The 57,671-nt window shown below is 66.0% G+C and carries 37 protein-coding genes and 1 pseudogene (2 of these 38 cut by a window edge); 15 read left to right on the plus strand and 23 right to left on the minus strand.

All coding sequences use genetic code 11. The annotated features are described in order from the left end of the window. The 8 genes from V1227_RS08390 to cas3 form a co-directional block, all read right to left on the minus strand. Positions 1–255, minus strand: the 5' portion of a protein-coding gene (locus V1227_RS08390; RefSeq protein ID WP_329791944.1) for a hypothetical protein. 87 nt of this gene lie to the left of the window's left edge; 255 of the gene's 342 nt are visible here — the first part of the coding sequence; its start codon is at positions 253–255; its stop codon lies beyond the left edge, outside the window. 266 nt (positions 256–521) lie between these two features. Next, positions 522–1,193 (minus strand): type I-E CRISPR-associated protein Cas6/Cse3/CasE, encoded by a 672-nt coding sequence (cas6e, locus tag V1227_RS08395; RefSeq protein ID WP_329791945.1) that lies wholly within the window; start codon positions 1,191–1,193, stop codon positions 522–524. Continuing rightward, positions 1,184–1,903: a type I-E CRISPR-associated protein Cas5/CasD gene (cas5e, locus tag V1227_RS08400; protein WP_329791946.1), complete on the minus strand. Its 720-nt coding sequence runs from the start codon at positions 1,901–1,903 to the stop codon at positions 1,184–1,186. The genes cas6e and cas5e overlap by 10 nt, the downstream gene beginning before the upstream one ends. A 2-nt stretch (positions 1,904–1,905) precedes the next feature. Further along, positions 1,906–3,081 (minus strand): type I-E CRISPR-associated protein Cas7/Cse4/CasC, encoded by a 1,176-nt coding sequence (gene cas7e / locus V1227_RS08405; RefSeq protein ID WP_329791947.1) that lies wholly within the window; start codon positions 3,079–3,081, stop codon positions 1,906–1,908. Positions 3,082–3,100: 19 nt separating this feature from the next. Then, positions 3,101–3,679, minus strand: a complete 579-nt coding sequence (gene casB / locus V1227_RS08410; protein WP_329791948.1) for a type I-E CRISPR-associated protein Cse2/CasB — start codon at positions 3,677–3,679, stop codon at positions 3,101–3,103. Continuing rightward, entirely contained in the window at positions 3,676–5,304 is a 1,629-nt protein-coding gene (gene casA, locus V1227_RS08415) for a type I-E CRISPR-associated protein Cse1/CasA (RefSeq protein WP_329791949.1), read from the minus strand. Before casA ends, casB begins: the two co-directional genes overlap by 4 nt. Continuing rightward, complete coding sequence (locus V1227_RS08420; protein WP_329791950.1) at positions 5,301–5,663, minus strand: hypothetical protein; 363 nt, start codon at positions 5,661–5,663, stop codon at positions 5,301–5,303. The genes casA and V1227_RS08420 overlap by 4 nt, the downstream gene beginning before the upstream one ends. Then, positions 5,660–8,092 (minus strand): CRISPR-associated helicase Cas3', encoded by a 2,433-nt coding sequence (cas3, locus tag V1227_RS08425; RefSeq protein WP_329791951.1) that lies wholly within the window; start codon positions 8,090–8,092, stop codon positions 5,660–5,662. Before cas3 ends, V1227_RS08420 begins: the two co-directional genes overlap by 4 nt. A 799-nt stretch (positions 8,093–8,891) precedes the next feature. Here cas3 and V1227_RS08430 point away from each other — a divergent pair. Beyond that, positions 8,892–10,172: an IS256 family transposase gene (locus tag V1227_RS08430; protein WP_442916519.1), complete on the plus strand. Its 1,281-nt coding sequence runs from the start codon at positions 8,892–8,894 to the stop codon at positions 10,170–10,172. A gap of 6 nt (positions 10,173–10,178) precedes the next feature. On the opposite strand, the gene V1227_RS08435 is transcribed toward V1227_RS08430, so the two are convergent. Together V1227_RS08435 and V1227_RS08440 are read right to left on the minus strand one after the other, a co-directional pair. Next, positions 10,179–10,820, minus strand: coding sequence for a hypothetical protein (locus V1227_RS08435; RefSeq protein ID WP_329791952.1), 642 nt, complete (start codon positions 10,818–10,820; stop codon positions 10,179–10,181). A gap of 1,261 nt (positions 10,821–12,081) precedes the next feature. Beyond that, positions 12,082–13,143, minus strand: coding sequence for an ornithine cyclodeaminase family protein (locus tag V1227_RS08440; RefSeq protein ID WP_329791953.1), 1,062 nt, complete (start codon positions 13,141–13,143; stop codon positions 12,082–12,084). 535 nt (positions 13,144–13,678) lie between these two features. On the opposite strand from V1227_RS08440, the gene V1227_RS08445 reads away from it, so the two are divergent. Next, positions 13,679–14,032 carry a winged helix-turn-helix domain-containing protein gene (locus tag V1227_RS08445; RefSeq protein WP_329791954.1) on the plus strand — a complete coding sequence of 118 codons (354 nt, stop codon included), beginning with the start codon at positions 13,679–13,681 and terminating at the stop codon, positions 14,030–14,032. A gap of 74 nt (positions 14,033–14,106) precedes the next feature. On the opposite strand, the gene V1227_RS08450 is transcribed toward V1227_RS08445, so the two are convergent. From V1227_RS08450 to V1227_RS08465, 4 genes are read right to left on the minus strand one after another with little or no spacing between them, the layout of a single operon-like run. Beyond that, on the minus strand, positions 14,107–14,835 hold the full coding sequence (locus tag V1227_RS08450) for a tryptophan 2,3-dioxygenase family protein (protein ID WP_329791955.1): 729 nt from the start codon (positions 14,833–14,835) through the stop codon (positions 14,107–14,109). Then, positions 14,835–16,097, minus strand: a complete 1,263-nt coding sequence (locus V1227_RS08455; RefSeq protein ID WP_329791956.1) for a pyridoxal phosphate-dependent aminotransferase — start codon at positions 16,095–16,097, stop codon at positions 14,835–14,837. Before V1227_RS08455 ends, V1227_RS08450 begins: the two co-directional genes overlap by 1 nt. A gap of 45 nt (positions 16,098–16,142) precedes the next feature. Beyond that, positions 16,143–16,913 (minus strand): SDR family NAD(P)-dependent oxidoreductase, encoded by a 771-nt coding sequence (locus V1227_RS08460; protein WP_329791957.1) that lies wholly within the window; start codon positions 16,911–16,913, stop codon positions 16,143–16,145. Then, on the minus strand, positions 16,906–17,709 hold the full coding sequence (locus tag V1227_RS08465; RefSeq protein WP_329791958.1) for a thioesterase II family protein: 804 nt from the start codon (positions 17,707–17,709) through the stop codon (positions 16,906–16,908). Before V1227_RS08465 ends, V1227_RS08460 begins: the two co-directional genes overlap by 8 nt. Positions 17,710–17,996: 287 nt before the next feature. Between V1227_RS08465 and V1227_RS08470 the strand changes: the two genes are divergently transcribed. Next, the gene (locus V1227_RS08470; protein WP_329791959.1) at positions 17,997–19,208 is read left to right on the plus strand and encodes a cytochrome P450; all 1,212 of its coding nucleotides are present in this window, start codon (positions 17,997–17,999) and stop codon (positions 19,206–19,208) included. Positions 19,209–19,235: 27 nt separating this feature from the next. On the opposite strand, the gene V1227_RS08475 is transcribed toward V1227_RS08470, so the two are convergent. Together V1227_RS08475 and V1227_RS08480 are read right to left on the minus strand one after the other, a co-directional pair. Continuing rightward, complete coding sequence (locus V1227_RS08475) at positions 19,236–19,706, minus strand: hypothetical protein (protein WP_329791960.1); 471 nt, start codon at positions 19,704–19,706, stop codon at positions 19,236–19,238. A 17-nt stretch (positions 19,707–19,723) separates the two neighbouring features. Beyond that, positions 19,724–21,313, minus strand: coding sequence for a (2,3-dihydroxybenzoyl)adenylate synthase (locus V1227_RS08480; RefSeq protein WP_329793979.1), 1,590 nt, complete (start codon positions 21,311–21,313; stop codon positions 19,724–19,726). 227 nt (positions 21,314–21,540) lie between these two features. Here V1227_RS08480 and V1227_RS08485 point away from each other — a divergent pair, with 227 nt between their 5' ends. Beyond that, positions 21,541–23,298 (plus strand): non-ribosomal peptide synthetase, encoded by a 1,758-nt coding sequence (locus V1227_RS08485; RefSeq protein WP_329791961.1) that lies wholly within the window; start codon positions 21,541–21,543, stop codon positions 23,296–23,298. Positions 23,299–23,375: 77 nt separating this feature from the next. Here the strand turns inward: V1227_RS08485 and V1227_RS08490 are convergent, their stop codons facing one another. The 4 genes from V1227_RS08490 to V1227_RS08505 all read right to left on the minus strand — a co-directional run bounded on the left by V1227_RS08490 (position 23,376) and on the right by V1227_RS08505 (position 42,962). Then, positions 23,376–24,890, minus strand: coding sequence for an amino acid adenylation domain-containing protein (locus V1227_RS08490; RefSeq protein WP_329791962.1), 1,515 nt, complete (start codon positions 24,888–24,890; stop codon positions 23,376–23,378). Positions 24,891–24,958: 68 nt separating this feature from the next. Then, positions 24,959–25,171 (minus strand): MbtH family protein, encoded by a 213-nt coding sequence (locus V1227_RS08495; RefSeq protein ID WP_329791963.1) that lies wholly within the window; start codon positions 25,169–25,171, stop codon positions 24,959–24,961. Positions 25,172–25,182: 11 nt separating this feature from the next. Beyond that, a complete protein-coding gene (locus V1227_RS08500) occupies positions 25,183–33,300 on the minus strand; it encodes a non-ribosomal peptide synthetase (protein WP_329791964.1) in 8,118 nt (2,705 codons plus the stop codon). Between the two features lie 8 nt (positions 33,301–33,308). Continuing rightward, entirely contained in the window at positions 33,309–42,962 is a 9,654-nt protein-coding gene (locus tag V1227_RS08505; RefSeq protein ID WP_329791965.1) for a non-ribosomal peptide synthetase, read from the minus strand. A gap of 447 nt (positions 42,963–43,409) precedes the next feature. On the opposite strand from V1227_RS08505, the gene V1227_RS08510 reads away from it, so the two are divergent. The 5 genes from V1227_RS08510 to V1227_RS08530 all read left to right on the plus strand — a co-directional run bounded on the left by V1227_RS08510 (position 43,410) and on the right by V1227_RS08530 (position 50,565). Further along, on the plus strand, positions 43,410–43,856 hold the full coding sequence (locus V1227_RS08510) for a hypothetical protein (protein ID WP_329791966.1): 447 nt from the start codon (positions 43,410–43,412) through the stop codon (positions 43,854–43,856). A 72-nt stretch (positions 43,857–43,928) separates the two neighbouring features. Then, positions 43,929–44,750 (plus strand): GHMP family kinase ATP-binding protein, encoded by an 822-nt coding sequence (locus V1227_RS08515; RefSeq protein WP_329791967.1) that lies wholly within the window; start codon positions 43,929–43,931, stop codon positions 44,748–44,750. 4 nt (positions 44,751–44,754) lie between these two features. Continuing rightward, positions 44,755–47,076, plus strand: a complete 2,322-nt coding sequence (locus V1227_RS08520; RefSeq protein ID WP_329791968.1) for a pyridoxal-phosphate dependent enzyme — start codon at positions 44,755–44,757, stop codon at positions 47,074–47,076. Positions 47,077–47,170: 94 nt separating this feature from the next. Next, positions 47,171–49,435, plus strand: a complete 2,265-nt coding sequence (locus tag V1227_RS08525) for an excinuclease ABC subunit UvrA (RefSeq protein ID WP_329791969.1) — start codon at positions 47,171–47,173, stop codon at positions 49,433–49,435. A 578-nt stretch (positions 49,436–50,013) separates the two neighbouring features. Continuing rightward, the gene (locus tag V1227_RS08530; RefSeq protein ID WP_329793980.1) at positions 50,014–50,565 is read left to right on the plus strand and encodes an LmbU family transcriptional regulator; all 552 of its coding nucleotides are present in this window, start codon (positions 50,014–50,016) and stop codon (positions 50,563–50,565) included. 15 nt (positions 50,566–50,580) lie between these two features. On the opposite strand, the gene V1227_RS08535 is transcribed toward V1227_RS08530, so the two are convergent. Further along, on the minus strand, positions 50,581–51,291 hold the full coding sequence (locus tag V1227_RS08535) for a MerR family transcriptional regulator (RefSeq protein ID WP_329791970.1): 711 nt from the start codon (positions 51,289–51,291) through the stop codon (positions 50,581–50,583). Positions 51,292–51,550: 259 nt separating this feature from the next. Between V1227_RS08535 and V1227_RS08540 the strand changes: the two genes are divergently transcribed. Genes V1227_RS08540 through V1227_RS08550 form a run of 3 tightly spaced genes read left to right on the plus strand, consistent with a single transcriptional unit; the run spans position 51,551 to position 53,695 of the window. Then, entirely contained in the window at positions 51,551–52,453 is a 903-nt protein-coding gene (locus V1227_RS08540) for an ABC transporter ATP-binding protein (protein WP_329793981.1), read from the plus strand. Then, entirely contained in the window at positions 52,450–53,301 is an 852-nt protein-coding gene (locus V1227_RS08545) for an ABC transporter permease (protein ID WP_329791971.1), read from the plus strand. The genes V1227_RS08540 and V1227_RS08545 overlap by 4 nt, the downstream gene beginning before the upstream one ends. Positions 53,302–53,317: 16 nt before the next feature. Beyond that, positions 53,318–53,695: a hypothetical protein gene (locus tag V1227_RS08550; RefSeq protein WP_329791972.1), complete on the plus strand. Its 378-nt coding sequence runs from the start codon at positions 53,318–53,320 to the stop codon at positions 53,693–53,695. A gap of 200 nt (positions 53,696–53,895) precedes the next feature. Here the strand turns inward: V1227_RS08550 and V1227_RS08555 are convergent. After that, positions 53,896–54,361 (minus strand): annotated as a pseudogene (locus tag V1227_RS08555) (IS5 family transposase); the annotation flags it as partial. An 82-nt stretch (positions 54,362–54,443) separates the two neighbouring features. Here V1227_RS08555 and V1227_RS08560 point away from each other — a divergent pair. Continuing rightward, entirely contained in the window at positions 54,444–55,100 is a 657-nt protein-coding gene (locus tag V1227_RS08560; protein WP_329791973.1) for a hypothetical protein, read from the plus strand. Positions 55,101–55,145: 45 nt separating this feature from the next. Beyond that, complete coding sequence (locus V1227_RS08565; RefSeq protein WP_329791974.1) at positions 55,146–55,472, plus strand: integrase core domain-containing protein; 327 nt, start codon at positions 55,146–55,148, stop codon at positions 55,470–55,472. 550 nt (positions 55,473–56,022) lie between these two features. Here the strand turns inward: V1227_RS08565 and V1227_RS08570 are convergent. Next, complete coding sequence (locus V1227_RS08570; RefSeq protein ID WP_329791975.1) at positions 56,023–56,370, minus strand: hypothetical protein; 348 nt, start codon at positions 56,368–56,370, stop codon at positions 56,023–56,025. Between the two features lie 152 nt (positions 56,371–56,522). On the opposite strand from V1227_RS08570, the gene V1227_RS08575 reads away from it, so the two are divergent. Continuing rightward, positions 56,523–57,671 carry the beginning of a hypothetical protein gene (locus V1227_RS08575; RefSeq protein WP_329791976.1) on the plus strand. 2,481 nt of this gene lie beyond the right edge of the window, so 1,149 of the gene's 3,630 nt are visible here — the first part of the coding sequence; the start codon lies at positions 56,523–56,525; its stop codon lies beyond the right edge, outside the window.

Genomic DNA, 57,671 nt, shown 5'->3' on the forward strand with positions numbered 1-57,671 from the left:
GAGGTCCGGCAGCGGCACGGCGTCGACGCGGACGCTGCCGTCCGCGGCTCGTGCGAGGGCGATCGCGCTGATCCGGTAACGCACCACCGGCCATGCGGTGTCGAGGAGGAAGGGATCGAACACCACCGGAGTGGGGACGTTCTCCCGCCCGGCGGCGAAGAACGCGGTGTGGTCGAATCGCAGGACCGACCTCGGTGAGGAAATTCCGCCGCCGGCCAGCGTGATCGCGAGGCGTGCGTCGGCGGCGACGAGCACCTGGTCCATGTCGGCGTGGGTGTGCAGCCGTGCGAGAGCGCGGTATCGGACCCGCATCGCCGGCGTCGCGTGCCATCGCTGGCGCGGCTCACCGCGCATCAGCCACAGCAGTGCAAGCGCGCAGTCGGTGATGGTCCTCGCCCTTGCGCAGGTCTAGCTGATTTGTCTTTTTCTTGACGAACCTGGTCGTAGAACATCCCGCTCAAGCAAGCGAGACGCTCTACGACCGATCACCTAGCCAGGTTAGGCAAACGCGATGTCGACTGCTACCGATTAACGCGGGGCGGAGCGAGGCTGATGAGCCCACAACCGTAGGCCTTAGCCCGGCCCACTCCGTTGATGAGTGCCTCGGTGAACGCCTCCGCATCAGTGACGATCAGGTGTCCGTCGAACCGGACCGGCACGACAGTGATCTTGCCCTGTTCCTTCTTCTGACCAACCAGCGTGGGCACTGGCGAGGGCGCGACATCAGGCTCGCCACTCCGGGCAGTGGGTATGGCGAAGCCGTCGCGCTCACCCCTGCTGATGAGCCACTGGATTTGGGCTTCGGGTGTTGTATGTGCGCGGCGTTTGCGAACGTCTTGGCCGTTCTCGACTCGAGCGCTGCGGGTCGGGTTCGCGAGTAGCCGGAAGTGGAACTTCCGGCCCGGTGAGATGGCGTCGAGTACCGGGGCGAGCGGCTGCACTTGAGCCGGAGACAGGAGAAGTCCCGCCGGCAGGTCACCCCAACTGGGTTCGGTGTAGCTCTGGACGTACTGGGTGTATCCGATCCCGGTGGTGTCCAGGCGCCAGAGGACTTTGTGCTGTAGCCGCGCTTGCGTGTCGGCGTCGACGCTGGGGTAGGCGCGCATGATGGTGCGGTGCATGTCGTGGACGTTGGCGTAGTCGCGCCGGAACTCGCGTGAGCGGACATTGATCATGAGTTTGCTCAGGAACACGGTGTGTCTCCGGTGGTGATCATGCTGTCCGTCAGGGGGAGCTGGTCGACGAGCACGGTCCGGGTGGTGAAGCGTCGTCGGCCGTCAGCGAGGCTCAGAGGGTGGTCATGACGAACCTCTGCGTGCGTGGTTCTCGGCGGGCAGTCGATGGCTGTCCGCAACCCGACCCGTTCGGATTTGGCGATTTCGCTGTCTCGCAGTGACTTCGATGTCTCCAGCCAGGGGTGGCTTCCGAGAATCTCTTCCGCCTCGGCGGCAACGGGCTGTCCGTTGGGCGGAAGCAGCGGTCGCGCGGGAACGAAGGCTCGCCGGCCGAAGTACACCGGCCAATAGGGTCGATCGACAACCGAAGCGATGCGAGAAAGCAGGTCCTCATCTCCCTGCAAGACCACGAGAAACAGCGCGTCCGCCAGGTAGTAGCGCTGACTGACGACAGTCCGATGACCAGTGCCCTTGGTAGTGGGGACGTTTTGAATGGTGTGGTAGTCGCGTTCGAGGATACCTTCCCGGTCGACCCTGACGGCGAGCCGCAGCCGTGCCAGCTCGGCTATGGCGTCGTCGTCTTCTCTCGAGATCCCCAGTGCGGCGGCGAGCAGTCCGACCACGCCGGACTTGGTGGGCTCGGAGGTGGTGTCTCGAATGACACCTCGCGAGCGGGTTCCCCATGACTGCATGGGGGCGTCGAAGCACAAGGCCAATGACGTGACCATGGTCAGGCCGTCGCTCCGGTGAGGACACGGCCGGTGAAGTCGTCGATGCCGGCGACGATCTCGGTGTCGTCGAAGTGCGGCACGTCGCCGGTGACCGAGGCCGCGGCGATGTCGCGCAGGTCGGTGTTGCCGTAGAACGTGCGCAACTGGCGGAAGTGGTGGGTGAGGCGTTCGGTGGAGGCGGCCATGATGTCGGCATCGGTAACGGGCCTCTGGAATGCGTTGGCGAGGTTCCAGGCACCGCGGTCACGGACCACACCGAGGAGGGTGTCGGGCATCGTGCGGGCGGCCATGGAGTTCTGGGCACCACTCGGGACTGCGTGGATGAAGGAGTACAGCCAAGCGCGGGCGGTGCGGTTGATCAGATCTTGATCGCCGGCGAGGTTGTGAGCCAGCTGTTCGAGGTTGAGATTGGCGTAGCGGTAGTAGCAGGCGGAGTTGAAGTCGATGGTGCCGATCATGTCAGCGCCGGACTCTTCTCTAGGCTTGAGGTCGTCCACCGCGGTGTAGTAGTCGAACTCGTTGATCACGGCGTGCGTGCTGATGGCATGAGCGACCTGACAGGCGGCCTCGACGCTGAAGTCCTTGTTGTCAGCGATCATGCGCCCGAACAAGGCGACGTCGCTGACGCGGCTGGCGTCGAGGATGCGGCGTGCCTCGGCGATCGCAGCTTTGTCAGGCTTGGCAACCTTCCCGGACTTCCTCTGCTCGTTGGTTCCAGGCTTCTCGTTGTCGCTCTTGGCCTTCGCCGTGACAGCTTTGGCCTTGGTCGCGATGCCGTGCAACGTGTCCCAGTTGTTGTCGCAGTAACTCGCCAGGTGGTCGATGGCGTGCTGGCCGACGAAGAGCAGGTACTGCGTCAGGCCCTTGTTCTCGTCCACGCCGAAGCCGAGCTGCTGCAAGCCAGCCGTGACGACCTGTGATGCGAGTTCCGCATCACGCCCACGGTCGGTCAGCGCGGCGACGGCACGGTCGAGTAGGCGCTTGGTGCGGACGGCGGTCTCGGACTTGTCGAGGCCGAAGTCGGTGAACAGCTGTCGAGCCGCGCGCTTGAGGCACTGACTGGAAATGCGGCCGCGGGTGTAGCCACCGAACGTGGCGGTCTTGGGCTGGCCGACGTCGTCACGGTTGAGGTTGCTGACAGGAAAGGACTGGAGCAGGTGCAATTCAATGATCATTGGATGTGTCTCCGCAGTATCAGTGGGCGTCGGCGGGCGCTGGAGTGTCCTCTGTGGACTCACGCGGCTCAGGGCGATAGTGATAATCGCGGGCCCACCGGAGTCGAATCCGCTGAGCCGAGTCGTCACGAAATCGGTCGCCGAGAAGAACGGCGAGGTCGTCCAGAAGTTGGTCGTAGTCGACCGGCACGTCTTCGCTGTCGAGCAGGCGGATGGTCTGACGTAGCTGGTGAGCCAGCGCTTCGCGATCCCGGGCGAGCAGTTGAGTGAACCGACGGTCCACTGATGCCCCGCGCATTGTCGAGAGCTTTCTCATGGAGGCACCGAGCGAGCGCGTGTTCCGACGGGGCTGGGGGTGCAGCGCGAACAACCCGGCCACCAGCAGCCAGACCTCTTGCTCGGACTCAGGTGGGTTACGAGCGAAGACGAGCTCGTACGCCTCGGCTTGCTGTCGCGGGCCGCCGAAGCTACGTCGCAACCGCGCTAGAACTTGCCGTGACTCGGAGACGCGGTGAGAGGTCGAGGAGGAAAGACCGCTGTGCAGGCTGTAGAGGTAGGTGGTGAACGCGCGGCGCCGGGCGACGATCGGGGTGGTCACGCGGCTCCTTTCGTGGTGATGTAGGCGGCGGCCTCAGCGTGGAAGATGCGGGTCAGCTCACTGAGGCGACCAAGGAACTGGCCGTGGTGCTTGCCCAGGACGATGAGGTCATGTCCTTCCGCTGGAGAGCTTTCGGCCCAGTGGTCGGTGGCGCGCAGAGCGATCGTGGCGACTTGCTTCTGCCACGTTGTGGTGGCGTCCGCAGCGGAGTGGCCCACGTCGTGCGCTCGTGCGACTTGGACTAGGAACGTCGCGAATGGCCGCGTCAGTTTCGGCCAGTACTCCACGTCCAGGCTCCACGTGGGTGTGAGGCGTTTGTTCTCCCGGTTGCCCTGCTTCTCTGTCCGGTAGTTGCGTTGCATATGACGCAGTGCGGCGCCGACGTTGTCGGCATAGGCGATCGCACATCCAAGAAGGGCTCCGAGAGTCTCGTCCTTGGCGCGCAGGAGAGCCACCGGGACCGGGACCACTTCTTCCAGCCAGGTCTCTACTACGGTGGCCTTCGGGTCCAGCTTCTGGTCGAACACGCGCAGGGTGTACACAGCGTCGGCTGGAATGTGTCCGTGTTCGGCAAGGTCGGATATCTGTTCCAAGGTGCGCGGGCGCTGTCGGGTCTTGCCCTCTTCCCAAAGGTTGGTCATCAGCAGCTCCACGCTGTGTCTCCACACTCCGCGCACCGGATGCAACCGGACTGGCAGCATCGGCGCGTCGAGCTTCGCCTTGGCCTTCTGGTCGGTCGGTTTGCGGAACGCGGCCATCATCTCCACGTCTGCGAGACCAGCCTGCAGGCGTGTACCCGGCGTCACGGTGACCCCGTCGACGACCAGATCGTCGACGGTGTACCGCGACGACAGCAGGATGCGGCGAGCGGGCCAGGTGAGCAGATCCGTCCATCCACGCGTGACGCGCTTGTCGGGCATAGGACGCGGTGAGTTCGACTGTTCCCACACCGGGCAGTCGTCAACTGTGCTCGGCGACGGCTTTTCGTGATCGGGACGATAGATCAAGGAGTTAAGCAGGAGGGTTTCCTTCAGCGTGCTGCCTTCCACGAGCACGACGCCGAGCGAAGCGCACGGTGCGCGTTCGGAAGATCTGTCCTTCTCGAACGGCGTCTTGGTGCCGCCGGGATCGAACGCCTGCGCAGTGACCAGCCAACGCGCCGCCTCCGCAGGCGTGAGCACGACTTCATCCGTGGCGATCGTCTTGTCGAACAAGGTGACGTTGTTACCCACAGACCGGTATGGCACGAGCTTGGCGGCCGTCGCAGGCACCAACCTGGCCAAGCCTGGACACTGCATGAACGGGCGCTCGGAGTCGAAGAGGTCGAAGCGATTACCTTTGTCCCGCAGATACGTGGCCAGCGGCGTGAACGGTAACCGCGGCGCCTCCCACAATTCGGTCCACGCAACATCCGAGGCTGGCCCGTACACGCGGTGCAGAAGGGCGAGCACGAGCCTGTGCAGGGCCGCGCTCATGGACGAGGTTTCTCCAACCAGACGGCGGATGCGGTGTGCGCTGAGCACAAGACGCGCCAGACTGACGAACTCGTGTCGGCCGTCGAGATCAACCACTGGCAACCAGGGTCGAGTGCGCAGGTCGAATGAGGCAGGTCGAGTTGAGGTCACACGGTTTCCTCGGCGTAGACGCCGATCCTCTCGTCATAGGCAAGTACATGATCGTCAATCGCGCATCGCCCGTCGACGAACACCAGCGGTCGATGCTTTCGCAGCCAGGGCGACTGTTCCAACGCTGACGGAACTGCGGCGTCCAGCAGCGATCGAACGACGGCAGCCGGCACTCCGGCGTGCGCTGTCAGGGTCGTGCGGGAGTCGAGGAGCTCGCTCAGTCTGTCCAGCGGGATCGGTTCCACTGTCGACAGATCGATTGGAAGTTTCCCGCAAAACGCGACGGTGTGTCCGTCGTTGCTGCGGCGCAGCAGCACGACACCGACCCGGAGCTCGCGCGACTCATCGTCTCGAATCATCGGTGGCGACTCTTCCGCGTGTTGCCAGGGTTTTGTGGTCGTGCCGTCATGTCCGCGAGTCGCTGTGTTCCCACAGGTAACGGCAGGTACATCAGTCGCGCGTCGTGCTTGTCCTTATCCAGTGCCCGGAGCAGCCTTTCCTCCGCGCGACTCCATGCCTGTTCCCACCCTGCGGGGCATTCGATTGCTTCGGGCGGCCCATACACAGCGTCGATGAGCACCGGCACCTCGTCTGGTGAGCGCAGTTCCGTCTCACTCCGCAGCAATGCCCATGTCCGGAGCAGCACCATCGGTGCGTACACGCTGGCCAGGTATCGCGGAAATACTGGTCCAGCAGATGTTTCCTCGATGCCAGCGATGGCAAGGGTGAGTGCTCCCCGCTGCATGTCACGGTCATGGCGATGCACGCGTCCAAGTCGCTGGATCAGTGCGTCGATCGGGGCCATGTCGGTGAGCATCACGTCGAAGTCCAGGTCCAGGCTCTGCTCCAGCACTTGTGTTCCGACCACGATCGCCGGAGGCCGAGTGCCGTCGGGCCCGAAAGCAGACCGGAGATCTGCTTCGACCGTTCTACGGTGGGAGGCGGCCAACTGACCAGTGATCGTGATCAGCTGCGGCCGCTGTGAATCAGGTAGCGCTGCGATGCGTTCCGCGAGCGCGTCGCTAGTCGTTTTGGCTCTGTTGACCAGGTTGTGCACGATCGCGACGCACTTGCCGCCGGAGGCGTGTGAGAGCGCCCAATCCACAACGTTTTCATCATCAACGAGCTCGAGTCGCGCAATGCGTTCACGGTTGAGCTCGGACACATCCGACTGCGCGACCATGCACGCGTATGCGTCGACCATGGTCACCCGCGGGTACGCGGTCGAAGTCGGCAACGGCGGGACATCGTGAGGCACACAGCTCAGCAATCCTGCACGCCACGACGCAGTCAGCTCGTCCCGCCGACGTGAGGGCAGCGTCGCCGACAACAGCAATATAGACGTTCCCATGTGTCCCAGCCACATCAGCATCCGGTCGAGCAAGGTCGACATGTAGGTGTCGTAGGCATGCACCTCGTCGATCACCACGACCTTGTTCGACAGCGCCACCAGCCGCACGAAAACGTGCCCTGAGCGGATCGCCGCCTTCAACGCCTGATCGACCGTGCCCACTCCCAAAGGTGAGAGCAAGCTCTTCTTGCGGGTGAACCACTCTTGCGCGGCGACATCGCAGTCCTCTGGGTCGTCCGCTCCGACATCAGTGGGTGTCGTGGCCCTGCTGTCCAGGAATTCCCTGGCGTTGGAGTGGATCAGCCGTACTGCGGATGTGTCACCAGCGTGCGTGAGCATCGCCTCGATCTCTCCCAGCATCTGGTGACTCGTCGCCTGCGTCGGCATCCCCACGTAGACGCCGGCAAGCCGAAGGTTGCGCACGAGCGTCGCAACTGCCTGCAGCGCACCTTTCGACTTGCCCTCGCCAGTAGGAGCTTCCACCACGAGCATCGTGGGTTCAGCACGGTTTCGAAGCAGGTTCTCAATCACCGACTGCAGGGGTCGGGGGGCCTCTGCGGCGAACAAGCCGGTGAAGCTGGTGTCCTTCGGCGGAATCCATGGCTGTAAGTCGAGCCGGGCAACGGCCGCATCCGCACGCGCATCGGCGACACGCACATAGTCCTCGAGATCGCCTTCGTGCTCCGGCGACAGGAAGTTGCGTTCGTCCGAGGCGATCCAGTCGCTCACCGTGGTCAACGCGGCAAGACCGACCGCAGCGGACGTACTGACACGCAACTCATTCCAAGGCAGGGTGCGGGGATCCGGCAAGCCAAGCACGCTGATCACTGCGTCGACCAGATCGTCACGCCACGCTTTCCAGCGCTCCGCGCCGTGGTTGTTGACCTGTGCACGCGCCTGCCTGAACTCCTGGCTACCAGGAAAATAGCCGTGATGCCCTCCGAGCGCGACAGCGATTCGCTCGGCAGCGCCGGGCTCCGCGCCCCACGAGATAAGCAGATCCTTCATGTGCAGAGCTGTCACGAGCCCATGCGGAGTGTCCAATCGCGGAAGACCCCGCTGCCTTTGCACCCGCCTCAGGTCATCCGCGATCTCAGGGAATCGCCGCTCAGCGAGATCAACGTTCAGCGCCTGGAACGTCGGTGAGTACTTCCCCAGGTCATGGAGACCACAGAGCAAAGCTACCCAACCGGCCGCATCACCCACCACCGAGAATGCAGCCCGCAGCTCGTTCCGGGAGTGCGGCCCGAGAATCAGACCGTACAAACGCGCCGCTACCGCTGTTGTGTCGACAACGTGACACAACAGCGGATGAGGAGCCGTTCTACCTGCAGATTTACCCCAGGCTGCCCAAAACGACACCTTGGGTCCCCTGAGACTCACAGCACTCCAGATCAGATCGGAACCGTTCGCCTGACAGCAGGCAAGAACGGACATATAAGCAGACGCCGAAGCCTCTTACGGCCGGGAACACCACACCTTGCTCCAACGGAGCAGAAGATCACCCGATTGCAGTAGCCATGCTGAACTTCCGATAATCTTGAATTAACCGCAGTTCAGTATCCACGCAGCAGCCGCCATAGTGAGGCGCCAATGCAGAGCCCACTGACATCGCACTACGATCCTCGTCAACACCCACCATGCGCCCCACGTGTGGTCGATCTTTGACAACTACATGACAGATCAAGGTCAACTCTCGGCCCAGCAAACCGAATGGCAGCTAGCCCGTACCGAACGTCATTGCTTCATCATCTCCACGGCGAGCACAAAGAAGCCGGTGCTGCCGCCGTGAGCAGCCCAATTTCGCCAACAGGGCCGAGCGGTCACCCCGCGCCACCGCTGTGTCCAAAGAAGACTTCCACGTCACCGACTCGGACCTACTTCGGCACAGCTTCACCCACCACATTGGCCAGCGAAGGGATCCTGCTGATGACTGCTCACCTTCGCACCGGTGAAACGCGCCTGACATCCGCAGCGCAAGGCCGGTCCCCTATCTCAGCTCGTCCGCGCAGGACCGGTCAGCTGCGTCCCGCCTCCGACACCGCACCTGTCAACGAGCCAACTGCGTCGCGTCGGCAGAGGCTGAGCAACGCCAGCAAGTGCAGACGATACGGACGTCGCTGACCTTCCCAACCGAATCAAGACCGCACCAAACCTAGAGAAAACATGGTGGTCAGGGACTGTAAAACGAGCGGTGTAACTCCCGATCATGGAAGTGCACCTGATGACCGACATGATGTCCGGCGTGGAGAACGCTGAGGACTCAAAGCCCGCAACCGGTCTGGACGGCCTGGACGAGCAGCTCGTCGCGCAGCTGCTGAGCAGTGCCAAGGCCAGTGGCCTGAAGCTGACCGGTGAGGGCGGGGTGCTGCAGCAACTGACCAAGCGGCTGCTGGAGTCCGCGCTCGAGGGCGAGATCACCGATCACCTCGGCTATGACAAGCACGACCCGGCCGGGCGCGGGACCGGAAACTCGCGTAACGGCACTCGGTCCAAGACCGTGCTCACCGACGTCGGCCCGGTCGAGATCGACGTGCCCCGCGACCGCGACGCCAGCTTCGAGCCCAAGATCGTCGCCAAGCGGCAGAGGCGCCTGGGTGGAGTGGACGAGATGGTGATCTCGCTGGCCGCCAAGGGTTTGACGACCGGCGAGATCTCCGCGCACCTTGCGGAGGTCTATGGCGCCGAGGTGTCACGGCAGACGATCTCCACGATCACCGACAAGGTTGTCGAGGGCATGATCGAGTGGCAGAACCGGCCTCTCGATCCGGTGTATCCGGTGATCTTCATCGACGCGATCCATGTGAAGATCCGGGACGGTCAGGTGGCCAACCGGCCGATCTACGTCGCGCTCGCGGTCACCTGCGAAGGACGGCGTGACATCCTCGGGTTGTGGGCCGGCGATGGCGGCGAGGGCGCGAAATATTGGCTGCACGTGCTGACCGAGCTCAAGAACCGCGGCGTGGCTGACGTGCTCATGGTCGTCTGCGACGGGCTGACCGGCTTGCCGGACGCGATCACCACGGTCTGGCCGCAGACGATCACCCAGACCTGCGTGGTCCACTTGCTGCGCAACAGTTTCCGCTACGCCGGCCGTCAGCACTGGGACCCGATCGCCAAGGCCCTCAAGCCGGTCTACACCGCGCCGACCGAGGCCGCGGCCCGCGAGCGGTTCGCCGAGTTCACCGAGGCCTGGGGCGCCCGCTATCCGGCGATCGTGCGGTTGTGGGACAACGCCTGGGCCGAGTTCGTGCCGTTCCTGGCCTTCGATCCGGAGATCCGGCGGGTGATCTGCTCGACCAACGCGATCGAGAGCGTCAACGCCCGCATCCGTCGCGCGGTCAAGGCTCGCGGGCACTTCCCCAACGAGCAGGCCGCGCTGAAATGCGTCTACATGGCGATCATGAGCCTGGACCCGACCGGCACCGGACGCAAACGCTGGACCATGCGCTGGAAACCCGCGCTCAACGCGTTCGAGATCGCCTTCGACGGCCGACTGGCCGCCGGACGCAACTAGTTTCCTTCAACCTGAGTTACACCGCTCGTTTGACAGACCCTCGGTCAGCAGCCAGGCACCACCCGCGGGGGTGGACACGAAGACGAAGTGGTAGTCCGCGCGGGTGGACGGCGGGCTGCTGAGCTGTAGCCGGATGGTCCGGTCGGGGCCAGTGCCGGGGCTGTTGGTCACCATGTTGAAGTGGGGACCAGGGCAGCTACCGGGGCCGGCGAGTGCCTCGATGAGCTCTGCACGCAGCGGGGCCCAGTGACTACTGTTCACGTCGACGATCCCCATGAGGATCGCCTCCATGTTGTAGCCGTTTTCGCAGGCGCGCCGGAACCAAAATCCGAAGTCGCGGGAGATGGAATCATCGCCCCAAGTAACCTGGGCCGGCTTGACCAGACCACCGCGCAGGTAGAGCTTGACCTTGTCGTCGCCGTAGAACCGTGCCACCTGCTCCTCGCGGGTGTGAGGTGGCTCGACGGTCACGGGCGGCACAGCCGCAGGCGTCTGGGTGGCGGTGACACCGGGCTCGGTGGCACCGGGCTGGCCGGGAGCCGGGTTGTCGGTGATTGCGTTGGTGAACCAGGACAAGAACACGATCGCGAGAACCATGGCGACAGCGGCGGTGGTCAGCCAGATGTGAAAGATCTTGCGTCGCTTCATCCCGTGCCTCCGTACGTCGGGTAGGCCACGTCTGCCGGCGCGACGTACAACCAAACGCGCCACCAACAACTCGAAGCCGACACCCTTCGTCTGACACATCGCCGTACCGAAGTGTCAAGCCAACCTGCGTCCAAGGCGGTCGCCCCGAGGGACGAGCGCCAGCAGATATCGGCACCGGACCCCAGCACTGGGGTTCGACCGGTTAGCCCATGTCGATTCCTGCTTTTGATACTTCTATCGGCCTACCTTGAGGCAGGGTTACAGGGGGCTACGGATCCGTCCGTGAGCCACCGTAAGTACCGAGCGCCGGGTCGAAGCTTGTCGTCGGTGGCCAACTCATCCGCCACGCGTGGCTGGAGATTGCCGGCTGATCGCCGCACGGTATCGCGGTCGAACAAGTGGTCGCGCAGCTTCGACAGCGACCAGGTCGAGAACGCCGTGCCGCCCTGGGAGGCGGGGGACGTCCGGGCGATCAGGCAGATCTGCGCACGAACCGCCTCGCCGATCACCTTCGGGCGTCCCGCGCTCCATTTCGTGTCCAGCGCGCAAACTCCCGCTCGTTGAACGCGTGGATCACATCACGCATGTAATCAGCGCTGACCTGCATCAACGACGTGATTTCGGCACTGGCTGGACCTGGGCGGACATCAACACCACGATAGTCCGACGCAATCGAACCGCGTCCTTCTCGGTCCGCCCGATCCGGGCCAGCTTCCGACCCTCCTCCATTGACAGCGATCGGACGAACACCTCCGGACGACGACCCTCGCCACCTCCGCACACGATCTAGGGAAGTAGCTTGCCCGGTCACCCGACCACAACGATTACCGGGTCAACGTCTCGAGATGCAGCGCTAACCCTCCGGACAGCTTGCGCCGGAAAGCCTGGTGTGGTCTGTACAATTTCGGTCGCAGGCCCCGAAGCGGTCACCACGAAATCGCTCAGGCCGCCCTACTCATCGGCGACTTTTGCCTGCGTCGCCCAATACATCGAGCACGGATCCGTAGCGAAGTAGTCAATGGCCACAGCGAACGAAACAACCCCAAAAAACATGACCGACGAAACGCCAGCTGCTCGTCCTCTTCGATCGTGACCGCCGCGGAAGAGTAAGGCAACCTGGGTGAAGAAAACGGAGGAGATGCGAGATCGTCCGTGCTCCTCACCCGATGATGGCACCGGCCGACTACGCCGGTGCCCCAGGACCGACGATCGCGGAACCTCGGCCCTGGAATCCGGAGCGACCCCACTGCCCGGCCTGGCATCACGCCAGGGTGCGGCACCCCCGGAGACCCGGCAGCGAGTACGGGTCGAGGAGGTCGTCGGGCCTGCCCTCGATGGACACCTTGGTGCCGAGGCCGTATTCGGCGGCGAGATCGAGCAGAACGTTCAATGCGACGTGGTCTTCGAATGCGAACCCGGTCGAGTCGAACACGGTCAGCCGGGAGCGGTACTCCTCCGCCTCCGCCGGATGCGCGCACAGGTGCGCCAGAGTCGGCCCCATCTCGCTCTCGTCCAACTGCTGGCACTCGCCCTCATGGCGCGCCTGCTCCGGGTGATCGGGGCAAACCACGGCACGCCGGAGCAGGGAGACGGGCAGTTCGGTCTTGCCGATCTCATCCGCGCCGATGGAGTTGATGTGCAGATGCGGCCGATGCGGACCGTCCGGGAAGACAGGCCCCTCGCCCACCGGCACCGACGTGGCGGTGCACAGCACGTCGGCCTCGGCGAGGATGCGTTCGGGGTCCGCAGAACGCACATCGACACCCAGGAAGTCGACTCTCTGGGCGTAGCTCTGCTCGTGAATGGGATTGATGTCGTGCACGAGCACCTCGCGAACGTCGAGCACCTGGCACAACCCCTGGAGTTGAGTCACGGCCTGCGTGCCGGTACCGATGATGCCGACCGTACTCGAGCCGGGTGCGGCCAGCTTCTTGGCGGCGATCGCTGACGCGGCCCCGGTCCGAATCGCCGTCAACAACACGGCATCGGCCAAGGCAACCAGCCTGCCGCTGTCGTCGTCGATCCGGGCAACGGTGCCAAGAATGGTTGGCAACCTGCTGTTCTGCAGGTTGCGTGGACTGTAGGCGACGGTCTTGACCGTCACCCCCACGCCGGCCTCGCGATGCGGCATGGTCTCAATGACACCGGGCACCTCACCGGCGCGGGTGAACCCCGACCGCTGGGGCGAGTTCGTCCGCCTGCCGCACCCCAGCTCGACGAACTCCTCTTCCAACGTGTCAATCATGCGGCGCATGAGTTCGTCCCGGCCGACCAGCTGCAGCATTCGGACGATGTCTTCCTGACACAGCAGCCAGGTGTCCATCACACATCACTCCTCGTGATCAGGTCCAAGTAATGACTGGCGCAATCCCAATTACTCCGCCCACCGCAACCGAATACTTCTCCGGCTGCAAACATCGAGCGCGAGGCACAACCTCACTACTTCTACAACATGCAGCATGCAGCCGCACTGCTCACGGTTCTGTCCTGTCGACGGGACAGAACCGCCTATTCCATTGCAGCTCGCCCGATGAACATCTAGTTTCCGGTTGTGAATTGTTCGCCACCTCTGCGCAGTGCATGTATAACTGCTACGGAAAGCCAGAATGCCGCAGGCCGGTCGAGCCTGACGGCTCTGGCGTGCCCATTGAACTCGCATTGCCATCTTCACTGACAGCTGTCGGGGGTTTGCGGTGTTGTCGAACGCGCAGAAGGACGTCAGGTTCGTACGATGGCCTGCCGAGGCGGGACTGCGCAGTCGGTGTAGAGACGAAGGAGTCGCGTGCCTGCTCGTGGTGGAGGGCGGTGCGAACCCGCCTGTCTGCGTCGACCCGAGGGAGGACTGGGTCAGGGCGCCTGTGTCCAAGTTGGACCTAGAGGCACGGATCACCGCACTGCGCAACAGGATCCGTCGCACCAAGTCTCCTCTACTCGACGATACGGGCACCCTGTACTACAACTCCACGTCGGTCACCGTCTCTGATGCGCAGGCCGCACTGCTGGACCTGTTCATCGCTCGCTTCGCCCAGGTGGTCTCTCGTGAGCAGCTGGAGACACAGCTGGCGCGGCGGGACTTCAGTCCGACGCGCAACTCGCTTGACCTGCTGATCATGCGGCTGAGGAAACGCCTGGCTGAAGTCGGACTTTCGGTCCGGACCGTGTGGGGGCGCGGGTACGTGCTGGAACCTGCGGCCCGGGAACAGAGCGCGTGATCCGGGAGGTGGGGCGCACCCACGCGTCCCACCTCCCGCAAACGGGTTGGGTCGCGTCGTGCAGGCCAACGCCCTCATTCTGAGCCGGCAGACGGGCTCTCCGACAGCAACGTGTCGTGCACCTGCGCCCGCAACAGCCGCAGTCTGGGGAACGGCAGAGTGACGCGGCGAGCCAGATACTCGACCCCGCTGCTGCCACCAGTACCACCGCGGTTGCCCACCATCTTCGACACCAGTGCCAGATGTGTCATCTTCCAGCGCCAGTAGCCATTCGCCACGTCCATCAGGGCGTCGGCAATCCGGTTGAGCACCCCGGCGGCCGGCCCCAGGGCGCAGATGTCCGACACGGTGATCTCCCTGTGCATGGCCAACATCTCGAACGCCTGATACAGGCGGCCCTCTTGTCGGTCGCCGCCGAGCAGTCGTGCCAGCAGGCGGAACTGCGCCGACTGGGCGCCGCTGGCGCCGTCGAGGAACGGTCGGAACTCGGCGAAGTGGCGAAGCGGCAGCTTTTCCAGCGCGATCAGCTGGTCGTGCAGAACACGCAGGAGCTCGGCGGAACGTTGCAGGAACTCCAGCGCCAGTTCGTCGTCGTCGGGGCCGTGGGGAGGCATCATCGCCTTCGCGGCGGCGTCGAGGTCGATGGTGATCTGCTTAAGCCACAACTCGCAGGACTGGTGGGTGACGATGAAGAAGTGCTCGGCCAGCACCACCGCCTGGCTGGCGGTGTCCGGACTGCGGGTCTCCTGGAGAGACAGCAGGGTTTCCACCTGGAGGTAGTCCGAGTAGGTCAAGGTCGTCATCAGGCAGCTCCACCGCGTTCGTGCGCGAAGTCCAGCAGCTCTTTCACGCCGTGCCTCAGCACGTGAGGTTCCACGCACATGGCGATTCGGATGAGGTGACGGGACCAGGGTGCCGGTTCTGCCGACGTCACTCGGCCTCTGGCGTCCAGGCGGGGCGTCAGCGCGAAGCCGGTGCCGGGTACGACCGCGACGTTCTTCACGGCGAGCAGGTCGGCGGCGAACTCCTCGGCGGTCAACCCGGTCGGTGCGACGTCGAGCACCGCGTACCAACCCCCTGCCGGGAGCTCCGGCAGCAGGCCCGCGTCGCGAACCGCGGGCAGCGCTGTGTTGCGGTTGGTCAGCACCATGTGGTGGTTGTCCCGCACCACGTGATTGAGCCGCAATGCCTCCAGACCCGCGTACTGCACGGGCGTCGACATCGCGATGAGGTTGGCCTCCTGCACGATCCTCAGGGCTTTCGCGGTGCGTTCGTCGGCGGTGCTCAGGTAGCCCAGCCGGTAGCCGGTCATCGCGAGGCTTTTGGAGAACGTGTGAACGCTGTGCACGATCCGCTCCGGCACCGGCACGTCACGTTCCAGCGACGCGATCGACACGTGCTCGCCCTCGAAGACGAAATGCTCGTAAGCCTCGTCGCTGATGATCTGCCAGCCCCGTCCGCGTGCCAGGTCGAGCAGCGCTCGCTGGGTCGCGATGTCGAGGACAGCACCGGTGGGATTGGCCGGCGAGTTGAGCAGCAGCAGCCTGGTGCCGGGCGTCGCGGCCGCCAGCACCGTGTCGGGATCCGGCCGATAGTTCCGATCCAGCGGATAGAAAACCGGGCGGAGCCCGGCGAGGATCGCCTGCTGGAGGTGGATCGGCCAGTGCAGCTCCGGCAGCAAGATTTCCGCACCCGGTTCGGCCACCGCCTGCATCAGGGCGGCGAGCCCCTGACAGGACCCCGGAGTGACGAACAACCGCGACGGATCGGTGTCCACACCGTTCTCCGCAGCGAGCTTCGCGGCCAGTGCCTCGCGCAGCTCCGGCAGTCCTTCGACCGCCGTGTAACCGGTAAGCCCGCGCTCGACCGCGTGCGCGAGCGCCCTGCCGACTTCGGGGGGCGGGGTGAAGTACGGTTCACCGACGTGGAGCTTGGTCACCGGCGCACCGGTGGCGCGCTCGTGGTCGTCTGCATCACGGAAGACGCGGTGCAGTTCCGATGACGGGATCGTCGAGGCGATGGACGTCCGGGCCAGCAGGTCCGGATTAACGCTTCGGGTGGTCATGACACCTCCGTTTCGATCATGAGGATTTCGCCCGCGTCGGGCGCATCACGAAGTGCGACCGCCGTCGACGGGGATGAGTGCCCCGGTGATCCAGCCGGCGAAGCCGGGGTCAAGCAGGCAGCAGATCCACTTGGCGACCTCGTCTGGTTCGCCGAACCGGCCCATGGGAGTCGCTGTGAGCAACGACGAACGCAACGAGTCGGCGTGTTCCCCGTCGAGCCCCATGTCGCTCCACATCGGCGTGTCAACCGGTCCTGGCAGAATGGCGTTGACTCTCACGTCGGGCGCCAGTTCCCTGGCAAGCGATCGGGTCAGGCTATTGAGTGCCGCCTTGCTGGCGCCGTAGAAGGAGCGCCCCGGCATGGCCAGTGCCCCGCCGACGGACGACACATTCACCACCGCACCGCGCTCACGCCGCAGGTGCGGAAGCGCAGCTCGGATCAGGGCGGCAGGAGCACGGACGTTGGTCGCCAGCAGCCGCTCGAAGTCCGTGTCCGACGCCTCGTCGAGCGGCGCGAAGCGTGCCAGACCCGCGTTGTTGACCAGACCGTGCACCGTGCCGAAACGAGCGACTGCGGTCGCAACGACGTGCTCGGGTGCGCCGGGCCGGGTGATGTCGACGACGACCGCCTCGACGCGATCATCGCGGCAGTCGCTCAACTCACGCAAGGGTGCTTCACGTCGTCCGACGACGGTCACATTCGCGCCGAGCTTCAGCAGGTGATCGGCGACCGCGCGTCCCATCCCGGTGCCGGCCCCCGTCACGATGATGGTGCGGTCGGCGTTCCCCCGCCCCTCCGCCATGATCTCAACCACGATCGGTCACCTCGGTGCGTCGCCTTCTTGCGTACGCGGTCTCGATCCGCGTCACCTTGGCAGACGGCGAAGCGGTCGCGTGCCCGGCGGGGCGCGTGTCCTCCAGGACATCGGCTACGAGTTCTGCGGGATCGACCCACACGTGGAAGTGCGCGCCGTCCCTGCTTCGGACACTGAACCTGGCCGTCGTGTAGGCCGACCACTGTCCCAGCTCCGCACGGTCCACCAGGGGATCTCCGACCCCGTGGTAGCAACGGATAGGACACGACAGGGCAGGCGTGACGGCTTTCGGCGCGTACAGTTCGCTGGCGCGGATGTCCGCCCGCAATGTCGGCAGCAGAATGTCGCGTAACTCGGGATCGTCGGCCACAGCAGGCTCTACACCGCCGAGGGCGCACACCGTCGCCCACAGCGCTTCGTCGTCGAGCTGGTGCGTGGTTCCTCCGCCGGCGCGATGCGGAGCGGGTGATCCGGAGACCATCAGCAGCTGAGGCGGTGCTCCGGCGTCACGCAGCATCACCGCGGTCTCGTAGGCGACCAGAGCGCCGAGACTGTGTCCGAAGAACACCAGCTTTCCGGTGTCTCCGCGAAGAAGTTCCGTCGCGATCCCCGCTGCCATTTGCCGGACATCGTGCGCGGGGGCCTCCGCGAAACGGTCACCTCGACCTGGGTATTGCACGCCGACCAGTTCGGTGTGCGGCGGCACGTACTCCGCCCAAGCGGCGAAGCTCCGTGCGGAACCGCCGGAGTGCGGGAAACAGACGACGCGGACGTCCGGGGTGCCCGAGGACTGCACAGTGCGCAGCCAACATCCGCGTCCGGTACTGCCTTGAGCGGTTGGGACCATGACCTCCGCCTCGACCAGACTGTGTGCGAGGCGCCGTCCGCCGCAACGGGTGGCGCCACGCGTCCTCGTTCGTCTCGGTCCTAATCTCCCGCCCGTCGGACGGATCAGCATCACGCCTCGACAGAACTGCGCCAGATGCGGCCGGAGTGCACGCAGCGGTCTGTGACGATGCCTCGCATGGACAGATGTTCTACTCGCACAACGCTTCGCCGCATCACGCACGAAAGGAGTCGTCGATGAGCACGCCTACCGCCGGCTTCACCGCATTCGACCTCACCGACCCCACGACGTTCGTGCACAACGACCTGCAGCAGTTCTGGGCTGAGGTGCGCGACCGGAATCCCGTCTTCTGGCATGAAAGCCGTTGGAACTGCCCCGGTTTCTGGGTGATCTCGCGGCACGCCGACGTGCTGGCCGCCTACTTGGACGCGACGAAGCTCAGTTCCGCCCGCGGCACCGTCTTGGACGTGTTGATGCGCGGCGGTGATTCCGCCGGCGGACGGATGCTCGCGGTCACCGATCGTCCACGGCACCGTGAGTTGCGCAACCTGATGTTGCGAGCATTCTCTCCTCGAGTACTCGGTGAGGTGGCCCTACGCGTCCAGCGCCGCGCGGACGAGCTGGTTGACCGAGTCACCCGTTCAGGCAGCTTCGATTTCGCCACCGAAGTGGCTGAGCACATTCCGATGAGCACGATCTGCGACCTCCTCTCGATTCCGTCAGCCGATCGCTCGGACCTGTTGCGCTGGAACAAGAACGCGCTGTCGTCCGACGAGGCCGATGTCGATCCTCTGGCAGCGTTGGAGGCGCGCAACGAGATCTTGCTGTACTTCTCCGATCTCGCCGCGCACCGCCGCGTCCACCCCGGTGACGACGTCGTCAGCATGATCGCGACGGCGATCGTCGACGGTGAGCCGCTGTCCATCGACGACGTTGCGCTGAACTGCTACAGCCTGATTCTCGGCGGCGACGAGTCCTCGCGGGTCTCGGCGATCTGCGCGATCAAGGCGTTCGCGGACTTCCCCGACCAGTGGCAGGCTGTGCGCGCTGGTGACGTCGATGTGGACACCGCGGTCGAGGAGGTGCTGAGGTGGGCCACGCCGGCACTGCACTTCGCGCGTACCGCCACCGCGGACTTCGAGCTGCACGGGCGGTCGGTGCGGGCCGGTGATGTCGTGACCATGTGGAATGTGTCGGCGAACTTCGACGAGCGCGCGTTCGATACGCCGGAAAAGTTCCATGTGAGGCGCAATCCGAACAAGCACGTGTCGTTCGGCCACGGGCCGCACTTTTGTCTCGGTGCCTACCTGGGCCGGGCGGAGCTGCGGGCGTTGCTGACCGCACTGGCCCGCACCGTGTCCCGCATCGAGTTGACGGGCAAGCCCAAGCGTGTCTACTCGAACTTTCTCAATGGGCACAGCTCCCTACCCGTCACCTTCACACCGTGATGCCCGACGAGGGTGGACATCACGGTGTCAGTGGATGGTGAGGCGCTCTGTCTGATCGGGGTAGCGCGCACGAATCTGCCGGCTCGCGGCAGGTCCCGCGACGAACACGCATCGCCCGGATGTCAGGGGCTCTCCGGTGAGGGAGTCGACCACGACCGGGTCGACTTCCCGCCCCGTCGCCGGATCCACCAGCATCAGGCTGCGCTCTTGAGGCGCGAGGTCGCGGTTACCCCATGCCGCCATCACCAGCAACAGTGGGCGCAGCGCGAGTCCTGCCGCCGTTGGTTCGTGGTCGCCCTGGTCGTCGCAGCACAGGAGTTCGGCGGCGACCAAGGCGGCGAGGCGTTCGGCCGCCACTGCGAAAGGCAGACCTAAGTTCTTCGCGACCGCACTCGCATGGGAGTGGCCATCGAAGACCTCATGCAGGACTTCCAGCGCCCACCAGCCACCCACGGCGTCAACGGTGCGGCCCAACGGGCAATCCGGGATACGGGCCATCGCGTCTCCTCTGATCTTCACACCGACATGCGCAGCGCGACCTTGTCGACCTTGCCGACCGCAGTACGTGGGAACTCATCGACGGACACCACCTTGTCCGGGATCTTGTAGGTGGCCAGGCCTCGTTCACGCAGGAACGCCTTCATGCTCGCCGGCTTCACCTGGTGCTCGTCGCGCAGGATGACGAACGCGATGCTCTTCTCCCCCAACACGGCGTCGTCCACACCGACCACTGCCGCGTCGCGCACCGCGTGATGGGTGAGCAGGTGCTCCTCCACCTCCTCCGCAGGCACCTTCTCGCCACCGCGGTTGATGATGTCCTTGATGCGGCCGACCACGACGATGTTGCCGTCCGGCCGACGACGGACCATGTCCCCGGTGCGGAAGTAGCCGTCCGGTGTGAACGCGCGCTCGTTCTGTTGCTCGGCGCGGTAGTAGCCGCGGATCGTGTAAGGGCCGCGCACCAACAACTCTCCCTCGGCTCCATCGGGTACGGACCGGCCGTCGGCGTCGACGACGAGGATTTCGTCGTGTTCGGCCATCGGGCGTCCCTCCGTGCTGACGACGATCTCATCCGGATCGTCCAGGCGTGTATAAGTCAGTAAGCCCTCCCCCACACCGAACCACTGGGTAAGGCCTGCACCGAGGCTGTTGTGCACTTCCGCCGCGCGTGCCGGATCGAACTTGGAACTGCCCACCTGCAGCAAGAGATCCGGGAACCGCGCAGCGGACTTGTGTGCGGCGTCGATCCACAGTCGCACCACGGGCGGCACCAGCGTGGTCAGCGTGACCCGTTCGCGCTGCAGCAACGGGAAGATCTCGTCGGGCCGCACGCTGGAGGTCAGCACTGCAGTACCGCCAGCCAACAGCGCACCCAAGACGCCGGGACATCCCAGCGCAGAGTTGTGCCCCACGGGGTTCACCGCCAGGTACACGTCATCCGCGCCGAAACCGAGCGCTTCTGCGGTAGCTCGCATGTTATAGGCGTAGTCGTCGTGCGTCCGCGGAATGAGCTTGGGCAGACCGGTCGTGCCACCGGACAACAGGAACAACGCCGGCTGAGAGGGATCCACGACCGGCAGCTTCCCGCCGGGCCGGTACAGGTCGGCCAAGGCGGTGAACTCTTCGGGTTCGCCGACCACCACCACCTGCTCCACGGTGGACACCTCGTCTGCCACCTCACGTGCCAGGGCGCGATGGTCGAAGCCCCTGACCCGATCCGCCACGACGAGTGCCACCGCCCGGGAGTGTGCGCACAGGTGGGTAAGCTCGACCTTGCGGTGCCCCGGCAGCGCCATGACGGGAATGGCGCCGATCTTCAGCAGTGCGAAGACGAGTACGACAAACTCGGGGATGTTGGGCAGTTGGACGACAACGCGGTCCAGCGGCTTGATACCCCGGCGAAGCAGGCCGCCGGCCAGTGCCGCGGACAGCTTGGACAGTTCGGTGTAGGTCATGCGCTGTGCGCCGCACACGAGGGCGATCTTGCCGGTGTTCCTGGCACAAGCCTCGTCAAGCAGATCTCCCAGCGGCCGGCCCAGCCAGTAGCCCTCCCTGCGGTAGAGCGCCGCCACTTCCTCGGGCCAGGGCACACACCCTTCGAGCATCGGTGTCACTCCAAGAGGTCGGTGAACTGAACGGCACGGCGAACACGCGCCGGAATACCAGCGTGATCCATGTCGCGAGGCGTGGGCCGCAACGGTGACAGAGATACGACAGCACCGGTGAGTGGGATCACGGACCCGGCTAGGTTCTGTCCGCAGAGCGGCCGGCGCCGACGCCTCGTACCCGGTATCGAGAGGACGGAGTGAGCACAGTGCCCACCGTTCCGGAGTTGTTCGAGTCCATCGCCGTCCGCGCGGGAGACGACCCAGCGGTGGTATACGGCAACCGCGTCACGACCTACGCCGAGCTGAACACCCGTGCCAATCGGTTGGCGAGGGTGCTGGTCGAGCGCGGCGTCGCCCCCGACACCGCCGTGGCGGTGTCGATGCCGAAGTCCGACGAGTTGATCGTCGTGCTGCTGGCCGTGCTGAAGGCGGGAGGTGCCTACCTCCCGCTGGATCCGCAGTACCCCGCCAAAAGGCTGGCACACATGGTCCAGGACACCCGGCCACTGTTTCTGATCCGGTCCGAGACCGTGGTGCCCGACCTCGGTGTGCCGGTGGCAGAACTGGTCGTGGACGCCCCGGAGACGGTTCGTGACATTGCGCGCCACGCCGGCCACGACCTGACCGACACCTGCCGCCGGGCACCTCTCCTGCCAGAGCACCTGATGTACGTCATCTACACATCTGGTTCGACGGGAACGCCAAAGGGTGTGGCGGTGACGCACACCGGCGTCGCCGACATCGTGGCCGCCCAGGCCGCCACCATCGCTCCTCGCCCCGGTGACCGGGTGCTCCAGTGGGCGTCGATCAGCTTCGACGCGGCGTTCTGGGACTGGTCGGCGGCGCTGCTTTCCGGCGCCACACTCGTCATGGCTCCATCGGACGAACTGCTGCCCGGCCCGCCGCTGCACGAAACGCTGCACCGTCACGCGATCACGCACGCCGTGCTGCCCCCGGTCGCCTTGAGCGCCACAGACCAGGAGGGTGTGCTCGTCGGCGGCACCGTGATGTCCACCGGCGATGCGTGCACCAGAGCGTTGGTGGAGAAGTGGTCTCCGGGGCGCCGGATGTACAATGGTTACGGCCCAACGGAAACTACCGTCGGATCCACAATCGCGGGTCCTGTCACCACTTCCGACGAGATCACCATCGGTACGCCGTGGCAGGGAAACACCGTGCAGATCCGTGACGAGCGACTGCGTCTGGTCGACGACGGTGCCGACGGTGAGCTGTACCTGGCAGGCAACGGACTGGCTCGTGGCTACCTCAACATGCCGGGCCTCACCGCCACCAGGTTCGTGCCCGATCCCTCCGGTCCGCCTGGCGCCCGGATGTACCGGTCCGGAGACCGCGGCCACCGCCGCGACGATGGCCAGCTGGTGTTCTCCGGTCGCGGCGACGGACAGGTCAAGATCCGTGGTTTCCGCGTCGAACTGGGTGAGGTCGAAGCATGCCTCACCGCCCATCCTGCCGTCGACGTCGCTGCTGCGGTGGTGGTGGGAGACCTCGAAAGTGCTCGGTTGACCGCCTTCGTCAGCATCCTCGACGGCGCGCAGATCTCCGGCGCCGAACTGCGCGCCCACGCAGCGCAGACCCTGCCCGATCATATGGTGCCCTCCTCCGTGCACCTGCTGACCGAACTTCCGGTCACCGCCAACGGCAAGATCGACCGTGAGGCGCTGCGGAAGCTCGCCAGGTCGGCGGCACGTCCCGATGAGCGGCCGGAGACCGGCGAGGCCGGTGCCACGACCCTGGTAGAACGCACGTTGTGCTATCTGGTCAAGGACATCTTGTCTGTGCCGGAGGCCAAGCCCAGCGACAACTTCTTCGATCTCGGCGGCCACTCCGTGCTGGCAACCCGGCTCGCTGGTCGGCTCCGTGACGAATTGGGAGTCGTCGTGCCGATGAGGGCGATGTTCGAGACCAGCACGTTGTCCGAGCTCGCGTCCGTGGTGCGGGCTTCAATGAGTTCCGTCCGCTGAGCTGTCGTCCACCGCCGACACGGATCAGCCGCTGACCACTCGAGTGGTCAGCGGCTGATCCGTATGCGGAGCGGGTTCTATCGCCCGGCTGTGTGCGGAACGGCCATCTCGTGCACCACGACCGCGGCTGCGGCGACACCGGGATGACGCTGCAGCACCGCCTCGATCTCCCCGAGCTCGATCCGCGCACCAGCGATCTTGACCTGCCGGTCGACCCTGCCGACGTATTCCAGGGTGTGCTTGCCCCGTGCCGGGTTAACCGGCTCGACGAGCTTCACCGCGTCACCGGTGCGGTACAAGCGCCCGGACGCGGTGTCGCCGAACGGGTCGCGGAAGAACGCGTCCCGCGTGCGTTCCGGGTTGCCGAGGTAACCGCGGCCTACGCAGATCCCGCCGATGAACAGCTCGCCGACCTCACCGGGTGGGCACGCCGTCCAACCATCGTCCTCCTGACGCAGCACGTACAGGCGGGTGTTGATGATCGGCGATCCGATCGGTAGCCGCATCCGCGCCAGCTCCTCCACGTCGACGACGTGGTGTGTGACATCGTCCGAGCACTCGGTGGGGCCGTAGGCGTTGATCAGGGGGATGTGCGGGCGAGCCTGGATCCACTGACGAGCGAGCTGGGTGGGCAGCTCCTCACCATTGGAGATCATCCAGCGCAAAGACCGCAGAGTGTCCTGGTGACCGGCCAGATCGTGGACCATGTGCCGGAGCATGGTCGGCACCAGCTCGTAGACGGTGATGCCGTGATCGTCGATCGCGCGGGCGGTGGCGACCGGGTCGAACGCGATGTCGTCGGGAAGCACCACCACCCGGCCTCCGGCTACCAGCCCGCACAGCATTTGCCATACCGAGACATCGAAGCCGAGGGGTGATGACTGTGCGACGACGTCGTCCTCGGTCATCTCGAGGTCGACCACCTTGCAGTACAGATGGTTGATCATGCCCTGGTGCTCGATCACCGCACCCTTGGGCTTGCCAGTGGACCCGGAAGTGAACAGTACGTACCTCGGTCGGGCGGGCGACTCGTTCCTGGGAGGCTCCGGCCAGGGCGCACACTGCCCGGCGGCGACGGCCCGTACTACCGGACAGCCCGCCGCGGCGGCGCCCTCGGCCAGCGCAGGAGCCGATTCACCCGTGTCGACGTTGAGCAGGAGTACCGCACCGGACTGCTCGAGCACGTCACGCACGCGCGCGGCGGGCCAGTTGCTGTCGGCAGGCACGTACACCGCGCCAAGCAGTTCCAGAGCCAAGAACGCGGCGACCACAGTAGCTCCACGTTCTCCACCGACGGCCACGACCTGGTTCTCCCGCACGCCCGACTTGTGCAGCAAGCCGGCCAGCCTGCGGGATCGCGCCGCCAGCTCGGCGTACGACACCTCGCCGTCGGCGTCGATCACGGCAGGCCTGTCGCGCTCCGCCGCGAACCTCTCCACCAAGCCGATCACGGAGACCGACCAGTCCACGGGGTGACCGCGGATCATGTTGTGCTCGCGGGAGATCCGCGCTGCCTCCTCCGCCTCGGCACCCGACAGGTCCAGTACGGGCAGCGCGTCCAATGGCAACAGCCGGTCGCGCACGTCGTCCATCAACACTCCTCGATTGCTCGTCAGGCGGGCCGGGCCTGGTGCGTGGTCGTCGCACCAGGCCCAGGGGTTCAGGCGGACATGGCCTCGCGGAGGCTCCGGGGACGCATGTCGGTCCAGTGCTGCTCGACGTAGTCGAGGCAGTTCGCGCGGCTGTCTTCGCCGAACACCACCCGCCATCCGGCAGGCACTTCGGCGAACGACGGCCACAACGAGTGTTGGTCCTCCGCATTGACCACGACGTAGAAGCGGCCGTTTTCGTCGTCGAACGGATTGGTGCTCACCGCAACTCCTCTCAGCGTTCTTCGAGTTCCTTGGCGATGATCTTGGCGATCTCGGCCGCGTACTGCGGCCAGTACATCTCCTGGTGGGCACAACGGATGTCGTGCCTGGTGATCCGGCCGGTCACGTGAGACCGCCACAGGTCGGCGAACTCCTCTTCCAGCACGCGCTCGCGGCGGTCGGCGGGGTCGAGCAACGCGTTGAAGAACAGCACGTCGCCGGTGAACACCGGTTGCACGAAGCGCTGCATCATCACGGTGTGGTGAATGAGAATCGAGGTGGCCGTCTGCACGAGTACCGGGTACTCCGACATCCCTGCGAGGCGCCCCATGTAGGCGCCCAGCAGGTCGCGAACTTCCTCCTCCTTCGGAGGATCGTATTTAGCGAACTTGCTGCTGGGCACCGAGTCCAGCAACGCGAGCAACCGCACCTCGTGGCCCAGTTGCTGCAACCGCGAGGCGACGGCGTGTGCGATCGGTCCGCCGATCGACCAGCCCAGCAGATGGAACGGTCCCTCCGGCTGGACGGTCAACATCTGGCCGATGTAGTCGTCGGCCATCTCCTCGATCGACTGCGGCTGCGTCGTCGTGCGGTCGTACCCCCGCGCCTGGATGCCGTATATCGGCCGGTCCGCCGGCAGGTACGGGGCGAACCCCATATACGGCCAGCACAAGCCACCACCGGGGTGCATCCACCACAACGGTTCCCTGTCGCCCTCGGTCCTGATCGGCAGGACGACCGCGTAGGGGTCCGAGAATCCGGAGTCGGTGACGTCGGGCGTCAAGTGCACGGCGAGTTCGGCGACTGTGGGAGCCTGGAAGATTCGCCGCAGCGGGACCTCGACGCCCATCTCCTCCTTGATCCGCCAGATGAGACGGATGACGCGCAGGGAGTGGCCACCCAATGCGAAGAAGTTGTCGTCGATGCCGACCTTGTCGACACCGAGCACCTCCGCATAGAGCGAGCACAGCATTTCCTCCTGGGCGATGCGCGGCGCGCGGTAGGCACCGCCGATGAATTCAGGCTCCGGCAGGGCCGCCCGGTCCAGCTTGCCGTTGGGTGTCAGCGGCAACCGGTCGAGGACGACGAACGCCGAGGGCACCATGAACTCCGGCAGGCGCTCCGCCACAAACGCCCTCAACCCACCGACCTCGAGACCGGTGGAACCCAGCTGGGCCGGCACCACGTACGCCGCCAGGCGCTGGTCTCCCGTCCTGTCCCTGCGCGCGACCACGACGGCTTGACCGACACCGGGGTGGTCGAGCAGCACGGCTTCCACCTCGCCCGCTTCGATGCGGAAGCCGCGTATCTTCACCTGGTGATCCGCCCGGCCGGCGAACTCCAGGCGTCCGTCGTAGGTCCACCTGGCGAGGTCGCCGCTGCGGTACATGCGCTCGCCGGACGCGCGGAACGGGTCAGGCAGGAACCGCTGAGCGGTCAGGCCTGGCCTGAGATGGTAGCCGCGGCCCACGCCAGCACCCGAGACGTAGATTTCGCCGATGACCCCCGGCGGCACCGGCTGAAGGTCCGGTCCCAGCACGTAGACGCGCACGTTGGGCAGCGGCCGGCCGACGGGAACGGGGCCGCTCTCCGGCAGCTGTGCGTCAGGAGGAAGGACGTGCACCGTGGTGTAGAAGGTCTCACCGGGTCCGTAGGAGTTGACGACCCTGGCTCCTGGCACCACCTGACGGATGCGCTCGACCAGCCGGGTGGACAGCTCCTCACCGCCGAAAACCACGGTTCCTGCCTGTACCTTGCCCTCGATCTGGTCCGCGAGTTCGGCGAACACCGACGGGACGGTGCTGACCAGGTCGCCGGTCCAGCTCTCCCGTTCGCTGAGCACCAGCACGTCGCGCACCAGCTCCAGACATCCTCCTGAGCAGATGGTGAAGAACACCTCGAACACGGAGATGTCGAAGCTGATCGAGGTGCCGGCCAGCGTGCGGCCGCCTGCAGGGACACCGGTCCAGTCCGGCATGGCCAGCAGGCCGTTCACCACGTTCGCGTGCGTCAATGCGATGCACTTCGGCATGCCGGTCGTGCCGGACGTGCCGAGCACGTAGGCCAGGTTGTCCGGCCGGGTTCGGCGCACGGCGGCGAGGTCGGCCGGGGCGGTGTCATCGGTGTCGTCGTCGCCTAGTTCGTCCAGCAGCACGAGTTGTGCCTCGCCGACCCGTGGCAGAGCCGCCGCTGTCGCTTCATCGGTGACGATCAGCGCAGGTTCGGCATTGGTGATCACTGCAGACAGGCGAGCCGCAGGGTAGTTCGGATCCAATGGCAGGTAGGCGGCTCCCGCCTTGAGGACGCCGAGCAGGGCCGCAATCAACTGCTCTGACCGCGGCAGCGCCACTGCGACGACCGAGTCCGCTCCTGCTCCGAGCCGCAGCAACGCCCGTGCGATCCGAGCCGCTGACCGGTCCAACTCGCGGTAGGTGAGCTGGACGTCGCCGCAGTGGACCGCCGGTGCCTCGGGAGTATCTCGGACTTGGTGCTCGAACAGGTCGGGCACGGTGAGCTCGGGCAGCGGCGCCGCGGTCTGATTGATCAACTCCAGCTGCTCGCGCTCCGCCTCGTCCAGCAGATCTCCGGCACCGATGGGTGCGGCAGGCTCGGTGACAAGCCGCCCGACGATCCGCACGAACCTTCCGACGAGCCGTTCGACCGTGCGGCGGTCGAACACCTCGGTGGCGAACTCGACCGCGCCGTCGATCGCACCGTCCGTCCGCGGGGTGAGGTTGAACAGCAGGTCGAACTTCGCCGTCGTGGTGGTGTCCGGCTCGACGGTGACGTGCAGGCCGGGCAGCTCGAAGTCCGGCCAGGCGTTGCTCTGCCAGGCGAACATCACCTGGAACAGCGGGTGATACGCCGTCGACCGCTCCGGGTTCAGCAGCTCCACCAACCGCTCGAACGGCACGTCCTGGTTGTCGTACGCCGCCAAAGCCTTACCACGCACCCGGTCCACGACATCGAGGAACGACGGCCTGCCCGACAGGTCCACCCGCAGTACCCACGTGTTGACAAAGAAGCCCACGAGTTCCTGCAGGTTTTCGTCCGGCCGACCTGCGATCGGCGACCCGATCGTCACGTCGTCACCGGCTCCTGTCCTGTGCAGCAAGACGGCCAGCGCCGCCTGGAGAACCATCGGAGTGGTCGCACCCAGCCGGCGTGCCAGCTCCTCGAGTCCGGCCGCCAGTTCGGGCTCGATCGCGAAGTGCACGACATCACCGCCGTAGCCGGCGACCGGCGGGCGCGACCGGTCCAGCGGAAGCCGCAGCGGTTGTGGCAGATCGGCGAGTTCCTGGCGCCAGTACTCCGACTGCTTCGAAATCATGCTTTCCGGATCGTTCTCGTCACCGAGCAACTCCCGCTGCCACAACGTGTAGTCCGCGTACTGCACCGGCAACGGATCCCAACCGGGAACCACACCCGCCAACCGCGCGGTGTACGCGGCGGAGAGGTCACGAATCAGAGGAAGAGCGGAGGCACCGTCGGCGGCGATGTGGTGCATCACCAGCACGAGCAGGTGTTCCTCTGCACCCAGCCGCAGCAAGTGCACTCGCAGCGGGCTTTCCGCAGCGAGGTCGAAGCCCTCGGCTACCACGTCCGCCACGCTGTCGGACACGGCCTCCGGCGCCACTTCGGCGAGCACGATCTCAGGCGCGATATCGGCTGTGGGCAGCACGGACTGTACGGCGTCGCCGCCCTCGGCAACGATGACCGTGCGCAGGCTCTCGTGGCGCTCCACCACGTCCCGCACCGCATCGGCCAGCGCCCCGACGTCCAATCGGCCGGTCAACCGCAGCACCGCGGGCAGGTGGTAGGTCGAGGCGGGGCCCTCGAACTGGTGCAGGAACCACAAACGCCGCTGGGCGAACGACAGCGGAACATGGTCGCCCCTGTGCGCGGCGACCAAGGACGGACGGCTCGTGGATCCGGTGCCCAGCCGGGGAACCAGCGCGACGACGGTCGGGTGGTCGAACACCTCGCGGATCGCCACCTGGGTCCCGAACACCGCCCTGATGCGGCTGACGAGCCTGGTGGCGAGCAGGGAGTGGCCGCCGATGGCGAAGAAGTCGTCGTCGATGCCAACCCGGTCCCTGCCCAGCACCTCGGCGAACAGTCCGGCCAGCACCTCTTCTTGCGGGTTGCGCGGGGTGCGGTGCGGGCCTGTGGTGAAGTTGGGACTCGGCAGGGCACGGCGATCCACCTTGCCGTTGGGCGTCAGGGGCACGCCCCCGATGGCGACGATGGTGGCGGGCACCATGTACTCGGGCAGCCTCGCGCGCAGGTACGTGCTCAGTCCGGCCACCAGCCGCGTCACGCGCCGGGCTGCGGTCGGGTCGTTGGTCAGCTGCTTGCGATCGGCGCTGGGCAGGTAGAGGTCGACCACCGCTTCCGGCGTCATCGGCAACAGGACTACGTCAAAGTGTGCGGGATGTCGTGCTGACCAGGTGGGCAGTGCGATCAGACCTCGCTGCCCCGCCCACTCGATCAGCACGCCGGGGTCGAGCTCGTCGACACCGTCGACCACCGGTGCCATTACCTCGGCGGCTGTCGTCATCTCTCCGGTCAAGCGCGCGTTCGGCACGTCGACCAGGCGCAACCGGGTGTTCTCGTCGAGCCGTGCCGCGAGCGCATCCAGAGCGCCGATGTCCTGCCACCGCACCGAAGGAAGATCCGCCAGTGACACCACTTCAGCAGGTGCCTTGTGCAGCACCACCTCGTAGCGGTGCCGGGTGAGTTCGTTGTGGTACGTGCCCGGCTTGAGGCGGATGTCGGCGCCGGCTTCCCGGCCCGCGATCCACTGGAGGAACCACTCCGGTTCGATGACGAGTTCCTTCTCCAGCAGCAGGGCCTGCTCGACCGCGACGCGCAACGCCTGCCCGCTTGCGTCAGGCCGCCTGGTCCGCTGGACCGCTGCCTGGAGCAGTGGCAGCGTCCCGGCGCGGCGCACGTCACCGACGACGAGACGACCACCGGGACGCAGAAGGTCCCATAGCGCGGTCAGGGCCCTGTCGAGGTAGTCGGCGTTCGGGAAGTACTGCACCACTGAGTTCAACACGACGACGTCGAAATGGTTCCGGGGCAGGCTGGTGACGTCGTCGGCCGCCTGCACGAGCAGATGCGCGCGGTCGGCGAACCCGGTGGCGGCGACCTGGCTGCGCAGTCGTTCCACGACCGAGGACGACAGATCGGTGCCCCAGAACTCGTCCACCTCCGGCAAGATCGCGGCCATGAGCAGGCCGGTGCCCACACCGACTTCCAGCACCCGCTGCGGACGGCCGCGCAGCACCGTGTCCACTGCGGCGTCGCGCCAGGCCCTCATGTGCGCCAGCGGGATCGGTTCGCCGGTGTAGGTGGAATTCCAGATGCCGAAGTCCTCGCCCCATGCCGGGTCGGCGGAGTGTTCGTAAGCCTGGTCGTAGACGTCCCGCCACTCCAGCACCTGGTCGTTGACGTCGTCCGGGTCGTCCGCCGCGGTGACGTCGGGCACGACGTAGGCGACGAGTTGCTGGTCGCCTGACTGTGCCTCTCTGACCACGACGACGGCTTGGTCGATATGGTCGTGCATGGTGAGTGCGTGCTCGATCTCGCCCAGCTCGATGCGGTGTCCGCGGATCTTGACCTGGGTGTCGACCCGGCCGGCGTACTCGAGGTTCCCGTCGCGGTTCCAGCGCACGAGGTCGCCGGTGCGGTACATGCGGCGGCCGGCGGAACCGAACGGACAGGCCACGAATCGGCTGGCCGTCAACGCGGGCTGGCTGTGGTAACCACGAGCCAGACCGGTGCCGGAGATGTAAAGCTCGCCGAGCACGCCGGGTGGCACCGGCCGGAGATGCTCGTCCAGGACGTGCACTCCGGTGTTGGCGATCGGTCGTCCGATGTGGACGTTCTCGCCGTTCATCACCGCGGCGGTCGACCAGATCGTGGTCTCGGTCGGCCCGTACAGGTTCGTCACCTCAGCCGCGTGTTCCTGCAGGGCGACCGAAAGCGGCACAGCAAGCGCCTCACCCCCTACCAAGACCTGCAAACCGGTCAGCTCTTCGGTACCGGTGGTGATGAGTACCTGCCACAACGACGGCGTCGCCTGCATGATCGTGGCGCCACTGCGCTCGACCAGATCGAGCAGCGCTTCGGGGTGCAACACCGTGTTGCGATCGGCGAGCACCACACGCGCTCCGGTGATCAACGGCAGATACAACTCCAGCGCCGCGATGTCGAACGCGACGGTTGTCACCGCCAGCAACCGGTCCTGAGCCGTCAACGGGAAACGATCCCGCATCGCCAGCAGGAAATTCGTCAACGCCGCGTGCTCGACGACCACGCCCTTCGGCCTGCCGGTCGAACCCGACGTGTAGATCACATAGGCAGCATCGGCCAACGCCGGCCCCGGCAGATTCTCCTCCGAGTACCCGGCGAAATCCCGGGACAGGTCCTCTTCTCGGACCGTCACGGCGGCGTCCGCGTCGCTGATGACCAACTGCACCCGAGACGCCGGAAAGTCGGAATCGACCGGAACGTAGGCACCGCCGGCCTTCATCACCGCCAACAACACCACCACCAGATCGACCGACCGCGGCAACACCACCGCCACCCGATCCCCCGGCAACACACCACGCTCCACCAGCCACCACGCCACCCGATTCGCGCGGGAGTTCAACTCACCGAACGACACCGAGACATCGCCGAACTCCACAGCCACAGCATCCGACGCCCTCGCAGCCTGCCGCTCGAACAATTCCACGACGGTCTGTCCCGGAACCTCGCCGCCGGTCCAGCTCCAAGTCTGCAGCAGTCGCAGTTCCTCGGCGTCGAGCACGCCCACGTCGCGGACCGCGTGCTCGGGCCGATCGACGAGTTGGCGGACGATGTCGAGGAACCGGGTGACGAGCTTGGCCGCGGTGGGCCTGTCGAACAGGTCGGTGGCGAACTCGACGCCGCCGTCGACGCCGCCGTCCTGGTTGGGGCTCAGATTGAAGAAGAGGTCAAATTTCGCGGTTCCTGTCCAGTCCGGCTCGACGGTGACGTGCAGGCCGGGCAGCTCGAAGTCCGGCCAGGCGTTGCTCTGCCAGGCGAACATCACCTGGAACAGCGGGTGATACGCCGTCGACCGCTCCGGGTTCAGCAGCTCCACCAACCGCTCGAACGGCACGTCCTGGTTGTCGTACGCCGCCAAAGCCTTACCACGCACCCGGTCCACGACATCAAGAAACGACGGCCTGCCTGACAGATCGACCCGTAGGACGAGGGTGTTGACGAAGAAGCCCACCAGATTGTCGAGGGCGTCATCGGTGCGGCCGGCAACCGGAGAGCCGAGCGTGATGTCGTCCCCTGCGCCGAGCCGATGGAACAGCACCGCCAGGGCCGCCTGCAGCACCATCGACACTGTCGCCCCGCATCGGCGGGACAACTGCTCCACGGCGTCGTGGAGCTCGGCGTCGATGGTGAACTCGACGACATCACCTCGGTAACTGGCAACCGCAGGACGGGGCCGGTCGGTGGGCAGCCGCAACGGCTGCGGGACATCGGCGAGTTCCTGGCGCCAGTACTCCGACTGCTTCGAGATCAGGCTTTCCGGATCGTTCTCGTCACCGAGCAACTCCCGCTGCCACAACGTGTAGTCCGCGTACTGCACCGGTAACGGATCCCAACCGGGAACCACACCCGCCAACCGCGCGGTGTACGCCGCGGAGAGGTCACGGACGATCGGTGCCAGGGAACCGCCATCACCTGCGATGTGGTGCACCACCAGCACGAGCAGGTGTTCCTCAGCAGACAGCTGAAGAAGCTGCGCTCGAATCGGAATCTCGGTGCCGAGGTCGAATGGACGCGTCAACGCCTCCGTGACAGCGGCGTTCGCCGAGACGGCGTCCACGGATTCGGCCAAGACCGGAAGGTCCACCTCGGCAACAGGGACGACCTGCTGGAACGGCACACCCTCAGAGTCTTCTGGGAACAGAGTGCGCAGGCTTTCGTGGCGCTCCACCACATCGCGCACCGCCTGTGCCAGGGCCGCGACATCCAACCGGCCGGTCAACCGCAGCACCAGCGGCAGGTTGTAGGTCGCCGAAGGACCCTCGAACCGGTGGATGAACCACAACCTGCGCTGAGCGAAGGACAAGGGGATCATTTCTCGCGCTACCTCTCGATCATCCTGCGCAGGGGCCTGCGGACCGACGTGGACAGCTCATCCCACCGGCCGGACAGCGCAGCCACCGACGGAGATTCGAACAGCACACGGAGCGGGAGTTCGGCGCCGGTAACGGCTCGGATCCGGCTCACCAGCCGCGTGGCGAGCAGCGAATGACCGCCCAAGGCGAAGAAGTCGTCATCCACACCCACCGCGGCAACACCCAGCACCTCGGCGAACAGCCCCGCCAACACCTCCTCACGCGCATTGCGCGGAGCACGGAACACCGCACCCCCACCCAGCTCCGGCTCCGGCAACCCCCGCCGATCAACCTTCCCGTTCGGCGTCAACGGCAACGACTCCAACACCACCAACACCGACGGCACCATGTACTCCGGCAACCGCCCCGCCACGAACAACCGCACCGCCTCACGATCAACCGACTCGGCTGACGGCGTGACATAGGCGATCAGGCGAAGAGTGCCGTCCGGTCCTTCCTTGGCGACCACCACAGCTTGATCGACCTCGTCGTGCATGGTGAGTGCGTGCTCGATCTCGCCCAGCTCGATGCGGTGTCCGCGGATCTTGACCTGGGTGTCGACCCGGCCGGCGTACTCGAGGTTCCCGTCGCGGCTCCAGCGCACGAGGTCACCGGTGCGGTACATACGATCACCAGTTGAGCCGAACGGACACGCGACGAAACGATTCGCGGTCAAGCCCGGCTTTTCGTGGTAACCGCGGGCGAGGCCGGTGCCGGAGATGTAGAGCTCGCCGAGCACGCCGGGCGGCACCGGACGCAGACGTTCGTCCAGGACGTGCACTCCGGTGTTGGCGATCGGTCGTCCGATGTGGACGTTATCGCCGTTCATCACCGCGGCGGTCGACCAGATCGTGGTCTCGGTCGGCCCGTACAGGTTCGTCACCTCGTCGGACTGCTCGTGCAGAGCACACGCCAGCGACATTGGCAGCGCCTCGCCGCCAACGAGTACTCGTACGGTACTCAGACGTTCGGTACCGGTGGTGATGAGTACCTGCCACAACGACGGCGTCGCCTGCATGATCGTGGCGCCACTGCGCTCGACCAGATCGAGCAGCGCTTCGGGGTGCAACACCGTGTTGCGATCGGCGAGCACCACACGCGCTCCGGTGATCAACGGCAGATACAACTCCAGCGCCGCGATGTCGAACGCGACGGTTGTCACCGCCAGCAACCGGTCCTGAGCCGTCAACGGGAAACGATCCCGCATCGCCAGCAGGAAATTCGTCAACGCCGCGTGCTCGACGACCACGCCCTTCGGCCTGCCGGTCGAACCCGACGTGTAGATCACATAGGCAGCATCGGCCAACGCCGGCCCCGGCAGATTCTCCTCCGAGTACCCGGCGAAATCCCGGGACAGGTCCTCTTCTCGGACCGTCACGGCGGCGTCCGCGTCGCTGATGACCAACTGCACCCGAGACGCCGGAAAGTCGGAATCGACCGGAACGTAGGCACCGCCGGCCTTCATCACCGCCAACAACACCACCACCAGATCGACCGACCGCGGCAACACCACCGCCACCCGATCCCCCGGCAACACACCACGCTCCACCAGCCACCACGCCACCCGATTCGCGCGGGAGTTCAACTCACCGAACGACACCGAGACATCGCCGAACTCCACAGCCACAGCATCCGACGCCCTCGCAGCCTGCCGCTCGAACATCCCAACCACCGACTCGTCGGGCAATGCGGCCGCCGTGTCGTTGACGATGCGCAGCTGATGCCGTTCGTCTTGGCTGAGCAGGTCCGCGCTCGCAACCGGAGCGTCCGGTGCGGTGGTGAGCACGTGCAGGGCACGGACGAACCGGCTGCCGAACTCGCGGACCGTGGCGCGGTCGAACAGATCTGTGGCGTACTCCACCGTGGCGTGAATGCCGCCGTCCGCAGCCGGTGCCAGGTTGACGAACAGATCGAACTTCGCGGCACCGGTGGCGACAGGTTCCACGGTGGCGCGGACACCAGGTAGTTCCAGCTCGGGCCAGGGATTGTTGAGCCAGGCGAACATCACCTGGAACAGCGGGTGATACGCCGTCGACCGCTCCGGGTTCAACAGCTCCACCAACCGCTCGAACGGCACGTCCTGGTTGTCGTACGCCGCCAAAGCCTTGCCACGCACCCGATCGACGACCTCTGTGAATGACGGGTCACCCGACAGATCCACCCGCAGGACCCAGGTGTTGACGAAGGAGCCGACCAGGTCGGTGAGGGCGTCATCGGTGCGGCCGGCGATCGGCGAGCCCATGGTGATGTCCCGCCCCGCCCCGAGTTTGTGCAGCACGACCGCGAGCGCCGCTTGAAGCACCATCGCCGCGGTGGCTCCGCACGCTCGAGCCAGCCGTTCCACGGCATCGCGCAGTCCGGCGTCGATTGTGAACTCGACCAGGTCACCCGCGTGCGAGGCCACCGGAGGACGAGGCCGGTCCACAGGCAGTACCAGTGGCTGCGGGACATCGGCCAGCTCCTGGCGCCAATAGTTCGACTGCTTCGCGATCAGACTGTCCTGGACCTTCTCGTCACCAAGGAGATCCCGTTGCCACAACGTGTAGTCCGCGTACTGCACCGGCAGTTCCCGCCAAGCCGGAGAGCTCCCTCCGAGCCGGGCGCGATAGGCCTGCGAGAGGTCACCGAGCAGCGGACGCATGGACTCGCCGTCTGCGGCGATGTGGTGCACCACGAGGACCAGCACGTGCTCCTCCACGCCGCATCGCAGTAGCCGGGCCCTGACCGGCAACTCGGCGGCGAGGTCGAACCGGTATGCGGCCGCTGCCGTCACCGCACTGGCCAACGCGTCCGGAGTGACATCGTCCACCGGTACCGAGCAGTCCGCTTCGGATGGTGGGAGGATCCGCTGCACCGCAGTGCCGCCCTGATCCTCCGGGAATAGAGTGCGCAGGCTTTCGTGGCGCTCCACCACATCGCGCACCGCCTGTGCCAGGGCCGCGACATCCAACCGGCCGGTCAACCGCAGCACCAGCGGCAGGTTGTAGGTCGCCGAAGGACCCTCGAACCGGTGGATGAACCACAACCTGCGCTGAGCGAAGGAGAGCGGCGGTGGTGCCGTGCGCGGCCGGGCAGCCAGCACTGGGCGTTCACGGTCGGCAGGAACGAGGCGGGCGGCCAGTCGTGCGATGGTGGGGTCGTCGAACACCGCGCGGATGGGGAGCTCGGCACCGGTAACCGCCCTGACGCGGCTCACCAGCCGCGTGGCGAGCAGCGAATGACCGCCCAAGGCGAAGAAGTCGTCATCCACACCCACCGCGGCAACACCCAGCACCTCGGCGAACAGCCCCGCCAACACCTCCTCACGCGCATTGCGCGGAGCACGGAACACCGCACCCCCACCCAGCTCCGGCTCCGGCAACCCCCGCCGATCAACCTTCCCGTTCGGCGTCAACGGCAACGACTCCAACACCACCAACACCGACGGCACCATGTACTCCGGCAACCGCCCCGCCACGAACAACCGCACCGCCTCACGATCAACCGACTCGGCTGACGGCGTGACATAGGCGATCAGGCGAAGAGTGCCGTCCGGTCCTTCCTTGGCGACCACCACGGTCTGCCCCACACCTGGCGCCGCGGCCACGGCCGCCTCCACGTCGCCCAGCTCGATGCGGAAGCCCCGCACCTTGACCTGGTGATCGGAGCGGCCCGCGAACACCAGATGACCTTCCGGAGACCATCTGGCCAGGTCACCCGTGCGATACATGCGTTCACCAGCCGGACCGAACGGGCACGGCACGAAACGACCGGCGGTCAAGCCCGGCATGTTGTGGTAACCGCGCCCCACGGCCTCACCGGAGACGTACACCTCACCCACGACCCCCGGAGGCACCGGCCGCAGCGCGGGGCCGAGGACGTGGATCCGAACGTTGGGCAGTGGCCTGCCGAGCGGAGCGCTGCCCGTGTTCGGGACGGGATCGGCGGAGTCGAGCACGAACGCGGTGGTGTAGAAGGTCTCGCTGGGGCCGTAGGTGTTGACGATCCGCGCGCCGGGGATCGCGGCGCGCGTCCGCTCGATCACGGATGGCGAGAGCGCCTCGCCACCGAAAACGACGGTGTCGGCCTGCACGCGCCCGCTCGCGCGGTCCACCAGTTCGGCGAAGGCGGAGGGCACTGTGCTGATGACACCTCCGTGCCACGCCTCGCGGTCGCCCAACGCGAGCATGTCCGCCACGAGTTCCAGGGTGCCGCCCGTGCACAGGGGGAAGAAGATCTCGAATACCGAGATGTCGAAGCCGATGGCCGTGCCCGCGAGCAGTCGTGAGCCGGGCCGGGCACCTGTCCAGTCCGGCATCGCGGTGAGCGCGTTGACGAGGTTCCTGTGGCTGTTGGCCACCGTCTTGGGCGCGCCCGTGGTGCCGGAGGTCGTCAGCACATAGGCCAGGTTCCGCTGGTGCAGCGGCCGCACCCGGTCTGCGTTGGTCGGGTTGGCAGCGGGTGCGCCGGACGGGACGTCCTCCACCAGCATCAGGGGCTGAGTCAAGTGCGCCAGGGTCGCGCTTGTGTCGGTGTCGGTGAGCACAAGCAGAGCGCGTGCCTGATCAAGGGCGGTGGCAGTGCGCGCGTTGATGTGTTCGGGCACCACGGGCAGGTAGGCAGCGCCCGCTTTGAGTACACCCATCAGCGCGACGAGCAATTCCGACCGACGCGGCAGGGCCACCGCAACCACGGACTCCGGGCCGGCGCCGCGTTCGATGAGGGCGTGCGCGATCTGGTTGGCCCTGGTGTTGAGCTCCCGGTATGTGAGCTGATCACCGCCGCCGCAGTCCACCGCGAGTTGTTCGGCGCAGCGGGCCGCTTGCAGCTCGAACAGGTCCGGCACGGTGCAGTCGGGCAGCGCGGTCGCGGTGTCGTTGAACGCCACGAGCAGACGCTGCCGTTCATCTGCGCCGAGCAGGTCGATGGTGTCGCTCCGCGTGCCGGGATCGCGGGCCAGAGTGCGCAGGATCCGGCCGAGGCGGTCGGCCAGAGCGACCACGATGTCGCGGTCGAGAAGATGGCGCTGGTGCTGGACGGAGAGCCGGACGTACGGATCGGCCACGGCGAGCAGGGTCAACGGGTAGTGCGTACCCGCGGATGGGCGCACGCCGGTGACTGTGATGCCGGCGGCTGTGTTGGCGTCCTGCAGCCCCACTCGGTCCACCGGAAATGACTCGAATACCACCAAGGTGTCGAACAGGACGTCCACGCCCATCGCGCGCTGGATGTCGCTCAGACCGACGTGGTGGTAGTCGAGCAGGGCGGCCTGCCGGCGTTGCAGGTCTGTGAGGACGTCGGCGAGGGTGTCGCCGGGGTGCCTGCGCACGCGCACCGGCAAGGTGTTGATGAAGAGGCCGACCGTGGCCGCCACATTGGGCAAGGCAGCGGGCCTGCCGGAGACGGTGGCGCCGAACAGGACGTCCTGCAGCCCGGTGAGCTCGCACAGCAGCACGCCCCACGCACCCTGGATCAAGGTGTTGAGCGTGACGCCCAGCTCGGACGCGCGTTTGCTGAGAGCGCGGGAGGTTTCAGTGTCGAGGTCGACATCGACGTGTCCTGTTCCGCTCGACGTGGCTTCCGCGGCGGGACTGGCGCCGGTAATGGCGGGCCACAGCGCGGTGGGACCTGTGACACCGTCGAGTTCGGCCGTCCAAGCGGACACACCAGCGGCGTGGTCTTGGTCTGCCAGCCAGACGAGGAAGTCCTGGTAGCGCGGCGCAGGAGGCAATTCGGTCAAGTGGCCATCCGCGGCGTACAACAACAGCAGGTCTTGGATCAGCTGCGGCAGCGACCAGCCGTCGAAGAGCACGTGGTGCGCAGTGAAGACGAGCTCGGCTCGGCCGCCCGGCATCCGAACCAGGATCATGCGGACCAGTGGCGGTTCGTCGGCGGCGAAGTGCTCCTGTTGATCACGAGTGCAGATCTCGTCGAAGGCGCGGAGGGCATCGGTCTCGGAGAACTCGCGCAGATCGGCTTCGTGCCAGGGCAGCCGGAGGCCCTCGAGCACGAGCTGTACCCAACCACCGGCGTCGTCGGTCGTGTAGGCGGTGCGCAGGCTTGGGTGGCGATCGAGCAGTGCCTGCCCGGCGCGGCGCATCCGCTGTGGCTGCACCTCGCCGTTGATGTGCAGAACGAGCTGCATCTGATAGGCGTCGAAGGCGTCACCGGTGAGCATGGTGTGGAAGAGCAGACCGGCCTGGAGAGGAGTGAGAGGCCAGACGTCGGTCAGACCGGGCCATTGGCGTTCCCATCGGTCGATCTCCCGCTGCCCGACCGGTACCAGCGTAAGGTCCGAGGGAGTCAGGCCGCGGCCCACCACCAGGTCGGCGCAATCGGTGAGACCCGTGAGGGCCTCCCGCCACAGCTGGGCCAGCTCGGTGACCTCGGCTGCGGACAGCACGCCGGTCGGGAACTGGAAGGCGGCCGACAGCTGCGGTCCGTCCGGGGTATCCGCGACGAGTGCACCGATCTCGAGGGCGGCGGTGACCGGCATTGTGGGATCCGTGCCGGCCACCAGTTCGGAGGTCTCCGCGGCACGCGTCCAGCCGAGGCCGCGCAGATCGTCGGGCATGTCGTCGCCGGAAAAGCGGCCGAGGTAGTTGAACTCGATTTGGCCGAACTCGTGGTGAGCCAGGACGGGTGCGGTGCCGGGGTTGCAGTGCCGGAGCAGCCCGAAGCCGATCCCCCTGTCCGGCAAGGCACGTAGCTGTTCCTTGACGGCTTTGAGGGCGCTGACGGCGGCACGACCGCCCGTACACGCCTCGGCGAGGTCGACACCGGCAACGTCCAGGCTCACTGGGTACACAGTGGTGAACCAGCCCAGTGTGCGGGACAGATCCGCGCCAGGCACGAGCTCGTCCTGCCTGCCGTGCCCTTCCAACCGCACCAGGGTGCGGCTGTGATCGAGGCCGCGGGCTCGCCGCCATCTGGCCATCGCCAATGCCAGGCCGGTCAACAGCACGTCGTCGACGCCGCAGCGGAACACCACCGGCAACCGGTTCAGCAGTGCGGCGGTCACCTCGGCGCTCAGCCCGACCCGCACCGAGTCGACCGTGGACATTGTGTCCACCGCGGGGTCCAGTGGACGGGACCCGAGCAGCGGGTCGGTACCGTCCAGGATGGACTGCCACAGCGACAGTTCGGCAGTCCGCTCCGGCGACTGCGCCACCTCGGCGAGCGCGTGCGCCCACCGGCGGGCGGAGGTTGTGGTCGCGGGCAGCGCCACTGGTCGTCCGTCGCGGACCTGCTGCCAGGCCGCAGCCAGGTCGGGCAGGAGGATTCGCCAGGAAACGGCGTCCATCACCAGGTGGTGAACGATCACGGCGAGCCTGCCGGGCCGCTCGGTACCGCGATCGAACCAGACGAGGCGGAACATCCTGCCCGCCTCGGGCTTTAGAGCGGCCAGCGCCCGCCGCACGGGTTCTGCGCTGTGCTCGGCCCACCCTATGTGCTCCCAGTCGCCTTCCACCCTGGTGATGAGAGCGTCCACGTCGACGCTGCCGGGTGGGGACACCTCCAACGCCCCTGCCCCGTCTGGGACGAGTCGGGCGCGGAGCAGGTCGTGGTGATCGGTCACGGCCTGTACCGTCTCCGACAGGCCGCGCCGGTCGATGGCAGGTGGCAGGTCGAGCACCATCCACTGGGAGAAGCTGTCGAAGCCGGGCAGGTGTCGCATCATGTCGGCGATCGGCAGAAGCGGCATCGATCCGACACCACCACCGGGCAGTTCTGGCAGGGCGGCCTTGGCTGCGGTGCTACCGCGAGAGGCGAGCACGGCGGCCAGCTCGGCCACCGTGCGGTGTTCGAAGATGTCGCGAGGGGTGAGATCGAATCCCCGGGCCTTGGCGCGCGCGGCGAGCTGGATCGAACGGATGCTGTCGCCGCCGGAGCCGAAGAAGTCGTCCTCGACGCCTGCCTGGTTCCGGCCGAGCACCTCGCCGAACAACGTAGCCAGCTCTTCTTCCACCGTGGTGCGCGGTGCGAGGTAGGCGCCGGTGGCGACCTCGGGGGCCGGCAGCTTGGTGCGGTCGACCTTGCCGTTGGGCGTGAGGGGGAACTCGTCCATCACCACGATGGACACGGGGACCATGTACTTGGGCAGGTTCTCGGCGAGGTAGGTGCGCAGCTCTCCCACGTCCAGCCCCGCCCGGAAGTCCACGTCGCCCGCGTCATCGCCGTGGCTTCCACCGATGCCTCCCGCGGTGGCGGGAACGACGTAGGCGATGAGCTGTTTGGTCGACTCACCTTGCTTCGGAAGCTCCTTGCGTTCAGTTTCCGCCAGGCGGCTCAGCTCGGCCGGGTCGGGTACGTCTGCCTCGTGCACCGGGGTGTGTGGCGCCGCGACGGCCTGGCGGATGAACGACAGGAGCCATTCGCCGATGCGGACCACGTCCGCCTGCGAGTAGCGGGCGGCTGGGGCGTCGACCCGCAGGCGTACGCCTGCGCTGCCATCGGTGTCGCCGTCGTAATAGAGCGACAGCAGCGGCTCGTCAACCGCGCCGAACGACCCGTCGACCAGCGCGGCCCGCGCGCCGTCAAGGTCGAGGTCCGCGACGAACGGCATGACGTTGACGATCGTGCCGAATGGGCTGCGCAGCGATCCGCTGCTGCCGGCAAGCCCGGTGGCTCTGCGGATGTCGGCGACCTGCAGGGTGGCGTGCCGGAACACGGCCCGCTTTTCCTTTCCCAGCACTTCGGCGACCTCGACGAAGTTCGCGTCGGCGGGAATCCGGAGCCGGATCGGCAACACGTTGAACAGCAGGCCGGGGGTGGTCTTGGTGGCGCCGGTGCGGGCCTTGACCGTCAACGAGAAGAGCGGTTCGGCGGTGTCGCTCAGTCTGCCGATGAACACGGCACTCGCCACACCGAGCAGATCGGGCAGCGCCAAGCCGGCATCCGCCGCCGCCTTCGCCCACTTGCCTGCCTCCTCTCCGGTCACCTCGATGATGTTCGTGTGCACATCGAGGTGCCGGGCGAGGCCGAGGTGACCGGCCTGCGCGTCCGCGTCGGGGTTGCCGGGCAGCCGTGCCGCGTCGGGGGCTTCCGCGAGATATCCCTGCCAGAACTCGACGTCCCGCTTGAAGCGGTCGGACGAGCGGTAGCGGAAGTCCTGTTCGGACAGCTGTTCGGGTGAGGCGTACGACCATGCGGGGGCGTGCTCGCCGTGCCGCGCCGCCGTGTAGAGCTGTGCCAGCCGCTGCGGGATCAGACCGAACATTCCGTATGCGTCGGTGACGATCTGGTGGGCGACGACCGCCAGCAGGTGCTCATCGGGCGCCAGCGCGATCACAGCTGCCCGCAGCAAGGGGCCGTCTGACAGGTCGAATGGCTCGGCCACCAGTCTCGCCATGAGCGCGCGAGCCGATTCCTCTGGTTCGGGCTGGTGGGTGCAGTCCAGGTACACGGGCTCCCAGTCGCCGAGGTCGGACACCTGCTGCCGCAGTCCCTGCGTTCCCTCGGAGATGCTCACCCTCACGGTGTCCGCCTCGGCGAGCAGGTCGCGCAGGGCCCTGCTGAGCAACGCCGCGTCCAGTTCGCCGTCGATGCGCCACACGGCGGCCACGTTGTTGGGCATGTCGGGCACCAGCTGCTGGGCGACCCACAGGCCCTCCTGGGCGGACGAAATACCCGAAGAACGCATCCCAACATCTCCTCATGGGTCTGGGACGACGAATTAAATGCTGATCAACGACATCCGAACAGCGGCAGGTTCGAACAGAAGACCGCGACTGTCAAGAATTTCCAATATATCCTCGCGACGACTCACGCGAATGGAACCCGCCAGTGCGCCACCACCCGGGCAACCCTCACCCATCGGCAGCAGTCGGCCGCAAAGATGCAGCTAGATATCCTCCTGTGTCCCGTCGGCAGGACAACGCATCCCACTCCACCAACCGAGGCAGCTCAGTGGCAACCGACCTTTCTCGGGTCTTTCTCCCAGGCGCACGCGCGGCGGAGCACCTATTACCTTCCGAACAACCACCAATCGACGCGTTGCTGCCCGGGCATTGTCAGACCATTTCCGCGGAGAAAGGGACCGACTTTGGTCGTCGCGAGGGAGTCCGGGCCACCGGCGCTGAGCGGACGCGTGTCACGCGATCCGAGCGCCTTGCTGCGGATTGAAGTACTCGACCCGCAGTTTCAGCACGAGAGCCGACACCTGCTACCGCACTACGTCGCTATCGAGAAAGTCCTTGCCGCCGAGCACGCGAGGCTAGGCCTGATCAGCGCTGATCAGGAACGCTCCATCGTGGGCGCACTGGACTCCGTCGACGATGTGAACGAGTCGCTGCTGCACGAGGTCCCCCGTGCGCACGGCCACGAACTGCGGGAGCCGCAGCGGGCGCTGACCGCCGCTTTCGATATCCGCACCACGTCGAGCAGGTTGGTGTCGGCCGGACCGGCGAACCCGGATGCGGTCCGCATGGTGCCGGCCGGCCAATCCGGCGAGTGTGAGCGACTGCGTGCCAAATGGTACGACCGCTCCGTTCACTCGACCGGTGTCCAGGCACCGGCGACCGCAGGCGCCCGGTAGGCGTCCATGACGACGGAACCGAAGATCGGCACCGGACGTTCGTTCGGCACGTTCGGCGAACTGCTGCAGGGCATGCTGCCGGACGGGCGCGACTTCCTGGTGACCTTCCCCGCTGACGCGTGGACATACGCCACGTTCCGGCACGCGCCCGATCGCTGCGACGTCCGGGTGCACCCGCCTTCCAAACTCAAGGCGCAACGCGTTGCCGCCGCGGCGCTGGAAGTGCTCGGCCAGCGCGGAGGCGGAGAGCTGCACCTGGTCAGCGAGCTGCCCGAGGGCAAAGGCATGGCCAGCTCGTCGGCAGACTTGGTGGCCACCGCGAGGGCTGTCGCCGCCGCGTTCGGCATCCGCTTCGACGAGTCCACCCTGGAGGCGTTACTGCGGCGCATCGAGCCCTCGGACGGTGTGATGTATGAGGGCATCGTCGCCTTCTACCACCGCGAAGTCCGCGTGCGCGAAGTGCTCGGCACGCTTCCCCCATTGGCGATCATCGGTCACGACGAGGGCGGCCAGGTGGACACCATCCGGCACAACCGGGTGCCGAAGCCGTTCACACACGCGGACAAGCTGGAGTACGCCCGTCTGCTGGACGAGATCAGCCGCGCGGTGGCCGAGAGCGATGTGGCCGCAGTCGGCAGGGTGGCGACCCGCAGTGCGGAGATGAACCTGAAACTTCGGCCGCGCCGCGGTTTCGGAGAGCTGCACCGGGCGTGCTCGGAGGTCGACGGGCTCGGTCTCGTGCTGGCGCACAGCGGCACCGTGCTGGGGGTTCTGCTGCGGGAGGAAGATCCGGATCTGTACGCCAAAGCGGAACACATCCGCTCCCGGTGCGCTGCTCTCGACGGCCACATCGTCGAGCACCGGTCCCTGTCCGGCGATCGACTGGAGGTCTGACAGCGTGCTGTTCGACAACGTCCGCGACGCGATCGGCCACACGCCACTCGTGCGGTTGGAAGTGGACACCGCCGCATTCGGCGTCGAGGTCTACGCCAAACTCGAAATGCAAAATCTGTTCGGCATGAAGGACCGCGTCGCCAAGAAGGTCATTCTGGAAGCCCGGCGCGTGGGAGCGCTGGCTCCCGGCGCGCCGATCGTGGAGAGCTCGTCGGGAACGATGGCGCTGGGCGTGGCGCTGGTCGGCAGATCTCTGGGTCATGCCGTTCACATCGTCACCGACCCGCGCATCGACCCGATCACCCTGGCCAAGCTGCGGGCCATGGGATGCCAGGTGCACATTGTGCAGGCCATGGGCGCCCGAGGCGGGTGGCAGTCCGCGCGCATTGCGGTCATGGAGGATTTGCTCGCCCAAATGCCCGACGCTTTCTGCCCGCGGCAATACAGCAACCCCGACAACCCTGGCAGCTACGCCGAGATGGCCGACGAGATCTTCGCCGACCTGGGTCAGATCGACGTACTCGTGGGCACTGTGGGCAGCGGCGGTTCGCTGACCGGTACATCTCGTGCCCTGCGCCGCTCCGTGCCCAAGCTCCGCGTCGTGGGCATCGACTGCGTCGGCAGCGCGCTGTTCGACCAGCCAGACCGCCCTCAGCGCCTCCAGAGCGGTCTGGGCAACAGCCTGCTGCCGCATAACCTCGACCGCCGCCAGATCGACGAGGTGCACTGGCTCAACGATCACGAGGCGTTCGCCGCAGCGCGGGAACTCGCCGCAGAGCAGCAGATCTTCGGCGGTAACACCGCGGGCTCGGTGTACCGCGTGCTCAAGGACGTGGCAGCACGCGCCGAACCAGGACACCGCGTCGTCGGCATCTTTCCGGACCGGGGCGACCGCTACTACGGCACCGTCTTCAACGACGAGCACTGGGCCGAGCACGACCTGAACCGATTGCCGCTGGCACCGACCGCCGAGGTGATCGAGTACGGGAGCACCGCGCACTCATGGTCGCGTGCCGACGCGGGCACTATCCAGCACGATCAGCTGCACATGCTGTTCGTCGAGTCCAACACGACCGGCACCGGGATGGCGGCGCTGCACATCGCACGCGGTCTGCGGCTGCGTCCTGTGCTGTTGACCTCTCAGCCGCAGCGATACCGGGGCCTGGCTGACACCGGAGCGGAAACCCTGGTATGTGATACCAACGATCTGGTCGCACTGCGTGCCGCAATCCAGCAGCGGTTCCGCCGTGAAGCGATCGCGGGTGTCACCACGACTAGTGACTTCTACACCCCGTTCGCCGCCGAGATCGCGACATGGCTGGGCCTGCCGGGCAATTCTGCCGACGCGGTCCGCGTGTGCCGGAACAAGGCCCTGCTGCGCGCGCGGCTGGCCGAGGTCGGCGTGCCACAGCCGAAGTTCGCGGTGGTCGCGGATCCCGAGGAGATCCCCACCGCGGTGTCCTCTGTGGGGCTACCGTGTGTGGTCAAGCCAGCCGATGAGTCCGGTTCGACCGATGTCGTGCTGTGCCGCACGATCGAGGAGGCTGACGAACACGCGCGGCGCGTGCTGGCGGTCCGGCACAACGCCAGGGGCCTGCCCACCGAACGCATGGCGCTGATCGAGGAATACCTGGACGGCCCCGAGTTCAGCGTCGAGTTGTTCACCGGCCAAGGGCGGCATTGGGCCGGTGTCACGGCGAAGACCGTGACCCCTGGGCCTCGGTTCGTCGAGCACCGGCACGTCTTCCCCGCGCCCGTCGACGACGAGGCGTTCGAGCAGCTGATCGAGGTGGCGACCCTGGCTGTGCAGGCAGCCGGCATGGTGTCGGGAGCCACCCACACGGAACTGAAGCTGACCACGAACGGCCCCGCGATCATCGAGGTCAACCCACGCCTGGCCGGAGGCATGATTCCCGAACTCGTGCGACTGGCCTGCGGTGTCGACCTGCTGGAGCAGCAGGTGAGACTCGCGGCGGGTCTGCCGCTGGAACTGGCGGAACACCAAGACCGGACAGCAGGCATCCAGTTCCTGCTGTGCGAGCGGGACGGCGTAGTCGCTGACGTGCGCGGCGTGCGGGAAGCCGGGCAGGTTGACGGGATCGACCAGATCGCGGTGAACGTGCGGCCGGGCGACCCGATCAAGGCCACCACCGACGCCTACACACGATTGGGGCACATCATCGGCTGCACCCCTGACTTGCCACGCCTCACGAAGGCGTTGGATGAGGCAATGAGCAGGTTGACGGTCTCCGTGCTCGACGAACCCGTCGCCGGCGACCTCGTCGGCACGGCAGCAGAGCATGCACCCGCTGCAACGGACCGCTAACGTTGGGTGTGAGATCGTTCGACCGCTAACGTTCAACTGCCGGTCGGCCGAGCCGCAATTCAACGCATTGCCATACAAGGAAGGATTCGCGCACGTGAGGGACCAGATCCGCGTGCTGGGGGCGCGGGAGCACAACCTCAACAACGTCGACGTGTCGATACCGAAGCATGAACTCACAGTGGTCACGGGAGTGTCGGGGTCGGGCAAGTCGTCACTGGTGTTCGACACCATCGCGGCTGAGGCGCAGCGCCAGTTCTACGAGACTCTGCCCGCGTTCGTCCGCGGGTTCTTGCCCCGCCACGGTCATCCCGACGTGGACATGATCGAGCACCTGGCTGCGGTGGTCGTGGTCGATCAGCGCAGGCTCGGGGGCGGATCCCGCTCGACCGTCGGCACGATCACCGACATCGCGCCATTGATGCGTGTCCTGTTCTCACGCGCAGGTGAACCGCACATCGGCTCGTCGGACGCGTTCTCCTTCAACATGCCGGCGGGAATGTGCCCGCGTTGCGAAGGTCTGGGCTCGGTCACGGACGTCGACATAAACGCTTTCCTCGCCCCCGAGCGTTCCCTCAACGAAGGAGCGCTGCTGGCACCTCCGTTCAAGGTCGGCACGCCCTACTGGCAGACCTACGGCGGCAGCGGATTGTTCGACCCGGACAAGCCGATCTCGGCCTACACCGACGCTGAACGTGAGAAGTTGTTGTTCTCCACCGAAGGCACGGTGAAGGTGGAGGCGCACGGCAAGCAGATGAATACCGCTTACGAGGGTGCGGTGGCGAAGTTCCGCCGACTCTATGTCCGCAAGGACAGCGAGGAGATCGCCGAACGCACACAGCGGATGGTGCGAGAGTTCACCACCTCGGTGGTGTGCCCGGACTGCGGCGGATCCCGCCTTTCCCGTCCCGCCCTGGAAGTGCGCGTTTGCGGACGGAGCATCGCGGAACTGTCTTCAATGGAGGCCACAGAGCTCATCCGCGTACTCGCGGAGTTCGACCTCCCTCATGCCACGCCGGTGCTGGAGGCGCTGTCCACCCGCGTACGGCACATGGTTGACATCGGCCTCGGCTACCTGAGCCTGGACCGGGCGACCGCCACGCTGTCCGGCGGTGAGTCACAACGGATCAAAATCGTGAGGCAGCTCGCCAGCACGCTGACCGACATGCTCTACGTGTTCGACGAGCCGAGTATCGGACTGCACGCCCGTGACGTGGCTCGCCTGACCGCCCTGCTGAAGTCCCTGCGCGACAACGGGAACACAGTATTGGTGGTGGAGCACGACCGCGACGTCATCGCGGTCGCCGACTACGTGATCGACATCGGTCCCGGCGCGGGAAGCGCCGGCGGCAACGTCGTGTTCACCGGATCGATCGAGGATCTGATCAAGGCGGACACACCGACCGGCAGGCACATGAGCACTCGTCCCGCGCTGAAGCAACAGTTGCGCGAACCCACCGGACACCTACCGGTCACCAACGCGAACCTGCACAACCTGCGCAACGTCAGCACGCGAATCCCCACCGGTGTTGTCACTGCGGTGACCGGCGTGGCCGGATCGGGCAAGTCCTCCTTGATCCACGGGGTCTTCTGCACGCAGCACCCCGAGGCGATCGTCGTCGACCAGAGTGCGCCGCACGGCAACCGCCGTTCCACCACGGCCACCTACACCAAGGCCATGGAGCCTATCCGCAAGCTGTTCGCCAAGGCCAACAACGTCAGTCCCGCCTTGTTCAGCGCCAATTCCTCAGGGGCGTGCCACACCTGCGAAGGACTGGGCGTGGTCTACAGCGAACTGGCGTTCCTGGAGGGCACCGCCTCGGTGTGCGAGACCTGTCACGGTCGCCGCTTCACTGACGAGGTCTTGTCCTACCGCTTGGCCGACAAGTCAATCAGCGACGTGCTCGAGATGACCGCCGGTGAGGCGCAGCAGTTCTTCGCCGACAACCGACAGATCACCACCATTCTACGCGCCGTTGTGGACGTGGGCCTCGACTACCTGCGGCTTGGGCAACCCCTGTCGAGTCTGTCCGGCGGTGAATGTCAGCGGATCAAGCTGGCTTCCCACCTGCACCGGGATGGTTTGGTCTACGTGTTGGACGAGCCCACCACCGGACTGCACATGGCCGATGTATCCCTGCTGTTGGAAGTGCTGGACCGGTTGGTGGATGAGCGCGGCGGGACCGTGATCGTCATCGAACACAACCTGGAGGTGATCGCTCACGCGGATTGGGTGATCGATCTCGGCCCGGAAGGAGGCAGCGCTGGAGGTGAGCTGCTGTTCGAGGGAACCCCTGCCGAGCTGGTTGATGTCGAACACTCGCACACCGGCGTGCACTTGCGGCGAGCTTTGGTCGACTGATCTCGCAGCATCTCGACCGAGCGTTCCGTTCAATGTTCAACAACGACGAACATCAGCCGGATTGCTACACCGTCAAATCGGTCAAAAGCCGCAGCGATGACGACTCGACCACATTTTCAACCAGTCACCGAATGGCCCGGCACAGAGGTCAAGATTTCCCCCGAACGGAGGTGCCAAACACTTGCAATAAGCTCGACAATCGAGTCACAACCTATAGATCTTTCGCATCGACGACGGGTGCGCCGAAGCCGCATAAGCCGCAGCGCCGCGAACAACGGGCGAGGCGAGCCAGGGGGAACCGCAATCACGGCAGGGCCTTGGTGCGTGCGGTGCTGCAAGTCCGCAACAACCACAGGCCAGCACCATGGGTTTGAGTTCCATCACGGGCGCCGGTCGGCGTGTTGGAGGTAGATCATGCATTGGGGGGCCGGGAGGACATGGCAAGTGCCAACAGGCAGGTGACAGGGGCCATCTGCCCACCTCAAATCGAGGACAGCTCTCAGAGTTCGACCGCCCGGGCGATGCCGAGGCAGAGAGCGAGGAGAATCGATCACCGTCACCAGCGCGCCGACCGGGTGATGCTGACGAATACCGGGCTCAGGATTCCAGAAACACTCGCATTCGAGGACTGGGAGCGAGCGGGCCATCGCCTTTCCGGTATGGCCGACCTGACATCCTGGTGTCTGGGAGATTGGCTGGTGTACGGGATGAACAACTATGCCGATCGCTATCGCCAGGCAATCGAAGCCCTGGGACTTAGTTACCAGACTTTGCGTAACTACGCCTGGGTAGCGAGACAGTTCTCCAACGAACGCCGCCGCAGCGGGCTCAGTTTCCAGCATCACGCCGAGGTCGCGTCCCTGTCCCCTGAGCAGCAGGATTACTGGCTAACCCGTGCGGCTGAGTCGGCGTGGACCACCAAACGGTTGCGTACCGCTATTCGCGATGAACGCCGCAGTCGTACGACCATAGACAATCCGGACACAACGGTTTCCCGCCTGACAGTGCGTGGCGGGCACGTGGACCGCTGGCAGGAGGCAGCGCAGCGCTCCGGCCGCGACTTCGAAGCCTGGGTGGTCGAGTCGCTCAACCACGCCGCCGCGCGAACGCTCGACGTCACTGAGACATAGGTGAGCGGGCACGACTCAATTGTCCTTGCGGATAGCGATATAGCGGTGCAGCGCCACACCGGCTTCAAGCATGTCGAGAGCGCGGCTCTCCAGCTCCGCCAAGCGCTGGGTGAGCGCTTGGCGAAGCGCCACACCGCTACCGGTCTCGCGGAACTGCTCAAGCAGGCGCGAGACCTGTGTCAGCGAATAATGACCAGCACGCAGCATCGCGATCAATCGCAGATCCCTCACGTCCGTGGAGTTGTAACGGCGGTAACCCTCCGCGTCCCGGCGTGGCTTAACCAGGCCATGTCCTTCCCACACACGCAATACCGAAGCCCGAACGGAGAGCAGCGCCGCCACCTCACCGATGCGCAGATCAGATCGCCGCACCGGATCCCGCCGGTCCACCTCTTCCGCCACGACCTCCAACGCCTCACGCATCGAGCGCAAGGCCTTGCGTCGCTCGTGCTGCGCGGCGTGAACACCGTCGACGAGCTCGAGCGCCTTGGCGACGTCGCCCGTTCCCACTGCCCGCGCCATCGCACGGGCGATATCCCAGCCGTATCCCCGCATCATGCGCCGGTAAGCCAGCAGTGCTTCGAGATGTCTCGAGTCGAACTGTCGATAGCCCGACTCCGATCGAGCTGCCGGCGGCAGTACCTCGTCATCCAAGTAGTTGCGGACCTGCTGCGTAGAGATCCCTGCGGCTCGCGCCAGATCGACCGGCCTGAGTGCTCGCGCCATCGTGCCCCCTTACAGCTGCCTTCATACCGGATTTTAAGGTTGGCGTCACGTTGGGCCAGTATGTCATGCCTCTTTCACTGCAAACATTACACGGGTAGTTCAACGATATCCTTGAGTTATGAAGGTCAACCCGAACATGGCCAACAGCGGCTGGTCAGGCCGGCACTACGGCAATCCCGAGCAGGATCCGGAGAGGTCGAGTGCACTGCGCGAGCGGTCTCCGAACGCCTCTGAGGTGATCAGGGTGCGCGACCTCCGCATGAGCTATGGCGCGAAGGAGGTTTTGCGCGGGGTGGATTTCACCATTCACCGCGGTGAGGTGGTCGCACTGCTTGGCCCGAACGGGGCTGGAAAGTCGACGACCATCGAGATCCTGGAGGGCTTCCGGCGACGAAGCGGAGGCCAGGTCAACGTGCTCGGCGTCGATCCGAACAACGGCGACGAGACATGGCGGGCTCGGCTGGGTGTGGTGCTGCAGTCCTGGCGAGACCACAGTCGTTGGCGGACACGCGAGCTGCTGGTCTACCTCGCCCGCCACTATGCTCCATTCAGCACTTCCGAACGGCAGCGTCCCTTCGACGTCGACGAACTTCTCGATCTGGTCGGCCTGACCGAGCACGCAGACGCCAGGGTGGGCGTGATGTCAGGTGGTCAGCGACGACGGCTCGACGTCGCGGTGGGTTTGGTCGGCAGGCCGGATCTGCTGTTCCTCGATGAGCCGACCGTGGGCTTCGACCCTGAGGCCCGGCAACACTTTCACGCGCTCGTGAGTCGTCTGGCCGAGCGCGATGACATGACCATCCTGCTCACCACGCACGACCTCAACGAGGCCGAGCGACTTGCGGACCGAATTCTCATCCTGGCCGGCGGGGAGATCGCGGCCGAAGGCACTGCTGTGGAGCTGTCACAACGCATCTCCAGCAAGTCCGAAGTCAGCTACCGGCTGCACGGCGAGCCGCACACGCACTCGGTAGCCGACGCGACGGGCTTCGTGCGTGAACTATTCCGAGAGCACGACACCGACATCACCGATCTCGAGGTTCGCCGTGCCAGCCTGGAAAAGGTCTATCTGTCCATGGTGCGCGACTTCGAAGCAGGGCACGCAGACGTGCCTACCGAACTGTCGTCCGACCGTCCGTCCTCCGCAGAGGTGAAGGCATGAGTGGCAACAACGCCGCCATCAGCGCAGGCCTGTATCGGGCGCGCATCGAGCTTCGCCAGTCGATCACCAACGTCGGTGAGCTCATCGGCTGGCTGTGGATTCCAGTCATCGCCGTGGTGGTGATGTACATCGTCGGTGACTCCAAGGTCCCCGGCACGGACTTCTCGCTCGGTTCCCAGTCGGTGCCGGGCATCCTCGGCATGAACGCGGTGTTCACCGGTTTGATGGGCCTCGCCCTGTCACTGGTCACCGATCGCGAGGACGGCACGCTGCTGCGAGCGAAGGCCACCCCAGGCGGAATGGTCAGCTACCTGATCGGCCGGATCCTGAGCAAGGCAGCGATCACCGTTCTGGTGTTCGCCCTGATCTTGGTGCCTTCACTCGTACTCTTCGACGGAGTGGGCAAGGACACCGCGTCGTCATGGCTGACCCTGATCTTGGTGCTGCTGCTGGGTTTGCTTGCGGTAATGCCCCTTGGAGCGATCCTGGGATCGCTGTTCGCGAACGCCCAGAGCCTCGGGTTCGTCACACTGATCATCATGGGCCTGGTGAGCGTGTCCGGTATCTTCTACCCCATCAGCGCACTTCCTGGATGGCTGCAGTGGGTCGGGCAGGCATTTCCCTTGTACTGGCTCGGGTTGGGGCTGCGCTCGGCACTGTTGCCCGACGCAGTCGCTGTTGCGGAAATCGACCAGTCGTGGCGACAGTTGGAGACGGTTCTCGCGCTTGGCGCGTGGGCGGTCCTTGGCTTCGTTCTGGCTCCGATCATTCTGCGTCGCATGGCGAGCCGCGAGTCGGGATCGGCCGTGGCGGCTCGTCGCGAGCAGGTCGCTCAACGACCGGCGTAATCCCGAGGAGGTCAATGTGAACGGCGATCGGACACAACTGGTGAAGGTGATTACCGAGGCTGCGGCCGAGGTGGCTGCGGTCCTCGACCGGCATCCGGTTTCGGGAACGGGCAGCTATCCGCTCGCAGAAGTGGTCACATCGCTGGCGAAACAGCACGATGTCCTGCGCGAAGCGGTCGAACAGCACCCCCACCCGTTGTCGGCGGACGTAGCGGGCAAGCCTGACAGGCTCGGGGTGGATCTGGCGGCGCTCATGGGGTATCTGGAGCACATCCGAGTGCTGTACCACCGGCTCGACGACCTGCCGAGCCACCTGCGCGCTCAGGCTCATCGCGATCTGTCTGCTACCCATCTACGCGCTCGCAAGCTGAGGGACAACCGCGGGCGCCGGTAATAGACATCGCAACAACGATCGTCCGCCTCGACACCAAGCGGAGCGAGGCGAGCAGCACCGCGTTCGGCTGGCAGCTGAGAAACGTGGCCACGCAGAAGTGCATCTTCAGCTCTAGCCAACGCGCAGGCCAAGGAGGGAACCTGTCAGAAGGCACCGGGGTCGGCCATCAAGCAGAGTGGCAGGCCTCGGGCCTTGAGGTCCTAACGCAATGACTGGCGGCGTTGGAGGCGTCGCCGGCAGATGATCGAGCAGGCGAGGCTGAGAAAGACTTTGTGGATGTCGTCGCGAATTTCCCAGCCGATGCGCAGGCGGCGAAACCAGTGCAGCAATGCCAAGGTCTGCTCGACAACCAGCGGTGCACGCCGAGCCCGGAGCCGTGTTCGACGCCTCGGCGGGCGATAAGCGGCCGGATGTCCTTGGCGCGGACTTGTTTGCGGTACTCGTCGTGGTCGTAGGCGCGGTCGGCGTAGACCCGGTCAGGTCTACGCCGGGGCGGCCTCGCCGGCCGCGGACCGACGGGACGGCGTCAAGCAGTGGCACCAGTTGGGTGACGTCGTTGCGGTTGGCGCCGGTCAGCGTCACGGCCAGGGGCACGCCGCCGCCGTCGGTGATCAGGTGGTGCTTGAAGCCCGTCCGGGCGCGGTCGACCGGGCTCGGACCGGTTTTGGGCCGCCCTTCACCGTGTGCCGCTCAAAAAGCCATCACCGCAGCGTGCAGCCCATCCTTCCCAGGCTGAGAGAATGCCCAGGTGATCGTTTCCCTGCTGTACAAAGTGACTCGGAAGTTGCTGTCTGCCGCGTCGGTACTGCTCCGCGGTGAGGCGGAGAAGGACGCGGAGCTTCTCGTGCTGCGGCATCAGAACAGCGTGCTTCGCCGACAGCTGGCCAGCCCGGTCCGCTACGAGCCGGCAGACCGATTCTGGTTCGCCGCACTATCCAGGCTGATACGTCGTTCGCGGTGGCGCGAGATCTTCCCAGTCACGCCAGGCACGTTGCTGGGCTGGCATCGCAGGTTCATCGCCTGGAAGTGGGACTACACCGCGCGACGGCGAACCGGACGCCCACCCACCCGAGCAGCGATCAGGGCACTTGTGCTCCGGCTCGCCACAGAGAACCCGCGGTGGGGACATCGGCGGATCCAAGGCGAGCTGGCCCGACTCGGACATCGAATCGGCGCCTCCACCGTTTGGAAGATCTTGAACACAGCGGGCATCGACCCAGCACCACGTCGATCCGGTCCGACCTGGCGAGAGTTCCTCACAGCCCAGGCCGAGGGCATCGTCGCGGCGGACTTCTTCCATATCGACACCGCGCTCGGCACACGCCTATACGCGTTGGCGTTCCTTAAACACGGCACCAGGCGTCTGCATATCACCGGCGTCACCACCCGCCCAACGCAGGACTAAACCGTGCAGCAGGCGAGGAACCTCTCCGCCGACCTCGGAACGCGGATGGAGTCCCTGCGCTTCCTGCTGCGTGACCGCGACGACAAGTACGGCGAGGTGTTCGACACTGTGTTCGAGGCCGAGGAACTACGCGTGATCAAGAGCGCACCGCAAGCACCCCGGATGAACGCCCACTGCGAACGCATCATCGGCACCATCCGGCGCGAGGTCCTCGACCACATCCTCATCACCGGAGAAGCCCACGCGCGTCAAGTCCTTGCCACCTACGAGATCCACTACAACAAGCACCGACCACCTCGGCCTGGGAGCGCAGGAACTCGGCCCATGTCACGGTCGCTCGGTGTGGCGCCAGGTCGACGCCGGCAGCCTTGAGGATCTCCCACACGGTCGAAGGAGCGACCGTGACGCCGAGGAGGGCGAGTTCTCCGTGGATGCGCCGATAGCCCCACGAGGAGTTTTCGGCCGCCAGACGCAGAACAAGGCGACGAACCGAGGCCACGGCCCGCGGACGCCCACGCCTTCGACGCCGGCTCGTCTCGGCGTGGCGACGCTTTACCAGGTCACGATGCCATCGCAGCACCGTATCCGGGCTGACCAGCAGTCGGAGTCGGCGCAGAGTTGCGCGGGCCAGCGGCGTCAGGAGCGCGCCGAGGCCCACAACCTGCACGGACGTACTTTTCGGCACGCACAGGTTAGTACGCCGGCGTCCCGGAGCTTGACCCCAGGCAGCGGCATCGCCGAGAAGGTCCGGTGCCGCGAGCTCTCCTTCTGCAGCTCCACGAGCAGGTCGTACACCGCTATCTCCGCCACGCTGGTGAACGTCATCCCGTCCCGCGTGGGGTAACCGCCTGCCGCCCGTTCCCGGCGGGCCTGGTTGGTGGGCCGCTCGGCAGGTGCCTGGAACGCCGCTCGTTCGCGCCAGTCAGGCGCTACCTCGGGCAGCGGTGGAAGCACCGGTTCCCACCACCACGCCGAAGACATCCTCTCGGTTGTGCCGGTGCAGCACCGCCTGCAGCTTGGTCCAGATCCGGTCCGTCACCTCGCTGGTGAACTCGGACACGAGTGCCTGAGGTACCTCGAGGACGGCCTCGTAGGTGTCACTCCTCCAGTTGTCGCCAGGAATCGGGTGGAAGAAGCCGCCGTCACGGCGCAGGTGCAGGCGCGACGCCTGCACGAGGCGTTGCGCGAACAGGTCGTCCGCGTCGCCGAGCAGTTCGTGCGCCTGGCCGAGCACGAGATCGAGATCTTCGTCGTCATCATGAGACGTCACCGCACCAGGTTCTCACCCAGCCCCGACAAACTGGTCAGGACACCAGACAACACCCCATAGTCCTCTGTGGACCTACCATCTCCTTATAAGGCCGTGGGAAGGAGACGGGAAACGGGTGGTGCCGGCTGGAGGACCGGAGCACCCTGGACGCCATGCTGTTCATCAACTTCCGAAACGGTGACGGCGAGGACAAGGCCGCCTGGCTGGACTCGGCGCTCAGCACGATCTTCGGCGACGAGCGGGTATTCCGCTCCAGCAAGTCCATCGCCCTCGGACGCGACTACGAACCGATCATGTGGGGCGCGGTCGAGAACTGCTCCGCGATGATTGCCGTGATCGGCGAGAGGTGGCTGTCCGACTTCAAGGAGCGGCTGTTCGAGCCGGACGACGTCGTCCGCGGAGAGATCGCGACGGTGCTGGCCGCGGGCAAGCCCGTGATCCCCGTTCTGGGGCATGGCGGCAAGAAGCTCGCGGCGGGCGAGTTACCCGAGGACCTCGCGGGACTGGCCAAGTGCCAGTACGTCCGTTTGACCTCGCGCGACCCGCACTTGATACCCGGACTGGTCGACCGGGTGATCGACGATGTGCCGGAGCTCGCGATCGGTGTCAGGGACGGGATCATCGACCTGGCGACGTGGGCCCGCGAACGTTCCGTGTTCGCCGGGCCTGAACTGCCGGCGGACCTGGTGTTGCTCGGACGGGAGGCCGTCGCGGAGCGGCTGCGGTCCTGGCTGGCAGGTCCACCGGGAAACCTGGTCGTCCACGGGCAGACCACGGACGAGGTGGCCGCGTTCTGCGCGGCCGTCCTGGACCGGCACGACCCGCACCACCGCGCGATGCTGCTTACCTCTGAGAGGGGATGGGAGCACGCCGCGAGGATTCCGCCGTCGTTCCCTGCCGTGGTGATGAGCGACAGCGTTCCGGTCCGGCAGACGCAGAACACCCGACATGTGATCATCGCACGCGACGGACTCGAGGTCCGCCCGGAAAGTCTTGTCCTGCCTCGGATACCTCGCGACCAGGCACGCGACGCCTTCCTCGACCGGGGCCTGCCCCTGCACGAGGCGCACGACTACGCGGGCCTCGTCCGGCGCAGTCTCCGTGCGGTGACCCGCAGGCTGCACCCGAACCAGCCGCGGCCGGCGTGGACGCAAGCACCCGCGTCGGCGATCGCGGCACCGTTGACTTTGGTCAACCGGTGGTCCGCGTCCAACGCGTCCGACCACGCCGTGCTCGCCCGGATCACCGGTCAGGACTACGCCGACGTTGACCGCTTCGTGACGTCCTCCTCGACCTCCGGC

Source organism: Lentzea sp. DG1S-22 (assembly GCF_036321065.1).
GTDB lineage: Bacteria > Actinomycetota > Actinomycetes > Mycobacteriales > Pseudonocardiaceae > Lentzea > Lentzea jiangxiensis.

Bases quoted from the DNA above. Each gene is read 5' to 3' on its own strand.
- cas5e (WP_329791946.1), bottom strand. From the start codon at position 1,903: ATGGTCACGTCATTGGCCTTGTGCTTCGACGCCCCCATGCAGTCATGG.
- cas7e (WP_329791947.1), bottom strand. From the start codon at position 3,081: ATGATCATTGAATTGCACCTGCTCCAGTCCTTTCCTGTCAGCAACCTC.
- V1227_RS08420 (WP_329791950.1), bottom strand. From the start codon at position 5,663: ATGATTCGAGACGATGAGTCGCGCGAGCTCCGGGTCGGTGTCGTGCTG.
- cas3 (WP_329791951.1), bottom strand. From the start codon at position 8,092: ATGTCCGTTCTTGCCTGCTGTCAGGCGAACGGTTCCGATCTGATCTGG.
- V1227_RS08430 (WP_442916519.1), top strand. From the start codon at position 8,892: ATGTCCGGCGTGGAGAACGCTGAGGACTCAAAGCCCGCAACCGGTCTG.
- V1227_RS08435 (WP_329791952.1), bottom strand. From the start codon at position 10,820: ATGAAGCGACGCAAGATCTTTCACATCTGGCTGACCACCGCCGCTGTC.
- V1227_RS08440 (WP_329791953.1), bottom strand. From the start codon at position 13,143: ATGGACACCTGGCTGCTGTGTCAGGAAGACATCGTCCGAATGCTGCAG.
- V1227_RS08450 (WP_329791955.1), bottom strand. From the start codon at position 14,835: ATGACGACCTTGACCTACTCGGACTACCTCCAGGTGGAAACCCTGCTG.
- V1227_RS08455 (WP_329791956.1), bottom strand. From the start codon at position 16,097: ATGACCACCCGAAGCGTTAATCCGGACCTGCTGGCCCGGACGTCCATC.
- V1227_RS08470 (WP_329791959.1), top strand. From the start codon at position 17,997: ATGAGCACGCCTACCGCCGGCTTCACCGCATTCGACCTCACCGACCCC.
- V1227_RS08475 (WP_329791960.1), bottom strand. From the start codon at position 19,706: ATGGCCCGTATCCCGGATTGCCCGTTGGGCCGCACCGTTGACGCCGTG.
- V1227_RS08480 (WP_329793979.1), bottom strand. From the start codon at position 21,313: ATGCTCGAAGGGTGTGTGCCCTGGCCCGAGGAAGTGGCGGCGCTCTAC.
- V1227_RS08490 (WP_329791962.1), bottom strand. From the start codon at position 24,890: ATGGACGACGTGCGCGACCGGCTGTTGCCATTGGACGCGCTGCCCGTA.
- V1227_RS08500 (WP_329791964.1), bottom strand. From the start codon at position 33,300: ATGATCCCCTTGTCCTTCGCTCAGCGCAGGTTGTGGTTCATCCACCGG.
- V1227_RS08505 (WP_329791965.1), bottom strand. From the start codon at position 42,962: ATGCGTTCTTCGGGTATTTCGTCCGCCCAGGAGGGCCTGTGGGTCGCC.
- V1227_RS08515 (WP_329791967.1), top strand. From the start codon at position 43,929: ATGCTGCCGGACGGGCGCGACTTCCTGGTGACCTTCCCCGCTGACGCG.
- V1227_RS08530 (WP_329793980.1), top strand. From the start codon at position 50,014: ATGCTGACGAATACCGGGCTCAGGATTCCAGAAACACTCGCATTCGAG.
- V1227_RS08535 (WP_329791970.1), bottom strand. From the start codon at position 51,291: ATGGCGCGAGCACTCAGGCCGGTCGATCTGGCGCGAGCCGCAGGGATC.
- V1227_RS08540 (WP_329793981.1), top strand. From the start codon at position 51,551: ATGAGCTATGGCGCGAAGGAGGTTTTGCGCGGGGTGGATTTCACCATT.
- V1227_RS08545 (WP_329791971.1), top strand. From the start codon at position 52,450: ATGAGTGGCAACAACGCCGCCATCAGCGCAGGCCTGTATCGGGCGCGC.
- V1227_RS08565 (WP_329791974.1), top strand. From the start codon at position 55,146: ATGGAGTCCCTGCGCTTCCTGCTGCGTGACCGCGACGACAAGTACGGC.